This is a genomic window from Bifidobacterium sp. LH_424 (assembly GCF_056356895.1).
On record NZ_JBKEVC010000004.1, the window covers coordinates 57,672 to 115,342 of the forward strand.

The 57,671-nt window shown below is 67.4% G+C and carries 40 protein-coding genes and 5 tRNA genes (2 of these 45 cut by a window edge); 15 read left to right on the top strand and 30 right to left on the bottom strand.

What is annotated here, in order from left to right:
* Together AC1AYP_RS05205 and AC1AYP_RS05210 are read right to left on the bottom strand one after the other, a co-directional pair.
* A protein-coding gene (locus AC1AYP_RS05205; RefSeq protein ID WP_034526141.1) for an NAD(P) transhydrogenase subunit alpha part 2 crosses the window boundary here: on the bottom strand, positions 1–16 show its start. 284 nt of this gene lie to the left of the window's left edge; the window shows 16 of its 300 coding nt (coding positions 1–16); it begins with the start codon at positions 14–16; its stop codon lies beyond the left edge, outside the window.
* An 18-nt stretch (positions 17–34) separates the two neighbouring features.
* Positions 35–1,186, bottom strand: a complete 1,152-nt coding sequence (locus AC1AYP_RS05210) for an NAD(P) transhydrogenase subunit alpha (protein ID WP_476544887.1) — start codon at positions 1,184–1,186, stop codon at positions 35–37.
* A gap of 195 nt (positions 1,187–1,381) precedes the next feature.
* Between AC1AYP_RS05210 and AC1AYP_RS05215 the strand changes: the two genes are divergently transcribed.
* Entirely contained in the window at positions 1,382–3,424 is a 2,043-nt protein-coding gene (locus AC1AYP_RS05215; RefSeq protein ID WP_476532942.1) for an AMP-dependent synthetase/ligase, read from the top strand.
* A 126-nt stretch (positions 3,425–3,550) separates the two neighbouring features.
* Here the strand turns inward: AC1AYP_RS05215 and AC1AYP_RS05220 are convergent, their stop codons facing one another.
* The 7 genes from AC1AYP_RS05220 to AC1AYP_RS05250 all read right to left on the bottom strand — a co-directional run bounded on the left by AC1AYP_RS05220 (position 3,551) and on the right by AC1AYP_RS05250 (position 6,950).
* The gene (locus AC1AYP_RS05220) at positions 3,551–5,365 is read right to left on the bottom strand and encodes an AMP-dependent synthetase/ligase (RefSeq protein WP_476544888.1); all 1,815 of its coding nucleotides are present in this window, start codon (positions 5,363–5,365) and stop codon (positions 3,551–3,553) included.
* Between the two features lie 64 nt (positions 5,366–5,429).
* On the bottom strand, positions 5,430–5,813 hold the full coding sequence (locus AC1AYP_RS05225) for a M23 family metallopeptidase (protein WP_476544889.1): 384 nt from the start codon (positions 5,811–5,813) through the stop codon (positions 5,430–5,432).
* Positions 5,814–6,436: 623 nt separating this feature from the next.
* Positions 6,437–6,512, bottom strand: a tRNA-Gly gene (locus AC1AYP_RS05230).
* Positions 6,513–6,543: 31 nt separating this feature from the next.
* Positions 6,544–6,616: transfer RNA gene (locus AC1AYP_RS05235), tRNA-Val, on the bottom strand.
* Between the two features lie 43 nt (positions 6,617–6,659).
* Positions 6,660–6,734 (bottom strand) — tRNA-Val (locus tag AC1AYP_RS05240).
* A gap of 44 nt (positions 6,735–6,778) precedes the next feature.
* Positions 6,779–6,849: transfer RNA gene (locus AC1AYP_RS05245), tRNA-Cys, on the bottom strand.
* A gap of 28 nt (positions 6,850–6,877) precedes the next feature.
* Positions 6,878–6,950: transfer RNA gene (locus tag AC1AYP_RS05250), tRNA-Gly, on the bottom strand.
* Between the two features lie 215 nt (positions 6,951–7,165).
* Here AC1AYP_RS05250 and AC1AYP_RS05255 point away from each other — a divergent pair.
* Positions 7,166–8,020, top strand: a complete 855-nt coding sequence (locus tag AC1AYP_RS05255; protein ID WP_476502383.1) for a PAC2 family protein — start codon at positions 7,166–7,168, stop codon at positions 8,018–8,020.
* Positions 8,021–8,074: 54 nt separating this feature from the next.
* On the opposite strand, the gene AC1AYP_RS05260 is transcribed toward AC1AYP_RS05255, so the two are convergent.
* A complete protein-coding gene (locus AC1AYP_RS05260; RefSeq protein WP_476544891.1) occupies positions 8,075–8,866 on the bottom strand; it encodes a fructosamine kinase family protein in 792 nt (263 codons plus the stop codon).
* Positions 8,867–9,054: 188 nt separating this feature from the next.
* On the opposite strand from AC1AYP_RS05260, the gene AC1AYP_RS05265 reads away from it, so the two are divergent.
* A complete protein-coding gene (locus AC1AYP_RS05265; RefSeq protein WP_476544892.1) occupies positions 9,055–9,975 on the top strand; it encodes an undecaprenyl-diphosphate phosphatase in 921 nt (306 codons plus the stop codon).
* Positions 9,976–10,132: 157 nt separating this feature from the next.
* On the opposite strand, the gene dnaJ is transcribed toward AC1AYP_RS05265, so the two are convergent.
* A complete protein-coding gene (dnaJ, locus tag AC1AYP_RS05270) occupies positions 10,133–11,293 on the bottom strand; it encodes a molecular chaperone DnaJ (RefSeq protein ID WP_476544893.1) in 1,161 nt (386 codons plus the stop codon).
* Between the two features lie 65 nt (positions 11,294–11,358).
* Positions 11,359–12,576 (bottom strand): heat-inducible transcriptional repressor HrcA, encoded by a 1,218-nt coding sequence (gene hrcA, locus AC1AYP_RS05275; RefSeq protein ID WP_476544894.1) that lies wholly within the window; start codon positions 12,574–12,576, stop codon positions 11,359–11,361.
* A 398-nt stretch (positions 12,577–12,974) separates the two neighbouring features.
* Between hrcA and tkt the strand changes: the two genes are divergently transcribed.
* From tkt to AC1AYP_RS05320, 9 genes are all read left to right on the top strand, one after another.
* Positions 12,975–15,083, top strand: a complete 2,109-nt coding sequence (gene tkt, locus AC1AYP_RS05280; RefSeq protein WP_476502378.1) for a transketolase — start codon at positions 12,975–12,977, stop codon at positions 15,081–15,083.
* A 110-nt stretch (positions 15,084–15,193) separates the two neighbouring features.
* On the top strand, positions 15,194–16,297 hold the full coding sequence (gene tal / locus AC1AYP_RS05285; RefSeq protein WP_476502377.1) for a transaldolase: 1,104 nt from the start codon (positions 15,194–15,196) through the stop codon (positions 16,295–16,297).
* Positions 16,298–16,515: 218 nt separating this feature from the next.
* On the top strand, positions 16,516–17,868 hold the full coding sequence (gene brnQ, locus AC1AYP_RS05290) for a branched-chain amino acid transport system II carrier protein (RefSeq protein ID WP_476544895.1): 1,353 nt from the start codon (positions 16,516–16,518) through the stop codon (positions 17,866–17,868).
* A 69-nt stretch (positions 17,869–17,937) separates the two neighbouring features.
* Entirely contained in the window at positions 17,938–19,545 is a 1,608-nt protein-coding gene (locus AC1AYP_RS05295; protein WP_476532935.1) for an aminopeptidase P family protein, read from the top strand.
* Entirely contained in the window at positions 19,542–20,063 is a 522-nt protein-coding gene (locus tag AC1AYP_RS05300; protein WP_476544896.1) for an NUDIX hydrolase, read from the top strand. The genes AC1AYP_RS05295 and AC1AYP_RS05300 overlap by 4 nt, the downstream gene beginning before the upstream one ends.
* Positions 20,060–21,145: an ROK family protein gene (locus AC1AYP_RS05305; RefSeq protein ID WP_476544897.1), complete on the top strand. Its 1,086-nt coding sequence runs from the start codon at positions 20,060–20,062 to the stop codon at positions 21,143–21,145. Before AC1AYP_RS05300 ends, AC1AYP_RS05305 begins: the two co-directional genes overlap by 4 nt.
* Positions 21,146–21,309: 164 nt before the next feature.
* Positions 21,310–22,530, top strand: coding sequence for an ROK family transcriptional regulator (locus tag AC1AYP_RS05310; RefSeq protein ID WP_476502372.1), 1,221 nt, complete (start codon positions 21,310–21,312; stop codon positions 22,528–22,530).
* A 53-nt stretch (positions 22,531–22,583) separates the two neighbouring features.
* Entirely contained in the window at positions 22,584–23,480 is an 897-nt protein-coding gene (locus tag AC1AYP_RS05315; RefSeq protein ID WP_476502371.1) for a carbohydrate kinase family protein, read from the top strand.
* A gap of 237 nt (positions 23,481–23,717) precedes the next feature.
* Positions 23,718–24,950, top strand: coding sequence for an MFS transporter (locus AC1AYP_RS05320; protein ID WP_476502370.1), 1,233 nt, complete (start codon positions 23,718–23,720; stop codon positions 24,948–24,950).
* 142 nt (positions 24,951–25,092) lie between these two features.
* Here the strand turns inward: AC1AYP_RS05320 and AC1AYP_RS05325 are convergent, their stop codons facing one another.
* From AC1AYP_RS05325 to AC1AYP_RS05400, 16 genes are all read right to left on the bottom strand, one after another.
* Positions 25,093–28,215, bottom strand: a complete 3,123-nt coding sequence (locus AC1AYP_RS05325) for an alpha-mannosidase (RefSeq protein WP_476544899.1) — start codon at positions 28,213–28,215, stop codon at positions 25,093–25,095.
* A gap of 172 nt (positions 28,216–28,387) precedes the next feature.
* Positions 28,388–29,848: a glycoside-pentoside-hexuronide (GPH):cation symporter gene (locus AC1AYP_RS05330; protein ID WP_476544900.1), complete on the bottom strand. Its 1,461-nt coding sequence runs from the start codon at positions 29,846–29,848 to the stop codon at positions 28,388–28,390.
* Between the two features lie 363 nt (positions 29,849–30,211).
* Positions 30,212–31,768, bottom strand: a complete 1,557-nt coding sequence (locus AC1AYP_RS05335) for an aminotransferase class I/II-fold pyridoxal phosphate-dependent enzyme (RefSeq protein ID WP_476544901.1) — start codon at positions 31,766–31,768, stop codon at positions 30,212–30,214.
* A gap of 194 nt (positions 31,769–31,962) precedes the next feature.
* Positions 31,963–32,817, bottom strand: a complete 855-nt coding sequence (locus AC1AYP_RS05340; protein ID WP_476502366.1) for an HAD family hydrolase — start codon at positions 32,815–32,817, stop codon at positions 31,963–31,965.
* Positions 32,814–33,764: an L-lactate dehydrogenase gene (locus AC1AYP_RS05345; protein WP_476547066.1), complete on the bottom strand. Its 951-nt coding sequence runs from the start codon at positions 33,762–33,764 to the stop codon at positions 32,814–32,816. Before AC1AYP_RS05345 ends, AC1AYP_RS05340 begins: the two co-directional genes overlap by 4 nt.
* Before the next feature lie 117 nt (positions 33,765–33,881).
* Entirely contained in the window at positions 33,882–34,130 is a 249-nt protein-coding gene (gene secG / locus AC1AYP_RS05350) for a preprotein translocase subunit SecG (RefSeq protein ID WP_476502364.1), read from the bottom strand.
* An 81-nt stretch (positions 34,131–34,211) separates the two neighbouring features.
* Positions 34,212–35,006 (bottom strand): triose-phosphate isomerase, encoded by a 795-nt coding sequence (gene tpiA / locus AC1AYP_RS05355; protein WP_476502363.1) that lies wholly within the window; start codon positions 35,004–35,006, stop codon positions 34,212–34,214.
* 158 nt (positions 35,007–35,164) lie between these two features.
* A complete protein-coding gene (locus tag AC1AYP_RS05360; RefSeq protein WP_476502362.1) occupies positions 35,165–36,370 on the bottom strand; it encodes a phosphoglycerate kinase in 1,206 nt (401 codons plus the stop codon).
* Positions 36,371–36,504: 134 nt separating this feature from the next.
* Positions 36,505–37,452: a DNA-binding protein WhiA gene (gene whiA / locus AC1AYP_RS05365; protein WP_476502361.1), complete on the bottom strand. Its 948-nt coding sequence runs from the start codon at positions 37,450–37,452 to the stop codon at positions 36,505–36,507.
* Positions 37,453–37,631: 179 nt separating this feature from the next.
* Positions 37,632–38,552 (bottom strand): RNase adapter RapZ, encoded by a 921-nt coding sequence (rapZ, locus tag AC1AYP_RS05370; protein WP_476544925.1) that lies wholly within the window; start codon positions 38,550–38,552, stop codon positions 37,632–37,634.
* Between the two features lie 17 nt (positions 38,553–38,569).
* Entirely contained in the window at positions 38,570–39,541 is a 972-nt protein-coding gene (locus tag AC1AYP_RS05375) for a shikimate dehydrogenase family protein (RefSeq protein WP_476544926.1), read from the bottom strand.
* A gap of 81 nt (positions 39,542–39,622) precedes the next feature.
* Positions 39,623–41,971 carry an excinuclease ABC subunit UvrC gene (uvrC, locus tag AC1AYP_RS05380; protein ID WP_476547067.1) on the bottom strand — a complete coding sequence of 783 codons (2,349 nt, stop codon included), beginning with the start codon at positions 41,969–41,971 and terminating at the stop codon, positions 39,623–39,625.
* A gap of 11 nt (positions 41,972–41,982) precedes the next feature.
* Entirely contained in the window at positions 41,983–44,916 is a 2,934-nt protein-coding gene (uvrA, locus tag AC1AYP_RS05385) for an excinuclease ABC subunit UvrA (RefSeq protein WP_476544927.1), read from the bottom strand.
* 190 nt (positions 44,917–45,106) lie between these two features.
* Complete coding sequence (locus tag AC1AYP_RS05390; protein ID WP_476544904.1) at positions 45,107–48,607, bottom strand: ATP-binding protein; 3,501 nt, start codon at positions 48,605–48,607, stop codon at positions 45,107–45,109.
* A 2-nt stretch (positions 48,608–48,609) separates the two neighbouring features.
* The gene (locus tag AC1AYP_RS05395) at positions 48,610–49,290 is read right to left on the bottom strand and encodes a DUF4194 domain-containing protein (protein ID WP_476547068.1); all 681 of its coding nucleotides are present in this window, start codon (positions 49,288–49,290) and stop codon (positions 48,610–48,612) included.
* A gap of 2 nt (positions 49,291–49,292) precedes the next feature.
* The gene (locus tag AC1AYP_RS05400; RefSeq protein WP_034526044.1) at positions 49,293–50,801 is read right to left on the bottom strand and encodes a DUF3375 family protein; all 1,509 of its coding nucleotides are present in this window, start codon (positions 50,799–50,801) and stop codon (positions 49,293–49,295) included.
* Between the two features lie 393 nt (positions 50,802–51,194).
* Here AC1AYP_RS05400 and AC1AYP_RS05405 point away from each other — a divergent pair, with 393 nt between their 5' ends.
* Positions 51,195–52,148 (top strand): hypothetical protein, encoded by a 954-nt coding sequence (locus AC1AYP_RS05405; protein ID WP_034526043.1) that lies wholly within the window; start codon positions 51,195–51,197, stop codon positions 52,146–52,148.
* Positions 52,149–52,334: 186 nt separating this feature from the next.
* Positions 52,335–53,519, top strand: coding sequence for a pyridoxal phosphate-dependent aminotransferase (locus AC1AYP_RS05410; protein WP_476547069.1), 1,185 nt, complete (start codon positions 52,335–52,337; stop codon positions 53,517–53,519).
* On the opposite strand, the gene AC1AYP_RS05415 is transcribed toward AC1AYP_RS05410, so the two are convergent.
* Positions 53,492–55,093, bottom strand: coding sequence for an ABC-F family ATP-binding cassette domain-containing protein (locus AC1AYP_RS05415; RefSeq protein WP_101622713.1), 1,602 nt, complete (start codon positions 55,091–55,093; stop codon positions 53,492–53,494). The genes AC1AYP_RS05410 and AC1AYP_RS05415 overlap by 28 nt on opposite strands.
* 88 nt (positions 55,094–55,181) lie before the next feature.
* Positions 55,182–55,940: a carboxymuconolactone decarboxylase family protein gene (locus AC1AYP_RS05420; protein ID WP_101622712.1), complete on the bottom strand. Its 759-nt coding sequence runs from the start codon at positions 55,938–55,940 to the stop codon at positions 55,182–55,184.
* 259 nt (positions 55,941–56,199) lie between these two features.
* Here AC1AYP_RS05420 and AC1AYP_RS05425 point away from each other — a divergent pair, with 259 nt between their 5' ends.
* Positions 56,200–57,671: the 5' portion of a bifunctional ADP-dependent NAD(P)H-hydrate dehydratase/NAD(P)H-hydrate epimerase gene (locus tag AC1AYP_RS05425; protein ID WP_101622711.1), read on the top strand. Its footprint extends 322 nt past the window's final position; the window shows 1,472 of its 1,794 coding nt (coding positions 1–1,472); the start codon lies at positions 56,200–56,202; its stop codon lies off the right edge, out of view.

Consider the following 57,671-nt stretch of genomic DNA (forward strand, 5'->3'; position numbering starts at 1 on the left):
CGACGAGCGTGGGCATTTGCGTTCCTTCCCTTCCTTACTTCTCTTCGGCCGCGGTCCCGGCGGCCCCGACGCGGCCGGCGACGACGAGCGCGGCGTCCAGCTCCTCGGACGGATCCTGGGACAGTTTGCCGTCACGCACGAAGTGGGCGAGCACGTCGGCCACGTTGCGCGCGAGCAGGTCGGACGCGGTGGTGGCGACGCCGGAGGCGAGGTACGGCGCGCCGATGATGGTGACGCCGCCTTCGGTGGTCCGCGTGCCGATGGCGGATCCCTCGACGTTGCCGCCGAGCTCGGACGCGGCGCAGTCGACAATCACGGCGCCGCGCTTCAGGCCGTCGACGCCGGCCTTGGTGAGCAGCACCGGGGGCCTGCGGCCCGGGACCTTCGCGGTGGTGATGACGATGTCGAAGCCGGCGGCCTTCGCGTCGACGGCGGCCTGCTGCTCCTTCTGCTCCTCGGGCGTCAGGGCGCGCGCGTAGCCGCCCTCGCCCTGGCCCTTCGAGAAGTCGAGGCCGAGGTCGAGGAACTTCGCGCCGAGCGATTCGACCTCGCCCTTGGAGGCGGGGCGCACGTCGTACGCGGTGACGACGGCGCCGAGACGGCGCAGCGTGCCGATGGCCTGGAGTCCCGCGATGCCGGCGCCGAGCACGAGCGCCTTCGCCGGACGGATCGTGCCCGCGGCGGTGGTCATCATCGGCAGGAACGAGCCGTAGGCGTCGGCGGCGAGGATGGCCGCCTTGTAGCCCATCACCGAGTTCTGCGAGGTCATCTCGTCCATCGACTGCGCGCTGGACAGCTGGCGCGGCAGGCGTTCGATGGCGACGCCCACGATTCCGGCCTCATCGAGCGCGGCGACGTAATCGGCGTCGGTGAACGAGCCGAGCATGCCGATCACCCATTGGCCGGCCCTGAGCTCGGCGACGGTCCCGGCGGACGGACGGTCGACGAAGCCGAGCGCGTCGGCCTTGGCGATCACCTCGTCGCGCGGGGCGACCGTGGCGCCCGCCTTCGCATAGTCCTCGTCCGTGTAGTGAGCCGCGGCGCCGGCGCCGCGTTCGATCAGGCAGGAGATTCCGCTCCGCCCGAGCCTGGTGACGATGTCCGGGGTAAGCGCGACGCGGGATTCCGTATCCGACGTCTCGTCCAGCACACCGAAAGCCACCGTGGCTTCCTTGATTTCAGCCATGAGAGCCCTTTCTGACATTGGCCGTATCGTGTCGTACGTCGCCCAAGTGTAGCCGAAGACCCACGGCGCGCCGGGAGAAACGTCCACGGACGCCTGCGTTTCCTACGCCACCGTAAGGTGACGTGTCGCGTTCCGGGCGCTAAACTGGCTGTTCTGAGACAGGACCAGACAAGGAATTGGGTCAAGGAGCAGCACGTGTCCGTTTTTTCCACGTTGAAGCAGCAAACCACGAACATCACGCGCAAGGCGTTGCGTCTTGGCACCGACTTCGTGCATCCGGTCGGCGACGACGCCGGCAACGAACCCGACTACGCCGGCGAGGACATCGCCCGCGAGGAGTCCATCGAGCTGCCCCACACCGACGTGTGGGGGCCGGACCGTCCGACGGTCACCGAAATCGACCCGGCTTCGGGGCTGCTGACCACCACCACGCAGGGCAATCCTCCGCTGGACATGGGCATGTCGATCTACGACATCTACGCCGACCGCGCCGAGCGCATGGGCGACGAACCGCTGTACACGTACAAGGAGGACGGCGAGTGGGTCACGAAGACCGCGAACGAGTTCCTCGCCGAGGTCCGCGAGATCGCCAAGGGACTGCTGCACTACGGTCTGAAGAAGGGCGACGGCGTGGCGTTCATGTGCCGCACCTCCTATGAATGGGATCTGACCGATGCGGCCGTCATGGCCTGCGGCGGCGTGCTGGCCACCATCTACGACACGGATTCCGCCGAGCAGATCCGCAACATCGTCAACAACTCCGACGCCCGTCTGCTCATCGTGCAGGACACCGCCATGCGCGACAAGGCCGACGGCGCCGTCGAGGAATGCCCGTCGTTGGAGCACATCGTGTGCATCGAGACCGGCGGTCTGGACGAGATCAAGGCGTACGGCAAGTCCGTGTCCGACGAGGAGCTGGACGAGCGCATCGACTCGGTGCAGAAGACCGACCTGTGCTCGATCGTCTACACGTCCGGGTCCACCGCCGCGCCGAAGGGCGTCGAGATGACGCACGAGCACTACTGCCAGACGGCGCTGAACCTGCCCGACTACATGCCGGACCTGCTGCATGACAAGAAGAACACGATTCTGCTGTTCCTGCCGCAGGCGCATTCGTTCGCGCGCGCCATCAACTACATCGTCGTCGCCTCGAACGTCCACATCTACATCGCGACCGGCATCAGGACGCTGATCTCCGACCTGCAGGTCGCCAAGCCGTCCATCATGATCGTCGTGCCCCGCGTGCTGGAGAAGGTGTACAACGCCGCCTCCCAGAAGGCCGGTCACGGCGCTAAGGGCATGGTGTTCGCCTCCGCGGTCGTCGCCGCGCAGGACTACATGAAGGAGGTCTCCGAGAAGGGCCATGCGGGCGCGTTGACGCGCACCAAGCGCGCCGCGTTCGACCCGGTGGTCTACAAGTCGCTGCGCGAGGTGCTGGGCGGCCGCGCCAAGTGGATCGTCGCCGGCGGCGCCCCGCTCGACCCGGAGCTGATGGCGTTCTTCCGCGGCGCCGGCGTGCCCGTGTACGAGGGCTACGGCCTGACCGAGACGACCGCGCCGTGCGCGTTCAACGTGCTGGGCGTCCCGTTCCACGCCGGTTCGGTCGGCATCGCGTTCCCCGGCTTCTCGCTGCGCATCGCCGAGGACGGCGAGATCCAGGTCAAGGGCCGCGCCGTGTTCCCCCGCTACCACAAGAACGAGGAGGCCACCGAGACCTCCTTCACCGAGGACGGCTGGTATGCGACCGGCGATCTGGGCCGCATCGACAACGACGGATTCCTCTACATCACCGGCCGCAAGAAGGACCTCATCATCACGGCCGGCGGCAAGAACGTGGCGCCCGGCCCGATCGAGGAGGTCATCCAGCGTTGCGAGATCGTCTCGCAGGCCCTGGTGCTCGGCGACAAGCGCCCGTTCATCTCCGCGCTCATCACGCTGGACGAGGAGTCGCTGCGCCCGTGGCTGGAGGCGAAGGGTCTGGACGAGAACATGTCCATGGAGGAGGCCGCGAACAACGCCGCCGTGCGCGCCGAGGTGCAGAAGTGGGTCGATCAGGCCAACGAGGGCGTCTCCCGCGCCGAGTCGGTGCGCAAGTTCATCATCCTGCCCGAGGAGTTCACGCAGGAGAACGGCCTGATGACCGCGTCGATGAAGGTCATCCGTCCGAAGGTCATCAAGCGCTACGCGACGCTGCTCGCCACGCAGATGTACACGAAGAGGACCGCGCCGCGCCAGTGAGGCGCGTCTCCCCGTCCGCGTGCAGGGAGCATGCAGGGAGATATATGGAGGGGCCCGTGACGGAACCGAATCGCAGGTTCCGTCACGGGCCCTTCCATATGCGGCGGCGGCCTTACGACGCGGCCGTCACTTCTTGCCCGCGTAGATCACATTGTCGATGAGGTCGCGGTACCGCTTGGTGATGGCCTCGCGGCGCGCCTTCATCGACGCGGTGACGAGCCCGTTCTCCTCGGTGAAGTCGTCGGGGACGATCTCGAACTTGCGGATGGATTCGGCGCGGGAGACGAGCTCGTCGGCCTGGTTGACGGCGCGTTCCACCTCGGCGCGCACGATCGGGTTGCACGCGGCCTCGGCCAGGTCGGCGCACGGCTTCGCGCCCTGCGCCTGGAGCCACGTGTTCGTCTCCGCCAGGTCGAGCGCGACGATGGCGGCGACGAACGGCTTGCGGTCGCCTACGACGACGCACTGGTTGACGACCGGCGAGGTCATCACCGACGCCTCCAGTTCGCCCGGCGAGACGTTCTTGCCGCCCGCCGTGATGATGAGGTCCTTCTTGCGGCCGGTCACGGTCACGAAGCCGTCCTCGTCGAGCGAGCCGAGGTCGCCGGTGTGCAGCCAGCCGTCGCGGATCTGCTCCTTGGTGGTCTCGGGGTGGTTGTGGTAGCCGACGCATACGGCGGGGCTCTTGATGCACAGTTCGCCGTCGTCGGCGATGCCGACCGCCGTGCCCTGCATGGGCAGGCCGATCGTGCCGATCCGGTATCCGGCGGTCGGATTCACGGTGGCGGGCGCGCATGTCTCCGTCATGCCGTAGCCCTCGAGCAGCGGCAGGCCGATGCCGTTGAAGAAGTGGGCGATGGACCTGTCGAGCGGGGCGCCTCCCGAGACCGCGTATTCGACATGCCCGCCGAACACGTCGAGGATCGACCGGTAGACGAGCCTCGCGTAGAACGCATGCCTGAGGTTCAGCGCGAACGGGATCGGTCCGCCGGACTGCTGCGCCTCCGACCAGGCGCGCGCCGTGGCGGCCGCGCCCGCGAAGACGCGTCCCTTGAGACCGGCGCCGGCCTTCTGCGAGGCCGCGTTGTAGATCTTCTCGAAGATGCGGGGCACGGCGAGGATGAACGTCGGCTTGAACGCGGCGAAATCGGCGAGGATCGTCCTCAGGTTCCCGGACAGGCCGAGCGTGACGTTGCCGGCGAAGCAGAAGAACTGCATGTAGCGTGCGAACACGTGCGCGAGCGGCAGGAACAGCCATAGCCGCGCGTATTCGGGCATGGCGATGGCCGGCATCGACCTCACGCCCGAATAGGTGATGAAGATGAAGTTGCCGTGGCTCAGCTCGACGCCCTTCGGCGTACCCGTGGAGCCGGACGTGTAGACGATGGTGGCGAGGTCGTCGCCGCGGACGGCCTGTTCGCGTTCGCGGAACTCCGCGTCGGTGACGCCCTTGCCGTACTCCTCGAGCGTGTCGAGCGCACCGAAGTCGATGACGTACACGTCGCCGAGGTCCGGGCACCGGGAGCGCACGGACTCGACCTTGTCGCGCTGCATGTCGTTCTCGGCGAACGCCATGCGCACGTTGGAATCGTTGAAGATCATGCTCACCTGCGCCGGCGAGTTCGTCTCGTAGACGGGTACGGTGAGCGCGCCGATCGACATGATGGCCATGTCGAGCGCCGTCCACTCCCAACGGGTCTTCGAGATCACGGACACCGCGTCGCCGGGCATGACGCCGCGCGCGATGAGGCCTTTGGCGAGCGCGATGACCTTGTCGCGGAATTCGACGGCGGTGAACGACCTCCACTCCCCCGTGCCGGGTTCCTTGTATTCGATGAGGGACCGGTCCGGGGTACGCGCGGCGCGCTCCTCCAGTATCGAGAACAGGTTCCTGTCGGTGTCGATCGGCTGTTCCAGCGGCCGCAAGTATTCCGTGATCATCGTCTCCGTGACCTCCTTGGCTGTGTCGTCACCGATTGTACCGTGCGTCCGTACGGTGCGACGGTCATTCCACCGGTTTGAGCGCGATGCGCCTGGGCCCGGCCAGCGTCTCGGGATCGAGGTAGTCCTCGCCGCGTCTGACGCCCCAGTGCAGGCAGGCCCCGTCGCAATGGTCCGAGCGCGCGCCCACCTCGCCGAACGGCTCGTCGCGGATGGTCCGCGCCCCGACGGGCAGGTCCGTGACGGCCGGTTCGAAGGTGAGCGTCAGTCCGTCGTGCCGGACGCTCACCACCTGTTTGCCCGCCACCGTTCCGGCGAACGAGACGACGCCGTCGGCGGGCGCAAGCAGTTCGTCGTGTTCCGCGGCCGCGAGATCGATGCCGCGATGGCCGGGCAGCCATGGCCGATCGGGGGCGTCGAACGCCTGCAAACGCTCGGCGCGGCGCAATGGCCATGACAGCGTCCGGCGGCATTTCCCGTCCGCATCGGCTCCGATCCCCTGCGCCAGCGCGACGTTCCGGTTCCGGACGGTTCCGGACGGTTCCGCCATCGTGGATACGGTCTCCATGCCGGTCGCGCACCATGCCGTCATGACGCCGGTCCCGGATATGGTCCGGTCCGTCGGACGCCCGACCGCGACGGCGTCCCGGCGGACCGCGTCGGCGGCGGGCAGGAACGTCACGATGGCGATGGCGGCCACCGCGATGAGCCGCATCCGGATCTCCCGGCGGCGTTCGGCGAGGCGTCGTCGTCTCCTGGCCATCACCGCGCGTCTGCGCCGTACGGCGCGTCGTGCTCCGTCATTCTGTCGCCATCGCCCGTCCATGTCGGCTCCTCATCATCGGCATCGTCATCCGGCCGATGCCGGATATCCGTCATCACCAACGATGACGCGGCGGACGGGTCCGGGTCCAGCCGTACGGGGAATGTGGATAGAGCCCCCGGAAATCTTCACAATCGCCCGCGGACCGTGGGTGCCGGATACGGGCGGCCGGGGAGGAGATGCAGGAGATGTCCGGAATACGCATGCCCGGAATACGAAAGAACCCCGCACGATGGCGGGGTCCGGGATGGAGCGGACAACGGGACTCGAACCCGCGGTCTCAACCTTGGCAAGGTTGCGCTTTACCAACTAAGCTATGTCCGCATAGAATCCCGCCGTGAGAAGCGGGATTCAGTGGGCGATGTAGGAATCGAACCTACGACCCCTTCGGTGTGAACGAAGTGCGCTAGCCGCTGCGCCAATCGCCCGAATCGCTTCGGTATTCAGTTATCAGGCCGAATCACTTCGGCATGGTGGGCGATACAAGATTCGAACTTGTGACCCCTTCCGTGTCAGGGAAGTGCGCTACCTCTGCGCCAACCGCCCGGGCCTGCATCCAGCAGTCGACCGAATCGCTTCGGTTCGCTGAGAGGTGGGTACGAGAGTCGAACTCGTCTATACGGCTTTGCAGGCCGCTGCCTAACCGCTTGGCTAACCCACCGTAAGGTCGTCAACTCATCGGACCTTAGAGCGGACAACGGGACTCGAACCCGCGGTCTCAACCTTGGCAAGGTTGCGCTTTACCAACTAAGCTATGTCCGCATTTGGCCTTGGGGATTTCTCCCCGCCGAAGCACGAGTCACTACTATATCCATCCGCGGGCGAATTGCAAACACGGCGTGTCGCGGTTGCGCCGCACCCGCCTCCGGTTCGGCGTCGAGCACCGGAGAACGGCGGGATTCCGCCCCTGCACGCCCATGGCGAACAGCGGGCGAATACGCGTTCGGGCGGCATCGGCCACCGCTATTGTGGAAGGCATGAGCGAGGAACGGGATCCGCGGCAGAGCGTCATGCTCGCCGCCTTCGAAGGGTGGAACGACGCATGCCAGGCGGCGACCAACGTCATCCGGCATCTGCTGGGCCGCTACGAGGCGCGCGAGATACGCCACATCAGCTGCGACGGCTATTACGACTACCAGGTGTCCAGACCGATGCTGTGCCGGGTCACCGGACGGCCGCGCATCATCTGGCCCCAGACCACGTTCTACGAGATCGCGCTCTCCCCCGACCGCCGCATCTACGCCCAGATCGCGCCGGAACCGAACTACCGTTGGCGCGAGTACTGCCGGCAGAGCCTGCATATCGCCGACGAGTTCGACGTCGACCGCATCGTCACGCTCGGCTCGATGTACGCCGACTGCCCCCACACCCGTCCCCTTCCGATCGACGTCTCCCACGACCTCGACGGATGCGGCAGCAGCTGCGACTGCGGTGCGAACGACGGCGAGGGCGGGTACAGCGGCCCCGTCGGCATCCCCACCGTATTGGACGACATGGCCCGGGAGCAGTCGTTCGACACCACGTCGATGTGGGTGTCCGTCCCCCAGTACACCGGCAACGACGATTGCGCGCCCGCCACGCTCGCCCTGTTGCGCCGCCTCGGCGAGGAGCTCGGCTGCGACCTCGACGAGGGCGATCTGCCGTCGCGGGCGGACGAGTGGAAGGCGAAGGCCTCGATGCTGCTCAGATGCAGCGACCAGCTGGCCGACTACGTGCACCATCTCGAAAGGCAATGGGACCGCGCGGAGGCGGCGCGCGCGGCCGCCTCCGAGAACCCCGGTCAGGCGGAACGGCTCGTGAGGGAGACGGAGGATTTCCTCAGGAACCTGTGACCGGCGGCGTCCGACCGACAGGAACGCCGCCGTCCGACCCGCGTTCAGCCGCGTTCACCCCAGCAGGGAACGGCACATGGAGCGGTATTCGCCCACGTAGCCGCCGCCGAAAAACACGCAGTGGCCGGCGATCGGGTACAGACGCCACAGGGTCATACGCTCCTGCCAGCCGGCCTTGAGCGGATGGACGCCCTGATAGCCGTCGAGGATGTCACGCAGATAGGTCATGCCGAACAGTCCGAGCATGGCGAGGTCCTCCTCGCGGTGGCCGCCGTGCGCCGCCGGGTCGATGAGCACCGCCTCGCTGTAGCCGCGATCGGCGGTCCACATCACGTTGCCGCTCCACAGGTCGCCGTGCACACGCGCCGGCTTGTCCGAGGCGGCGCGGCCGAGCAGGTCGGGCATCGCGTCGATGACCTGTTCGGTGAGCGCCATATCCGATTCGTCGAGTTCGCCGCGGCGGATGCCGAGCTCCACCATCGGGCGGAGACGGCCTTCCGCATAGTAGGAGACCGGATCGTCCCATTTGCCGGTGTCCATCGGCACCGGGTCCTGCAGCGGGCCGAAATAACAGGTGCCGTCGTACCCGGCCGGCGCGGAGCCGAAATGCGGGGCGCCCGCGTCATGCATGCGTGCGAGCGCCGCGCCGAAGTCATGCGCCGCCTTGACGGTGGGCATCGCGGAATGGACCTTCTCGATGTCGAGATGGTCGTCGCCCCAGCCGATCACCTGCACGACGCGGGGGCCTCCCTGCGGCATCGCCTCGCCGAGCCATTCGAGGCCCCTCCCCTCGCATTCGAAGAACCCCTTCGGGGCGTATCCCCTGCTCTTGCGGTACGTATCCATGAATTCGCTCCTTCGTTGACGGGCCCGCGGCCCTGGTCCTCGCCCAATTGTGGCCTCATTGTGTGCATTGTGCAAGACATCATCCGCGATGCGCCATGCATGAGTGCGGTCTTAGACCCCTATGAGTACAGTGGTCTTCGCAATTGACGAACATCGCAATACCCGAGTTCTAGAGGTTAGAGGGGTTTATGAATTTCTTCCAAGCGATTTTCCTCGGTCTCGTCCAGGCGCTGACCGAATACCTGCCGGTGTCCTCCAGCGCGCATATCCGCATCATCGGCGACCTGATGATCGGCTCCGATCCGGGCGCCGCGTTCACAGCCATCATCCAGCTGGGCACGGAGCTCGCCGTGATCCTGTACTACCGCAAGGACATCATCCGCATCCTCGGCGCGTGGTTCGGCTCGCTGTTCGGCCGTGAGGGCAAGGACTGGAAGTCCCGTCTGGGCGCGAAGAACCCGGACACGCAGATGGGCTGGTTCATCATCATCGGCACGATGCCGATCCTCATCGCGGGCCTGCTGTTCAAGAATGTGATCGAGACGACGCTGCGCAACCTGTGGATCACCGTCACCGTGCTTGCCGTGTTCGGCGTACTGCTGTGGATCTTCGACAGCCGCGCCAAGCAGGTCAAGACGATGAACCAGATGACCGCCAAGGACGCGCTGATCTTCGGCGTCGGCCAGATGCTGGCGCTCATCCCGGGCGTCTCCCGCTCCGGTGGCACCATCACGTTCGGCCGCGCCATGGGCTACACCCGCGAGGCCGCCGTGCGCGTGAGCTTCCTCATGGCGATCCCCGCCGTGTTCGGCGCGGGCATCCTGGAGGCCGTCTCCGCGGTGAAGGACGTCAGCGCCTGCGAGGCCACGAAGGCCGCGGACGCCTGCGCCGCGATCGGCGGCGCCGCCTGGCCGGGCTGGGGCCCGACCATCGCGGCCACGATCGTCGCGTTCTTCGTCGGCTACATCGTGATCATCGGCTTCCTGAAGTTCGTGAGCACCTTCTCCTACAAGGCGTTCGCCATCTACCGCATCGGCCTGGCCGTGGTGGTGGCTGTCCTGCTCATCGCCGGCGTCCTGCCGGCCATCGACCCGTCCGTGGCCGGCTGACCTCGCCTCCGCCGATTCACGCGGCGGACGGATGGCATGACGAAGGCCCCGTTGCGTGGTTCATGGGAATGAACCACGCAACGGGGCCTTCGTCGTAGGGCACGGCCGGGACGGACTACCGGCGGCGGAACAGCCGCCGTAGCCGTCGAAGCGCTCTTCAGCCCAACGCGTCCTTCAATTTGCTGAAGAAGCCCTTCCTGCCGGACTGGCCGCCGGTGGAGGGACGGGAGCTCTGCGCCACGTGGGTGGCGTCGCCGTCGTGCGAGGAGGCGAACCGCTCGATGAGGGAGCGCTCCTCGTCGTTGAGCTTGGTGGGGATCTCAACGGCGATATGCGCGATGAGATCGCCGCGCTCCCCCTGCTCGCGCATGCGGGTCACGCCGAGGCCCTTCAGTGTGACGGTGTCCTCGGGCTGGCAGCCGGCCGGGACGGTCACGGTCTGCTCGCCGTCGAACGTGTCGATGGTGAGCTCGTGGCCGAGCACGGCCCAGCTCATCGGCACGCGCACCCAGCAGTGCAGGTCGTCGCCGTCGCGGGTGAACTGCTTGTTCGAACGGATGCGGATGTCCACGTACAGGTCGCCGGCCGGGCCGCCGCCCTCGCCGACCTCGCCCTGTCCGGCGAGGCGGATGCGCGAATCGTCGCCGATACCGGCGGGCACCTTGACGCCCACGTTGCGGGTGACGCGGACACGGCCGTGGCCCATGCACGAGGAGCACGGCTTGGAGATCACGTCGCCGTGGCCCTCGCAGCGCTCGCACGGCGCGGAGGTCATCATCTGGCCGAGCATCGTGCGCACGACCTTCTGGCGGTGGCCGCTGCCGTGGCAATCGGGGCAGGGGACCGGCTTCGAGCCGTCGGCGGACCCGGAGCCCGAACAGTCGGGGCACAGGCCGAACGTGGTGATGCGCACCTGCTCGGTGCCGCCGAACACGGCGGTCTTCAGGTCGATGGTCATGCTGGCGAGCGCGTCGCGGCCGGGCTGGGTGCGCGGGGTGGGCCCCTGCGAGCCGCCGCCGAACGCGCCGCCGAAGAACGTGCTGAACACGTCGCCCATGTCCCCCATGCCGCCGAAGCCGCCGGCGCCGAACCCCGCGGAGGAGTTCGGGTCGTTCGGGTCGATGCCGGAGTCGTACATGCGGCGCTTGTCGGGGTCGCTCAGCACCTCGTAGGCGTTGTTGACCTCCTTGAACTTGTCCTCGAATTCGGGGCCGGCGATGTCGGGATGGTATTTGCGGCTCATCCGGCGGTACGCCTTCTTGATCTCGTCGTCGCTCGCGCCGCGCTCGACGCCCAGCACCTCGTAGTAGTCTGCCACGGTTCGTTCGTTCCTTTATGCCTGTATCTTGTGTTGCTAGCGGGTTATTGTGCCATAAGGAGGGGTCAGCGCGACCGGTCGTCGGCGGCCGGCGAAACCCCCTGTCCGGCGTCCGGAGGCGGATCGGGACGCGAGGGTTCGCCGTTGGCGAGGAACGCGGTCAGGTACCTCGCGACGGCCCGCACGGCGGCGATGGTGTTCGCGTAGTCCATGTGGGTGGGACCGATGGATCCGACGAAGGCGACCGGCTCGCCGCCGGGTCCGTGGACGGCGGCCGTCAGGCGCGGGACGCCGCCGTCCTCCGTCGTCCGCATCCCGCCGTCGCCGTCGGGGCCGGCAGCGTCCGTCGACGCGTCGTCGCCCGTCTCGGTCCTGCCGTAGCCGCTGGTGACGACGGCGGCGTGGAGCAGGCCCGGCGTGTGCGTTTCGGATCCGATGGCCACGCCGACGCCGTCGCCGCGCGCCGTCTCCTCGCTCAACGCGCTCATCAGCCGCATCAGCACGACCTGTTCCTCCAGAGCGTCGAACAGGGGCGCGAGATCGGCCATGGTGCGCTGCTGGTGGGCGAGACTGGACGCGCCGGACATGTACAGTTCGCTGCCGCACTCGTCGTCGTGCATGACCGCGAACGCCTGCGCGAGCTGACCGGCGAGCGCGGCGACGGTGTGGAAGCGCCGGTCGGCGCCGAGCGCGCGGATTCGCTGCGCCGCCTGTGCGAGCGACATCCCGCCGCATTCGGCGTTGACGGTGTCGGTGAACAGCCCGAGCAGTTCGGACGACGGCATGTCGGGCACGGCTATCGTGTGTTGCGCGACACGCCCGGTGTCGGTGATGACGACGGCGAGCAACGTAGCGGTCGCGACGGGCACCAGCTCCACGTGGCGCAGCATGGAGCGCGCGAGCGACGGCGAGGCGACGACGGCCACCTGGCCGGTGATGCGCGCGAGCAGCCGCGCGGCGCGCTGCAGCGTGTCCTGCAGGCTCGCCGAGCCGGACAGGAAGCTGTCGATGCCGCGGCGCTGCGCGCCGGACAGGGGCACGACGGTGGCGAGACGGTCCACGAAATAGCGGTAGCCCTTCTCCGTGGGCACGCGCCCGGCCGACGTATGCGGCTGGATGAGGTAGCCCTCCTCCTCGAGCGCGGCCATATCGTTGCGCACGGTGGCGGAGCTGACCCCCAGATCGTGCTGTCTGGTGAGCGAGGCCGAACCGACCGGCTCCTGGGAGCGGATATAGTCCTCGACGACGGCGCGCAGGACCACCATGCGTCTCGTCTGCGGCATGCACGCCTCCTTCGTTACGTACCCGGCGGGCACATTTCATCCATCATTCATGTCGTGTTCCGCGGCGCTTCATGCAGCAGCCGAGGACACGGCGCGACACGCGCATGCGGGGCCTCGGCGGGCCCTCCGATCGCCTCGGGAGGCGCCGGGAACGGCTCTCCGCACGCGTCATCGCGGTATTCCATTGTATTAGCACTCCCCCGTTTCGACTGCTAATCCGTTCGTCGCCAGCGTAGCGACACATATTGTGAACGCTAACAGAACAGAAGTTACCAAAACACGCCAAAATCACAACGCTACGTCGCGAAATGAAGGTAGCATGGGTAACGCAATGTGAGGGCGACAGCGCCCGGCACAAGCCGGATACGCGGCCCGACCAAGCGGAAGGAAAGACATCCATGACCGAATTCAAGGAGACCGAGCTGGACGAGCGCGCCATCAAGATGGCCAAGGTCCTGTCGGCCGACGCGGTTGAGAACGCCGGTTCCGGCCACCCCGGTTCCCCCGTTTCCCTGGCGCCCGTCGCCTACACCCTGTACCAGCACTTCATCAAGCATGATCCGAACGATCCCAACTGGGAGGGTCGCGACCGCTTCATTCTTTCCGGCGGCCACGCCTCCCTCACCCAGTACGTCCAGCTGTACTTCTCCGGCTACGGCGTGACCCTGGACGACCTCAAGCACTTCCGCGGCGGCGCCGACACCCGCACCCCGGGCCACCCCGAGTACGGCCTGACCCCGGGCATCGAGATGACCACCGGCCCGCTGGGCCAGGGCTTCGCTTCCGCCATCGGCTTCGCGTACGGCGAGCGCTTCCAGCGCGGCCTGCTCGACCCGAACACCCCGAAGGAAGAGTCCCCGTTCTACCACAAGATCTGGGCCATCTGCGGCGAAGGCGACATCGAGGAGGGCATCTCCGGCGAGGCCGCCGCCCTGGCCGCCAACCAGAAGCTCGGCAACCTGACCGTGATCTTCGACGCCAACCGCATCCAGATCGAAGGCGACACCAACCTGGTGCTCGCCGAGGACGTGCTCAAGCGCTTCCAGTCCTACGGCTGGTACACCGACGAGTTCAGCTTCATCCAGCCCGACGGCTCCTACAAGGAGGACGTCGAGGGCCTGGCCGACGTCATCGCCAAGGCCGAGGCCGCCGCCCCGGACCAGCCGAAGCTCATCAAGGTCCACTCCCTGATCGCCTGGCCGACCCCGGGCAAGACCAACGATCCGTCCTCCCACGGCTCCAAGCTGGGCGCCGAGGCCGTCGCCGGCCTCAAGAAGCTGCTCGGCTACGATCCGGAGGAGAGCTTCCACGTCGACGAGGAGGCGCTCGCCCACGCCCGCAAGGTCGCCGAGCGCGGCCTCGAGGCCCACAAGGAGTGGGACGAGAAGTTCGACGCCTGGCGCAAGGCCAACCCGGACAAGGCCGCCCTGTACGACCGTCTGAAGGCCGGCGAGCTGCCGGAGGGCTTCGACAAGGCCATCGACGACCTCGAGGCCACCTTCGAGGTCGGCAAGTCCGTCGCCACCCGTGGCGCCTCGGGCTCCGTCCTCAACGCTATCGCGGCCGTCATGCCGGAACTGTGGGGCGGCTCCGCCGACCTCGGCGGCTCCAACAAGACCGATCTCAAGGGCGCCGCCACCTTCGCGCCCGAGGAGTGCGCCACCAAGCAGTGGCCGGTCTGCAACGAGTTCGGCCGCCAGCTGCACTTCGGCGTGCGCGAGTTCGCCATGGGCTGCATCACCAACGGCATCCTGCTCGGCTCCCACACCCGTCCGTTCGGCGGCACGTTCTTCATGTTCTCCGACTACGAGCGCTCCGCCGTCCGTCTGGCCGCGCTGATGGAGATCCCGAACCTGTACGTCTGGACGCACGATTCCGTCGCCGTCGGCGAGGATGGCCCGACCCACCAGCCGATCGAGCACCTGGCCTCCTTCCGCGCCATGCCGCAGCTCGAGGTCGTCCGCCCGGCCGACGCCTTCGAGACCGCCGAGGCCTACCGCTACTTCTTCGAGAAGAAGAACACGCTGCCGACCGCCATGGTGCTGTCCCGCCAGGGTCTGCCGGTGCTCGCCGAGACCGCCGCCAAGGCCAAGGACGGCGTGCGCAAGGGCGCCTACGTCCTGGTCGATACCGAGGGCACCCCGGACGTCATCCTGCTGGCCACCGGTTCCGAGGTCCAGCTGGCCGTCTCCGCCGCCAAGACCCTGGCCGGCGAGGGCGTCAAGGCCCGCGTGGTCTCCGTCCCGTCGCTCGAGTGGTTCGAGGAGCAGGACGCCGAGTACAAGGAGGCCGTGCTGCCGGCCGCCGTCAAGGCCCGCGTCTCCGTCGAGGCCGGCGTTGCGATGCCGTGGTACAAGTACCTCGGCTCCTACGGCAAGCCCGTCTCCATCGAGCAGTTCGGCCTGCAGGGCTCCGGCTCGCAGAACCTCATCGACCTCGGCATCACCGCCGAGCACGTGGTCGAGGCCGCCAAGGCCTCCATCGCGGAAGTCGAAGCCGCCAAGTGATCCGGCGGGTGCCGCCGCCCACGAACGACGTGGGCGGCGGCACCCCTCCCCCAATCAGATTCAAGATTTGTTCCATGCGAAAGCGGCATGGAATGTTAGGAAGGAACACAATGACTGAAGCAACTCAGCGTACGTCCGACAACGGCGTCTCCATCTGGCTGGACGACCTGTCCCGCTCCCGCATCGAGTCCGGCTCCCTGCAGGACCTCATCGCCAACAAGAACGTCGTCGGCGTCACCACCAACCCGTCCATCTTCCAGAAGGCCCTGAGCCAGGTCGGCCCGTACGACGCGCAGCTCAAGGAGCTCGGCAAGGTCGACGTCGAGACCGCCGTGCGCGAGCTCACCACCACCGACGTGCGCAACGCCACCGACATCTTCCGTGAGATCGCCGAGAAGACCGACTTCGTCGACGGCCGCGTGTCCATCGAGGTCGACCCGCGTCTGGCCCACGAGACCGAGGCCACCGAGAAGCAGGCCGTCGAGCTGTGGGAGAAGGTCAACCGTCCGAACGCGATGATCAAGATTCCGGCGACCCTCGAGGGCCTGCCGGCCATCACCGCCACCCTGGCCAAGGGCATCTCCGTCAACGTCACCCTGATCTTCTCGCTCGAGCGCTACGAGCAGGTCATCGACGCCTACATCGAGGGCATCGCCCAGGCCGCCGCCAACGGCCACGACCTCAAGCACATCGGCTCCGTCGCCTCCTTCTTCGTCTCCCGCGTGGACACCGCGGTCGACAAGCTGCTGGAAGCCAACGGCTCCGATGAGGCCAAGGCTCTCGAGGGCAAGGCCGCCGTCGCCAACGCGCGCCTCGCCTACGAGCTGTTCGAGAAGAAGTTCGCCTCCGATCCGCGCTGGGCCGAGCTGGCCGCCAAGGGCGCCAAGGTCCAGCGTCCGCTCTGGGCCTCCACCGGCACCAAGAACCCGGCCTACTCCGACTGCAAGTACGTCGATGAGCTCGTCGCGAAGCACATCGTCAACACCATGCCGGAGAAGACCCTGAACGCGCTGGCCGACCACGGCAACGGCGCCCCGTCCATCGAGGGCACCTACGAGGAGTCCCACGCCATCATCAACAAGCTGGCCGAGCTGGGCATCAACCTCAAGGACGTCACCGACAAGCTCGAGGCCGACGGCGTCGCCGCCTTCATCAAGTCCTGGGATTCGGTCCTCGCCGACGTGCAGTCCGGCATCGACCGCGTCAACGGCTGAGACAGGCGCATCGTGCGGACGCCCACGCGTCCACATAACGGCTGAATAGCTGGAACCACAAGGCTCCCGACCGCATGGCCGGGAGCCTTTGCGTATATGGTGGGCACTCGGAAGACGCGTCGGGCGCACCCTATGGAAACGGCCCGCCCGACGCCGCACGATACGACACGACACGACGTCCGGAGACGGACCGACCGGAGCGAAGGAGGCCCACCCTCATGCATCTGACCGCAAGGCAACGTCTGGTGATGACGTTCACGTTCTTCTCGATGTTCTTCGGGGCGGGCAACCTCATCTTCCCGCCGTTCGTCGGCGCGCAGGCGGGCTCCGCCATCGTGCCGGCCGGCGTCGGGTTCATCGTCTCCGCGGTCGGCCTGCCGATCCTCGGCGTCATCGCCGTCACCTTCGCCGGCGGCTTCGACGCGCTCGCCTCGCGCGTCTCCCCCGGGTTCTCCCTCTTCCTCGGACTTGCGATCATCCTCACCATCGGCCCGTGCTTCGCGATCCCACGCACCGCGACCACCTCGTTTGAGATGATGGTGGCACCGTTCGCGTCCGGCTCCTCCAAATGGATGGCGCAGCTCGCCTATTCGTTCGTGTTCTTCGCGCTGGCGTTCCTCTTCGCCCAGCACCCCGAACGCCTGTCCAAGGTGCTGGGACGCTTCATGGGCCCGCTGCTGCTCGCGCTCATCGTCATCCTGTTCGTCGCCTGTCTCGTCCACGGCGGCGTCGCACCGCATCCGAGCGGCGACTACGCGATGAACCAGATGGCCCGAGGCTTCCTCGACGGCTATCAGACGATGGATCTGCTCGCCGCCCTGTACTTCGGCATTGTCATCTCGGCGAACATCCGCGCCCAGAGCGTCGACGACGAGAACGAGGTGCGCCGCGAGACCGCGTTCGCCGGTCTCGGCACCGGCGTGCTGCTCGTGCTCATCTACGGCGCGCTGAGCTACGTGGGCGTCGTGTCGGGAGGCATCACGGCGATTGACTCCACGACGGACACGGGCGCGACCGTGCTCACCAACCTCACCTCCTCCGTGTTCGGCGCGGCCGGAACCGCGTTCCTCGGCGTCGTGTTCGTCATCGCCTGTCTCAACGTGTGCACCGGCCTGATCTGCACGTGCGCCACCTACTTCCACACGCGGTTCCGCTCCGTCGCGGGGCATGGCGTGAGCTACCGCGCATGGCAGGTGGTCTTCACCGTGTTCAGCTTCGTCGTGTCGAACGCGGGTCTGAGCGCGATCATCAAGGTCTCCGTGCCGGTGCTGTCCGCCCTCTACCCGCTCGCCATCGTGCTCGTGCTGCTCGCGCTGACGCATCGCGCGCTCGGCGCGCGCTTCCCGCGCGTCTACCAGTGGACGATCCTGCTGGTCGCCATCCCATCCGTCGCCACATGCGTCGCCTCGCTCGCCGTCGTCTTCGGCGGCTCGCTGCCGTGGCTGGACGCCACGCTTCGGCTCCTCCCGTTGCAGGAGCAGCAACTCGGCTGGCTCGTCCCCGCGGCCGTGGGCATGGCGGTGGGCGTCGTGGATTCGCTGGCCCGGAGGAGGGCCGGCGACCGTTCGTGACGCATCCCGCCCATGGCGACTACTATGAGGGTGAGTCAACGAATCCCCGATGATGAACAGGAGCGTTTCATGGGTGAAGTGGTCACCGACAAGGACAGGGAATACGAGGCCGAGGAGCGTGCGAGCGCGCCGGGCGCCGACCAGGCGATGGCCGACCGTGTGAACAACCGTTCGCTGCGTCCGCGTTCCGAGGCGTTCAAGGAGTTCATGCGCTCCGGGTGGGCGGACGACGAGCCCGACATCGAGCCGCTCGAATCCTCGAAGTTCACGCCCGCACGCCTGAAGGCCCTGGGCGCGGCGTTCCCCGGCGAGCGTCTGGTGATTCCGGCCGGACAGCCCAAGGTGCGCAACAACGACTGCGACTACATGTTCCGTCCGGACACGGCGTTCGCCTACTACACGGGTCTCGGCGTGGACTACGAGGCGGGCGCGGTGCTCGTGCTCAACCCCGTCGACCCGGATTCGCCCGAGGCGAAGGCCGGCGAGACGCATGTGCCGGAGCTGTTCGTCGCCCCGCGCGCCGACAACTCCACCACCGACTTCTTCATGAACGCGCATTACGGCGAATACTGGGTGGGTCCGCGCGCCGGCCTCAAGGAGATGACGGCGATGACCGGCATCGAGACCCATGACATCGCCCAGCTGGCCGACGCCCTGTCCAAGGACGTCGGCGGCGAGGCGGGCGCGGTGCGCGTGCGCGTCATGCGCGAGACCGACCCGCGGATCACCGCCCTCGTCGAATCCGTGCGCGAGGCGAACGGCGCGGCCGACCCGGACCGCAACGCCGCGGCGGACGACAAGCTGCACGAGTTCACGTCCGAGGCGCGCATGGTCAAGGACGCGTACGAGATCGGCGAGATGCGCAAGGCGGTGGCGGCCACGAAGGCCGGCTTCGACCGCCTGCTCTCCTCCCTGCCGAAGGCGCTCGACAAGCCGCGTTCGGAACGCATCCTCGAGGGCGCGTTCAACGCGGTGTCGCGCGAATTGGGCAACACGGTCGGCTACGATTCGATCGTCGCCTCCGGCCCGCACGCCCCGATCCTGCATTGGATGCGCAACACGGGCGTCGTGAAGAGCGGCGACATGCTGCTCGTCGACGCCGGTGTCGAGGTCGATTCGCTGTACACGGCGGACATCACCCGCACCTTCCCGACGAACGGCAGGTTCACCGATCTGCAGAAGCGCCTCTACCAGGCCGTGCTGGATTCCCAGCAGGCCGGTTTCGAGGCGGCGAAGCCGGGTGCCACGTATTCGGACATCCACCACGCCTGCATGCGCGTGATCGCCGAGCGTCTGCACGAGTGGGGCCTGCTGCCGGTGGACGTGGAGGAATCCCTCTCCCCCGAGGGCCAGCAGCATCGCCGTTGGCTCGCCTGCGGCGTGGCGCACCATCTGGGCCTCGACGTGCACGACTGCGCGCAGGCGCGTTTCGAGTCCTATCAGGGCGCGCCGATTCGTCCGGGCATGATCTTCACCATCGAGCCGGGCCTGTACTTCCGCGAGGACGATCTGCTCATCCCGCCGGAGTACCGCGGCATCGGCATCCGCATCGAGGACGACGTGCTCATGACCGAGGACGGTCCCGAATGGATCTCCGCCGGCATCCCGAAGCGAATCGACGACGTCGAGGCATGGATGCGCGAACGCGCCGAGGCCGCCGGGAAGGACCTCGCATGACCACGCCGCAGTTCATCCTCGACCTGAGAAAGAAGATCGGCCACGATCCGCTGTGGCTGATCGGCGTGACCGGTTGCGTGCTCGACGACCGGGGCCGCGTGCTGCTCGGCCGCCGTTCGGACACGGGCGAGTGGGCGATGGTGTACGGCATCAACGAGCCGGGCGAGCAACCGGCCGACACGGTGGTGCGCGAGATCAAGGAGGAGACGGGCGTGGACGCGGTCGTCACCGATTTGGTGGCGGTCACCTCGGACACACATGTCATCACCTACGCGAACGGCGACAACGCGCAGTACATGGACCATTCGTTCCTGTGCTCGCTGAAGCCGGGAGGCAACGCCGAACCGTTCGTCGGCGACGACGAAAGCCTCTCCGTCGGCTGGTTCGCCCTCGACGAGCTACCCGAGCCGCTGGCGAGGAGCACGGTGGAACGGCTGAAGCTGTTCCGCACGTATCTGGAGAACAAGGCGAAGGGAGACGCGCACGCCCTGTTCCTGTTCGCCGGCGAACGCCGATGAACCGCGCGGCGCGGGAGCGCGTCTTCAGGCTGTTGTATCCGACGGCGACGCTCTCCCGCTCCGCGCTGGGCCGGCTCGCCGGACTGTCGCGCGCCACCGTGTCCGACGTGGTCAACGACATGATCGACGAAGGCCTCATCCGGCGTACCGGACGGGAAGCGGGCTCCGACGGGAGCGGCAGGCGCGCCGCGCTGCTCGGCATCGACACGACGCGGCTATACGCGATCGGCGTCACCGTACCGTCACGGGGGTCGCGGAAGCCTTCCATCGACGGCGCGCTCACCGATCTGAGAGGCGTTCCCCGGAACCATATGGGCGTCGCCCGTCCCACGGGCCCCGGCGACAGGGGGATCGTCGACGCCGTCGCACGGCTCGTGGACCGTCTCCGCAACGACGCGGACGGCGTCCCGGTCATCGGCGTCGGCGTCGCCGTGCCCGGAACGAATGACGAGGACGAGGGGACGGCCTCCGGACTCGAGGCACGGCTCAGGACCCGGATCGAGGCGGAATCCGGCATCCCCGTGACCGTGGTCGCCGACACGGTCGCTTCCGGCACGGCCGAACGCTTCTTCGACGACGTCGGCCCGAATCTCATGCTCGTGAGATTGGACGACGGCGTCGACGCGGCGACGTTCATCGACGGCGTTCCCGTCGGCGGCGGATACGGGTCGGGCGTCCGCATCGGCCGTATCTCCCTCGATCCCGATCACGGGCTTCCCTGCCCCTGCGGCGGGCGCGGATGCCTGGAGACGATTCTCGGCGCGCCGGCGCTCAGGGAGCGTCTGGACGGAGCGGACGATTCCGGCCGGGACGCGATCCTGCGCGACGCCGGTTCGCGCCTCGGCTCCGCCATCGCCCTGACGGCGGGACTGCTCGCCCTCGACGACGTGCGCGTGCTCGGCCCCGACGATGTCGTCGGCGACGGATTCCTCGATGCGGCGCAGCAACGTCTGGACGCGATGACCTCCTCCCTGCCATGCGTGCGTACGCGTATCCGGCGATGCCGGTACGGGGCCGACGGGGTCCTGCGCGGTGCGGCCATCGCCGCGGTGCTGCGACGTCTCGCACCGTCATCGCGGTGAGTTTCCCGATGTAATAGCACTTTTCGCCGCGCGACACGCAAACGTTTTCGCAACACGCCGAACAAATCTTAATTGCGTTCATGTATTAACCGCGTTAATATGTCCACGAAGTTCAGATTCAACGGCGAGCGGACAGCCACTCAATCGCGCAAGGAGGTGTCGAGATGAATAGCAGTACCCAAGCGAACACCACGGCATCCCAGGCGACGGTGGCGGAATCCAACCGTTCCCGCGTGCTCCAGCACCTGTATCACAACGGCGTCAGCTCCAGGGCGCAGATCGCCAAGGCGTTGGGCCTCACCCCCGCCGCCATCACCAAGATCACCGCGCAGCTCATCGAAGCCGGCGCGATCGAGGAGACCGGCGACATGGAGGGCGCGAAGAACCGTCGTTCCATCGGACTGACGCTTGACACCGAACGGTTCCACATCATCGGCGTCAAGTTCGCACGCTCGCTCGTGCAGGTCGGCGTGTTCGACCTGTGCGGCAACGCACTCGGTCTGGAGGATCTGCCGCCGGTCACCAACGAGACCATCGGCGAGGCCGTCAGGCTCATGCACGTCCGCATCGAGTCCCTGCTCGACGCGGATCCGTCCATCATCGCCATCGCCATGGCCGTCCCCGGCCCGTACATGCGCGACGAAGGCCGCACGGCCGTCGTCTCCTCCATGCTCGGATGGCGCGACGTCAACTTCATCGAGGAATTCGGCCACGCCTTCCGCGTGCCGGTGTTCATCGAGCAGGACGCCCGCGCCGGCGCGCTCGCCCACTACCTGTTCGATCCCGAATCGCACGGGGAGGACGACATCTCCTACTTCCTCGTCGGCGAGGGCGTGGGACTCGGCGTCATCGAGAACGAGCGCATCATCAACGGCGCCCTCGGCGCCGCCACCGAGATCGGCCACGTCTCCATCGACATCGACGGCAGGCCGTGCGACTGCGGCAACCGCGGATGCCTCGAACGCTATTGCTCCACCCCCGCCATCCGCGAGATGCTCATCGAGGAGGGCGGTCCCGTGCCGCACGCCGAGCTGATGAGCAACACGGAGGCGACCCGCGCCCTGTTCTCGCTCGCCAGGGAAGGCGTCGACAAGGCCGTCGAGATGGTACGCCGCATCGGCCGCTACATCGGCTATGGATGCGTCAACATCTTCAACACGTTCAATCCCCGGCTCATCATCATCGGCGACATCGTCTCGGAAGCGGGACGCCTGCTGCTCGACGAGGTGATTGCCACGGTGCGCAGCCGCTCGATCCCGGAGATCTGCGACTCCACCGAAATCAGACTGTCCACCATGCCCACCGACGCGACCGTCTGCGGCGCCGCGGCGGTGGCGGCCACCCAGTTCCTCGACCATCCTTCGATGTTCTTCGACCTGAGCTGACCGCGAAACCCAAGATTTCCATACGGAAAACCAATAGAAGGAAAGGAACCATCATGTCCAAGCCCATCGTTCTCTCCCTCGGCGAGCTCCTGTGGGATATGCTGCCCTCCGGCAAGCGCGCCGGCGGCGCCCCGGTGAACTTCGCCTACCATTCGATGATGAACGGCGCGGACGGCTACTCCGTCTCCGCCGTCGGCGAGGACGAGCTCGGCGACGAGCTGCTCGCGGAGACCGCCAAGGCCGGCATCCACGCCGTCATCCAGCGCAACGCCTGGCCGACCTCCACCGTCGAGGTCGAGCTCAAGAACGGCATCCCGGAGTACACGATCGTCAAGGGCGTCGCCTGGGACCACATCCTGTACACCCGCCAGCTCATCGACGTCGTCAAGCAGGCCGACGCCGTGTGCTACGGCACCCTGGCGCTGCGCTCCCCCGAGTCCCACGCGACCATCACCGAGCTGCTCAAGCACACCAAGCCGGGCGCGATGAAGTTCTTCGACATCAACCTGCGCGGCGACCACTACTCCAAGGAGCTCATCGAGGAGCTGCTCGGCGTCGCCACCGTCTTCAAGATCAACGACGAGGAGCTGCTGCTCCTGCGCGACATGTTCGACATCCGCGGCACCTCCGGCGAGGACGCCTGCCGCTGGTTCCTCGAGCAGTACGATCTCGACTACGTGATCCTGACCGCCGGCTCCGCCTACTCCACGATCATCTCCAAGAACGGTGAGATCTCCACCGTCGACACCCCGCGCGTCGAGGTCGTCGACACGGTCGGTGCGGGCGACTCCTTCTCCGGCACCTTCACCGCGCGCATCCTGCTCGGCGACACGCTCTCCGAGGCGCACCGCAAGGCCGTCAACACCGCCGCCTTCGTGTGCACCCAGAACGGCGCCTGGCCGGAGTACCCGGCCCAGATGACCGACTACCTGGCCGAGGCCGGCAAGTAAGCCGCGCCACGACCCGCGGGAACGGTCCGCGCACGACGGGTTCCACCCGATCGGCGGATCGTTCCGACACCACCTTTCCTGGCATAGAGCCCGATATCCGGCGACGTCCGTGCGACAATGACCGCCGCCCGCCCGTCGTCGGGTATCGGGCCCACCGCTGACGCCAGGCAGCCATAACTGAATATCGAATATCGACAATTTCGTCAGTCTCATTACAGGAAAAAGGGAATTATTACAATGAGCAACGAAACCGCCAAGACCGGCAACGCCGGATTCGCGAAGATCCTTCCGGTGATGTTCGCCTTCTTCGTCATGGGCTTCGTCGACCTCGTCGGCACCGCGACGAACTACGTCAAGGGCGAGTTCAACCTCGCCGACGGCACCGCGAACCTGTTCACCACGATGGTGTTCTTCTGGTTCCTCATCTTCTCCGTGCCGACCGGCATGCTGATGAACAAGATCGGCCGCCGCAAGACCGTGCTGTGGTCCATCCTCGTCACCCTCGTGGCCATGGCCCTGCCGATCATCGCCTACGTCGCCCTGTCCGGCACGCCGCGCCTCGTCCTGATCGTCATCTCCTTCGCCTTCCTCGGCATCGGCAACACCCTCATGCAGGTGTCCCTCAACCCGCTGCTGACCGTGTTCGTCAAGGGTGACAAGCTCGCCTCCACGCTGACCACCGGCCAGTTCGTCAAGGCCTTCGCCTCCCTGTTCGCCCCGTACATCGCCATCTGGGGCGCCACCAAGCTGAACATGTGGTGGATCCTCTTCGTGATCTACTTCGTCGTCGGCATCGTCGGCTACATCCTCCTCGCCTTCGACAAGATCGACGAGCCCGCCCCGGACGCCGGCACCACCACCATCGGCCGCTGCTTCAAGCTCCTGTTCTCCGACGGCATCGTGTTCCTGTGCTTCCTCGGCATCGTCGCCCACGTGGGTGTGGACGTCGGCATCAACGCCCAGGCCCCGCGTATCCTGACCGAGCACACCGGCGACACCTACACCGCCATCGCCGCCACCGCCACCATGGTCTACTTCATCGCCCGTATGATCGGCTGCTTCACCGGCGGCATCGTGCTCCAGAAGATCAGCAACAAGGTCGGCCTGCGCATCTGCGGCGTCATCATGACCGCCTCCGCCGTGTGCTTCGCGGTCTTCGCCCTCGTGCAGGACAACCCGCCGGTGTGGCTGTTCTGGGTCGCCGTCGCCCTCGTCGGCTTCGGCAACTCGAACGTGTTCTCCTTGTTCCTCTCCCACGCGCTCATGTACCGTCCGGACCGTCAGAACGAGATCTCCGGCCTCATGCTCATGGGCCTGATCGGCGGCGCGATCTTCCCGCCGATCATGGGCGTCGCGGCCGACGCGGCCGGCCAGTTCGGTGGCATCCTCGTGATGGCCGTCGGCTGCCTGTACGTGCTGGTCATGGGCTTCGCCTACAAGGTGCTCGAAGGCAAGAAGGCCGAGGCCTGATTCCTTCCCTGACGTGAACGGTCCGAGACCGCGCGTCTGAACCGCAAGGGGGTGGGTCTTTCCCGGAAATGATTTCCAGGAAAGACCCACCCCCTTGTTCGTGTGCTCCTCCACGGCGCGGAAACCGTCGCGGCCGCGGGTCTCATCTCCGCACACGCAGCGTCGCCAGCTGGAACGGCCCGAACGCGAGCGACACACCGCCTCGGCCCGCCGTCACCTCGCCATCGAGCGCACGTGGCAGGTCGGGCGCGGGCGGCTCCCCTTCCGTCAGATCGGTCTCCGAGACCACGCATCCGTCAAGCTCCGGGTCGAGGCGCAACGTCGCCCGCGCCTGGCCTCCCGCCGCCTCGTACAGGCGCAGGACGATGTCGCCGGAACCGTCGTCGGCGGGTTTCACCCAGTCGAGCACGACGACTCCCTGCATGTCGTCGAGCACGACGAGCGGCGGGACGGCCGCCGCGCCATCGATGTCCGGAGTGTTGAGCCGCGCGGCCTCGGTGAGCGTCGCCGGCATGTCGGCGGCGGCGAGCACCGACCAGTCGAACGCGTGCCGTCCCATGTCGGCGTCCGGATCGGGGTAGCGCGGCGCGGACAGCAGCGATGGCCGGATCATCACGCCGCCCGCACTCCCCCGCACCGGGTCACGGCGGATCGACGACACGTCGGCACCGTAGGTGGAGCCGTTCACAACGGCGACCGCATAGCCTCCATCGGATTCGGCGACGCGCACGAACCGGTGCGTGCAGCTCTCGTATGCGGGGTTCTCCCCGATCGGACCGGCCGTGACCGGCCGTTCCACGAATCCGTACGGACATTCGAACCGCGCACGGTCGGCGTGCACGGCCACGGGGACGTCGACCTTGAGCATACGTTCCGGCGCATGCCAGTCCACGTCGGCATGGAAGTCGAGTGCACGCGCACCGGGGCGTAGCGTGACGCGCGTGCGTATCCGCACGCCGTCCGCCGCGGTCTCGGCGACGGCCTCCGCCGCGCCGTCTCCGGTTGCGGCGACACCGATGAGCGCGCCGTCCGCGAGCGGCGTCACGGTGTCGAACGCGTCCCGTTCCAGCTCCCATGCGTCCCATTGCGACGGCTCGTCACGCAGCAGCTCGTAGCGGCCGAGGGCCGTTCCCTCGGGCACGATCTCGCGATCCGCGGCGAGGTCGATCAGGGAGTCCACGGTGCCGTCCACGGCGATGTGCGCGCGGAGGAGTCCGTTGTCGAACGTCGTGCCGTCGGCGTCGCGGATGATGTGGACGGCGCGGACGCTGCGCCCGTCGCCGTCGCGAGCATCCTTCCGGACATCCCCGTCCGTGGCCGATGGGCTGTCGCCACCGTCGCCGTGCGCGGCGAGCAGGTGCGTGGTCTCCGTCGCGATTGCCCGCAGTCGTGCGATGTCGCGCGCATAGGCCTCCCGCGCTTCGCGGTGGACGCGGGCGATGCCGGTGCCGGGCAGGATGTCGTGGAACTGGTCGGAGAGGAGCCGCTTCCAGATGCGGTCGAGCTCGTCGCGCGGCGGCGTGTAGCCGGGGACGCGTACGAGCGCGGTCGCGGAGAGACGGTCGACGACGCGCAGTAGGGATTCCTCCTCGCGGCAGCGTCGTTTCATCTCCTGCTGGGCCGTGGTCGTGCCGCGATGGAGTTCGAGGTACAGTTCGCCGCGGTGCACGGGCGCGTCGTGTGCATCGTGTGCATCGCCGACGATGTCGCGCCGCAATGCGGCGAACAGCCGGTCGGGCGTGCCGAAGCCGACCCGAGGCGCGCCTTCGAGGTCGTGCGCGCGGCGGATCCTCGCGATCATCTCGCGGGTGGGCCCTCCTCCCCCGTCGCCGTGCCCGTAGAGGATGATCGCGTCGCCGACGAGGTCCTTGTCGGCGAGGTCGCGTTGCGAGCGCATGAGCTCGTTCATCTCCATCGTGGAACCGTAGGTGGCGGATGGCGGCATGTGCGCGAGGATGCGCGTGCCGTCGATGCCCTCCCATAGGAAGGCGTGGTGGCGCGGCCGGTCCGTGTCGTTCCAGGAGAGCTTGCTGGTGAGGAACCAGTCGAAGCCTGCGCGGCGGGCGATCTGCGGCAGGCCGGCGGCGAAGCCGAATGAGTCGGGCAGCCAGACGCCGTGCGGACGTACGCCGAGATGTTCGCGGAAGTAGGCGAGTCCGGTGGTGAACTGGCGTACCAGCGATTCGCCGGCGGGCATCATCGCGTCGGATTCGACCCACATGCCGCCCACGGGGACGAAGCGGCCCTCGTCGATGCGCCGGCGCATCCGGGCGGACAGGTCGGGGTGGTCGTGTTCGAGCCATGCGTAATGCCGGGCGGAGCTCATGACGAACGTCATGTCGGGATCCTCGTCCATGAGGGCGAGCACGTTGGCGACGGTGCGCGCCACCTTGCGCCGGGTCTCGCGCATCGGCCACAGCCATGCGGTGTCGATGTGCGCGTGGCCGACGGCGACGTGCCGCACGGCGCTCGGCGCGGCGGGCGACGCGAGCACGCCGGCGAGTTCCCCGCGCGCCTGCGGGACGCTTGCCGCGCGGTCGCGTTCGTCGTAGGCGTCCAGCGCGCGGCGGAGCGCCCCGGCGAGCCGCCATCGGCGCGGATCGTCGGCGGCGAGTTCGCGGATGAGGCCGGACACGGTTTCGAAATCCATCATCAGGGCGTGCAGGTCCCGGTCGAACAGGGTGACGTCCACGCGGTTCAGCGCATACGGCAGGTCGCGCACGCCGGTCGGGTCGCCGCCGAGCGAAGTGGGCGCGTATCCGCCCGCCTCGCTCAGGTCAGGGTTGCACGCGGCTTCCAGGTAGAGCGTGAACCGGCCGTCGGCGTCGAGTCCGGCGATGTCCGTGCCGTCGGCGCGGACGAGCGGCACCCATCGGTTGCGCGGGTTGACGGCTTTGACCGCCGTGCCGTCGGCGCGGTAGACGAGTCCCTCCGCCTGGAATCCCGGCCAGTCGGGACGGTTCCAGCCGAGGTCGGCGACGAGTTCGACGTCATGGCCGCGTGCGGCTTCGCGGTCGACGTGGCCGGATATCTCGAACCATGTGGTCCCCCAGGTCGTCCCCCACGGCCCGGGCACGGTGAACGGGCGGAATCCAGCCGTTCCCGCGCGGGCGCGCGCGAGGAACGCGTCGGCGGGTTCCGGTTCCCCAGGGTTGGCGGCGGCGCGCACGTCGCATGGGGCGAGCGTGGCGTGGACGTATGGCGCGATGCGTTGCGCGACGACGCGGTCGCAACGCGCAAGCTGGTGTTCGATATCGAGCGGCATCGTCCTCCACGATACCAGCGCCGCACGCGCCTTATCGGGGACGTTCCGGCGGCACGGCTCGAAGGCCCGTCGGGGCGTGAGGGGAAAGACGGGAAGGGCCCCGGCTCCACCCATGGGGATGGAACCGGGGCCCTTGCGCCGCGGCGGAAGACCGCGTCCGTTCCCGGCGGAATCAGGCGATGGCGGCGTCGGCCTCGGCGCGACGCTCGGCGAGGGCGGCGCGGATGGCCGGCTCGTTCTTCTCGAAGCGGCGGTAGAGCAGCATGATCGCGATGACGACCGCGTAGACGATGACCGGCAGCCAGATGAAGCAGAACTGGATGGCGCCGAGGGCCTCGGCGGTCTGCTTGGCGTTGGCGACGTAGCCGGCGGCGGCCATGATCTTGGAGGGAATCAGGTTGCCGAGGCCGGAGCCGAACTGGATGCAGAAGGAGGCGCCGACGGCGGACAGCAGGCCGGCCGCGCGGATGCCGTTCTTGTATTCGCCGTAGTCGACGGTGTCGGCGAGCATGGCGAACGGCATGGCGAGCGCCATGGCGGCGCCGAGGATGGAGATGGCCCAGAACACGACGAACAGGGCGAAGCTGTGGGAGGCGGTGAGCAGCAGGAGCTGGCCGACGATGGCCATGACCATGCCGAGGATCATGGTGTCGGTCTTGCCGGCCTTGCCGAGCTTCTTGGAGATGTTCGGGATGAGGAACGTGGTGATGAGGCCGAGGATCTGCATGCCGTTGAGCACGGTGGCGAGGTTCTCGTTGTTCAGGTTGTACTTGGCGTAGTACACGGCGACGGACATGCGGTCCTCCTGGGCGATCCAGAAGATCACGAAGGCGACGATGAGGATGATCCACGGCCAGTTGCCCTTGATGGCGTGCAGGCTCTCCTTGAACGGCAGCGGGTTCTGGGTCTTCGGATCGTAGTTGTGCTCCTTGATGTTGCGGAACGCGAAGAGCAGGAGGGCGACGGCGATGACGCCGTAGACGGCGAAGGTGAACATGAAGCCGACCTTCTGGTTCGTCTGGCCGGTGATGGCCTTGCCGGCCCAGTTGACCAGCGGGATGGTGCACACGGCGGTGATGAACGTGCCGAGCAGGCCGCCGGACAGGCGGAAGGTGTTGGCCTTGACGCGTTCGGCCGGATCCGGCGTGAGGTTGGACAGGATGGCGGTGATCGGCGTCTGGATGCCGGTGTAGACGAGGCCGGCGGCGAGGATGTAGGTGACGGTCGCGTAGATGACCTTGCCCATCGGCGGCAGGTCGGGGGCGGTGAACGCGAGGAACACGGTGATGGCGAACGGCACGCACATCCACAGGAAGAACGGGCGGGACTGGCCCCACTTGGTCTTGGTGTGGTCGACGATGGAACCCCAGACGGGGGCGCTGATGCAGTCGCCGATGCGGGCGATCAGCAGAATCCAGCCGGCGGCCGCGGCGGTGATGCCGAACACGTCGGTGTAGAAGAACATGATGTACGTGCCGAGCGACGAATACAGCAGGTTGCCCGCCATATCGGTGCTCATGTACGAGACCTTCTCCTTGAGGGGCAGGACGCCGTTGAAGCCGGTCTCCGCCTCGTCGCTTCCCACGGTCGCGCCCGCCGCACGGGGCTCGGACACCGTTGCGCTGAATGCCATGGCTCATCCTCTCTGAATGCTGCGCGAATGTTCGCATCGTGTTCGCATCTGTGTTCGCATCTGTGATGCTCGCGTTCGCTTCTATGCCGTGATTGTCGGCTGTTGGTTGTTGGCGTGAAGAATATTCACGCGACGAGCCCACGAAAACCCATGAAAAAACAGCTTCTTCACATTTCCATCATCATTGTTATGGAATATATACCAGAAAACGGCCGATTATAACGCTTTCACAACGGTATGGTAACGATGCCATAACGAAATCACCCTATGGAAAACGCCCTATATTCCATTATATGGGTAAATTCCTCTCACATAATGGAATATAGGGCGTTTGGCGGGGTTCGGACCGTCCGGCGGCACCGGTCAGTTCTGCCAGTAGTATCCGAAGAAATCGGCGATCTTGTCGGTCGCGTCCTTGAGCACCTCGATGCGCGGCAGGTAGACGATGCGGAAGTGGTCGGGCTCAGCCCAGTTGAAGCCGCCGCCGCGCGTGATGAGGATGCGCTTCTCGTGCAGCAGGTCGAGCGCGAACTGCTCGTCGTCGTGGATGTTGAACCGTTTCACGTCGATCTTCGGGAAGATGTAGAACGCGGCCTTCGGTTTGACGGCGGAGAGGCCGGGGATCGCGTTGATTGCGTTGTAGATGTATTCGCGCTGCTCGTAGAGACGGCCTCCGGGCACGACGTAGTCGTTGACGCTCTGGTGGCCGCCGAGCGCGGTCTGCACGATGGACTGGGCGGGCACGTTCGAGCAGATGCGCATGTTCGCGAGCATGTTGATGCCCTCGATGTAGTCCCTGGCGATGCGCTTGTTGCCGGACAGCACCATCCAGCCGACGCGGTAGCCGGCGATCATGTGCGACTTCGACAGGCCGGAGAAGGTGACGCAGAACAGGTCGGGGGCGAGCGAGGCGATCGAGGTGTGCGTCAGGCCGTCCATGACGAGGCGGTCGTAGATCTCGTCGGAGAAGATCATGAGGTGGTGCTCGCGCGCGAGGTCCACGATCTGCTGCAGCACCTCCTTCGGGTAGAGCGCGCCGGTCGGGTTGTTCGGGTTGATGAGCACGATGGCGACGGTGCGGTCGGTGATCTTGGCGCGCATGTCGTCGATGTCCGGATACCATTCGGACTGTTCGTCGCAGACGTAGTGGACGGCGGTGCCGCCGGCGAGGTTCACGCAGGCGGTCCACAACGGGTAGTCGGGGCTTGGGATGAGCACCTCGTCGCCGTCGTCGAGCAGCGCGGACATGCACAGGTTGATGAGCTCGCTCACGCCGTTGCCGGTGTAGATGTCGTCGATGGTGACGTTCGGCAGGTTCTTGAGCTGCGCGTACTGCATGATCGCCTTGCGCGCGGAGAACAGGCCCTTGGACGGCGAATAGCCTTCGGTCTCGGTGAGCTGGTGGGCCATGTCGTAGACGACCTCGTCCGGCGTGCGGAAGCCGAACGGCGCGGGGTTGCCGATGTTGAGCTTGAGGATATGGGTGCCGTCGGCCTCCATACGGGCCGCCTCGTCGACGACGGGGCCGCGCACGTCGTAGAGCACGTTGTCGAGCTTGTGCGACTTGCCGAAGGTGCGTCGGCGCGGAGTCGCCGGCTCGGGGGCCTCGTCCCCATCCGTCGTAGCGGGAGCCGTGGCGGACACTCCCCCGTCCGAGGCCGCGGCGCCGGCGGACGGCGTGGCCTCGCCCGTCGTCGTGCCGCGCACGCCCCTGAGCCAGTCCGCATCCACGTTGAGTTCGGCGGCGAGGAATTCGAGGATGTCCTCGCGCGGCATGGTCTTGCCGGCGACGTACTGGCTGATGTGGCTCTTGCCCATCCTCACGCCGCGGGCCTCGGCGGCGCGCACCAGATCGACCTGCTTCAGCCCCCTGTCGTTCATCGCCTCGTGAAGTCGTTCCGCGAACACCGCTGTGGACATGTCTTCCTCCAAACCATGAAGTTCAATATCCATATTGAACATTGGTTCATAACCTAGAGGGAGTTCAAGACAAGTTCAATTCCGATCGCGTCGCGTACCATATGCCGGACGAGCCCGCTGCCGGCGGATTGAACTTTCCGTCCGACCCGCCGACGGCATGCCATCGTCACGCCATCGTCACGCCGTGTGCGGGGTCATAGCAGATGCGTCTCGATCCACTGGGCGACGCCGTCCTCGTCGTTGGACGGGCAGATCTCGTCCGCGATGGCGAGGACCTTGGGATTGGAGTTCGCGACGGCGACGGAGCGGCCGGCGGACCGCATCATGTCGATGTCCACGAGATCGTCGCCGAAGGCGACGGCATGCTCCGGGGCGACGCCCATGCGCTCGCACAGGATGCCCAGCGCGTCGCGCTTGTTCGCCTTCGGGTTCATGAACATGTACAACGTGCCTTCGGAGACGGACAGCGCGAAATCGTCGGGGATCAGGCGGCGGATCGCCTCGCGCTGCTCCCCTTTCGGGAACGCGATGATCTTGTCGGCGGTCCCCTCGGGCACGTCCGTTTCGGTGAAGTCGGTCAGACGCCAGGTCTGGGTCTTCCAGTAGACGCTGACGTCGAAGTTCGTGTACCTCACGTCGTCCATGACGATGCCGACCTCGAGATCGGGCATCGCGTCGAGGAGGGACCGGCACACCTCGCAGGCGCGGGACGACGGGAATCCGATCTTCATGAGATGCCCGTCGGCGGGCATGCGGCCCGAGGTGAGCATGTCGTAGTCGGATTTCGCGGGCTCGAAGTCGATGAGCGCGCCGTTCAGGTAGATGCAGGCGTCGACCGGCAGCCGCTCCGCGAGGGCGTATCCGGTGCTCACGGGTCTGGCCGTGGCGATGGCGAACCGGTACCCGGCGTCATGCAGGCGTTCGACGGCCTCGATGGACCGTTCGGTGAGGTGTCGCCCCTCGAAGGTGGGGGCGCCGTGCAGCAGCGTGCCGTCGAGGTCGGCGACGACGAGCCGGGATTCCGGCGGGACGTGCGCGGCCGGAATCACAGCAGTCCCTCGCAGTAGGAGCGGACGAGCTCGGCGGAGTGGTGGAGCTTCGCGTGCTCCTCCTCGGTGAGTTCGAGTTCGACGATCTCGTTGGCGCCGTTGGCGCGCAGTTCGGTGGGCACGCCGAGGAACACGTCGTGCTCGCCGTATTCGCCGTCAAGCAGCGTGGAGACGGGCACGATGCGCCGCTCGTCCCACAGGATCGTCTGCACGATGCCGGCGACGGTGGAGGCGATGCCGAAGTTGGTGCCGCCCTTCGCGGCGACGATCTCGTTGCCGCGCATGCGCGTCTTGCGCTCGATCTCGGCGGTGGAGACGGAGGCGAAACGGCTCTGGTTGTCGGCCAGGAACTTGGCGAACGGCTTGCCGCCGAGCGAGACGGTGGACCATGCGGCGAACTGGGAGTCGCCGTGCTCGCCCATGACGAACCCGCCCACGTTGCGCGGGTCGAGTCCGGTCTCCTCGCCGATGATGGTCTTGAGACGGGAGGTGTCGAGCGCGGTGCCGGTGCCGAGCACCTGCGTGCGCGGCAGACCGGAACGCTTCCACGCGTACCAGGCCATCACGTCGACCGGGTTGGAGACCATGACGATCACGCCGTCGAAGCCGGAGACCATGACATGGTCGACGACGTCACCGACGAGGCCGACGGTGAAGCCGAGTTCGGCGAGACGGGTCGAGTTGGCCGGCGGCTTGCGCCCCACGGTGACGACGACGATGTCCGCGTCGCGGCAGTCGGCGTAGTCGCCGGTGCGCACCTTGACGTGACGGTCCTGGAATTCGCTGCCGTCGTCGAGATCGTGGCTCTCCCCCGCCGCCTTGGCGGCGAAATGGTCGATGAGCACGAGCTCGTTGCACAGTCCGTGCGTGACGATGGCGAACGCGGCGGTGGCTCCCACCTGTCCGGTGCCGACGATGACGACCTTGTTGCGGTTCATGGTGACCATGATGATGTCCCTTCGATGGTTCAGCGGCTCCCGGTTCCGGCGCGGAACCCGCCATAACGAACACGACCCATGGCCGACTGGCGGTCATGGGTCATACGATCACGGACGGATTACGTGTCAGATGAGGTTGAACTTGGTCATCAGGCCGAGGGCGATGATGATGGCCACCCAAATCAGGGCGATGATGACGGTCCAGCGGTTCAGGTTCTTCTCGGCGACGCCGGACGTGCCCGCGTTCTGGGTGAGGCCGCCGCCGAACATGTCGGACAGGCCGCCGCCCTTGCCCTTGTGCATGAGGATGAGCAGGGTCAGCAGGCAGCTGAGCACGACGACGACGATTTCGAGGGCGATTTTCAGAGCGGTCACGAGTGGATTACCTCCGGTTCGGTATAAGTCTGCGCTCCAGCATAGCGCAATGTCTTGAAAAAGGTGGAGACCCGGGCGGTTTCACCGGGTGGCTTTGGCGGTGAGCCGGCAGATGCGGGTCAGCTCGTCGACGTCGAGCGCCGCGCCGCCGATGAGGAAGCCGTCCACGTCGGGCTCGCCGATGAGTTCGACCGCGTTCTTCGAGGAGACGGAGCCGCCGTAGAGGATGCGGACGGTGTCCGCCACGGTGTCCCCGAACGTGGCCCTGAGATCGTCGCGGATGGCCTGGGCCGCGTACTGCGCGGACTCCGGCGTGGCGACCATGCCGGTGCCGATGGCCCACACGGGCTCGTAGGCGATGATGAGCTTCGCCGCCTCGGCCTCGTTGAGGTCGCGGGTGACGTCGTGCACCTGGCCGACGGCGAAGTCGAGCTCGATGCCCTGGCGGCGCTCCTCGAAGCTCTCGCCGACGCACAGGATCGGCTGCATGCCGGCGGCGAGGACGGCCCTCACCTGGTCGACGATGTTGGCGTCGTCCTCGGGATGGTATTTGCGGCGCTCCGAATGGCCGATGATCACGTACGAGCATCCGAGGTGCGCGATCATGTCGGCGGAGATGTCGCCGGTGAACGCCCCCTGGTCGGTGACGGACACGGACTGCGCGCCGTAGCGGATCTTGAGCTTGTCGGCCTCGACAAGCACCTCCACGCTGCGCAGCGAGGTGAACGAGGGGAACAGGGCGACCTCCACCCTGCGGAAGTCGAAGTGGGCGTCACGCAGCTGCCATGCGAACTTCTGCACGAAATACGTTGCCTCGAGATGGTCGAAGTTCATTTTCCAGTTGCCCGCGACCAGCGGGACGCGTTCGGACGCCATGGATCCCTTCCTAGAAATACGTGAGAAATACGCGATACGTGAGAGACACGCGAAACGGGTGCGTATGGGGTGCGATGAGAAGCGTGTGCGGGGCGAAACGGCATGGCTCCCCACGCCACGACGGGACGTGGACGCGGGGAGCCGATGCGGAACCGATGTCAGGCGAGCACCTTCAGGCCCGGCAGCTCCTTGCCCTCGAGGAACTCGAGGGAGGCGCCGCCGCCGGTGGAGATGTGCGAGAAGCCGTCCTCCGGGAAGCCGAGGTTGCGCACCGCGGAGGCGGAGTCGCCGCCGCCGACGATGGTGAACGCGCCGGCCGCGGTCGCGTCGACCAGGCCCTGCGCGACGGCCTTGGTGCCGGCCGCGAACTCCGGGATCTCGAAGACGCCCATCGGGCCGTTCCACACGACGGTCTTGGAGTCGACGATCTTGTCGTGGAACAGCTTCTGGGACTCCGGGCCGATGTCGAGGCCCATCTTGTCGGCCGGGATGGCGTCGGCGGCGACGACCTCCGGGGCGACCGGGGTGTCACCGGCCGGGAAGCCGGCGTTCACGACGATGTCGGTCGGCAGCACGAGCTCGACGCCGTTCTTCTCGGCGGTCTCGATGTAGCCCTTGACCTTGTCGAGCTGGTCCTCTTCGAGCAGGGAGGTGCCGACCTCGTAGCCCTTGGCCTTGAGGAAGGTGAACACCATGCCGCCGCCGATGACGAGGCGGTTGGCCTTGTCGAGCAGGTTCTCGATGACGCCGAGCTTGTCGGAGACCTTGGAGCCGCCGAGCACGACGGTGAACGGGCGCTCCGGGTTCTCGGTGGCCTTGGACAGAGCCTTGACCTCCTTCTCGACCAGCAGGCCGGCGGCGGCCGGCAGATCGGCGGCCACGTCGTAGTTGGAGCCCTGGGCGCGGTGGACGACGCCGAAGCCGTCGGAGACGAAGACGTCGCCGAGGGCGGCGATCTTCTTGGCGTACGGGGCGCGCACGGCCGGATCCTTGCTGGTCTCCTCCGGGTTGAAGCGGACGTTCTGCAGCAGGACGACGTCGCCGTCGTTCATCGCGGCGACCTTGGCCTGGGCGTCCTCGCCGTAGGTGTCGGCGGCCAGCGGCACGTCGACGCCGAGCAGCTCGCCGAGACGGGCGGCGACCGGGGCCAGGGACAGCTCCGGGACGACCTTGCCCTTCGGACGGCCGAGGTGGGCCATCAGGATGACCTTCGCGCCTTCCTCGCGCAGGGCCTTAATCGTCGGCAGGGCGGCCTTGATGCGGCCGTCGTCGGTGATCGTGGTGCCGTCCAGCGGGACGTTGAAATCGGCGCGGACCAGGACGCGCTTGCCCTTGAGGTCTCCGAGATCCTTGAGTGTCTTCATGAATATCCTTTCCTAACCGCTTGCGCGGGAAAGTGGCGGTTTCTTGCCACTTCGCATAATACAACAGGCCCGCCGTCCGGGCGGGCCTGACACAGGAATTTTTGGAACGTATCGCCGAATCGTTATGAAAACGTTCAGGAACGCGACTTGGCGGTCTTCTCCGCGAGCTGGAGCAGACGGCGGATGCGTCCGGCGATGGCGTCCTTGGAGATCGGCGGCTCGGCGAGACGGCCGAGCTCCTCCAGGCTGGCGTCGCCGTGCTCGAGGCGCAGCTGGCCGGCGGCGCGCAGGTTGTCCGGCACGTCCACGCCGGCGGCGTCGAACAGTTCGAACGCCTTGCGCACCTTGTCGCACGCCTCGGCCGCGGCCTTGGCGGAGCGGCGCATGTTCGCGTCGTCGAAGTTGGCGAGGCGGTTCGCCTTGGAGCGGGTCTCGCCGTCCGAGCGCTTGCCCGTCCAGTCGCGGGCGGAACGCATGGCGCCCATCGAGTTGAGCATGCGTTCGATGGAGTCCGGATCGGTGAGCGTCACGCGATAGGATTTGCTGAGCTGGCGCGGCTTGGCGGTGATGCCGAGTCGCCGGGCGAGGCCGGCCAAGGCCATCGCGGCCTCGTTGCACGGGCAGATGATCTCCATGTACGGGTTCTTGCCCAGGTCGGACAGGATGCCCTTGGCCATGAAGGCGCCGCGCCATGCGGCGCGCACCTGGGCGATCTTGCCCTGCACGATTTTGACGGGCAGGCCGCGCACGGCCTTGTTGCGGTCGATGAGGCCGGTGGCCACGGCCAGGTTCACCGCGCCGCGCTCCACCTTGACCACATGGTACTGGTGGGAGCCCTTCGGCGTCGTCCTCGTGGAGCTGATGAGCTTGGCCTCGAGGTTGTACAGGTCCTCGATGTTGTCGCGCAGCCACTGGGCCGCGACCAGGGAATCGAAGGTGGCGAGCATGACGATCTGCTTCTGGGCGTTGTTCATGAAGCCGCCGGCGAAGCGGATCATGGCGGTGACCTGCGCCTTCCTGGCGTCCGCCTTCTCGTCCTCAAGCGCCGCGAGCTCGCTTTTCACATCATCCAGAAGAGCCAAGAGCCAACCTCCTAAGTCTCGTCCCTCTCAATGGTTTCAGGGGTTCGGGTCTGCAAGCGGGGACTCTTCCCCGCCGTCCGCCGAATCTGTGATACCGACCATCTTGGACAACAGTCGCGCCGTTTTCACTTTTTCGCGGCCGACGTCTCGACATGTGGTCAGCGCCGCGACGGGCGCGTTCACCGGCGTCTGCGCTGTTCGCGGGCGGAAACGGTGACATCCAGCCCGTGTGAGCGCAAACGTTTCGCCAGGGCCTCGCTCATGGCGACCGACCGGTGCTGGCCGCCCGTGCAACCCACCGCGATCGTCACGAAATGCTTGTCCTCGCGCGCGTATCCGTCGATGGCGACGAGCAGCGCCTTCTCGTAGGCGTCGAGGAATTCGGACGCCCCCTTGCTGTTCAGCACGTAGTCGGCGACGGGCTTGTCCCATCCGGTCAGCTCGCGCAGGCTGGGCACCCAGAACGGGTTGGGCAGGAACCTCACGTCGGCCACGAAGTCCGCGTCGGTGGGGGTGCCGTATTTGAACCCGAAGCTGAAGATGTGCACGGAGACCGTCTTCGGACCGGATCCGACCATCGCCTCGTACAGTTTGGTGGATAGCTGGTGGATGCTCAGCGCGGAGGTGTCGATGACCATGTCCGCACGCTCCTTGAGGTTCGCGAGCAGCGCCCGCTCCTCGTTGATGCCGTCGATGAGACGGTTGCCGTGCTGGAGCGGATGGGGCCTGCGCACCTTCTCGTAGCGGGTGACGAGCACGTCGTCGCTGGCGTCGAGGAACAGGATGCGGGTGTGCACGCCGAGGTCGTCGAGATGGCTGAGCACCTCGTTGAGGTCGTCGAAGTATTCGCGCGACCTCACGTCGATGACGGCGGCGAGCTTGTGCACGCCCTTGCCGTCGCCGGCGTTGGTCATCATGTCGACGAGCGGGACGAGCAGCTTGGGCGGCATGTTGTCGACCACGTACCAGCCCATGTCCTCCACGCAGTCGGCGGCGTGCGAGCGCCCCGCACCGGACATGCCGGTGATGAGCAGCACCTCGAAGCCGTTGGCGGGCGCGGGCTCGTCGTCATGGGACGCGGCGGCTGCCGCGTCGTTCATCGCGTCATGGTCCTCCATCACAGCGCCTCCTCCAACGCCTTTCTCATGGCGATCTCCAGATGGTCGTCGTCGACGGTGACGTCCTGCAGGCGGCGGTCGGCGTCGGACGGCGGATCGTCGTCCCAGATGCCCGTCATGAGCAGCACCTGGATGAGCGCCTGGTACAGGAGCATCTCCTCGCCGCCGATCGCATGGCCGCCGTGGGCGCGCCACGCCTGCATGAGCTTCGTGGGACGCGGGTCGTAGACCACGTCGAGCAGCATGCCGCCGAACGCGTTGCCGGAGCAGTCGAGCGTTTCGGCGAGGCCGTCCGCGGCATGCCCGGGAATCGTGTTGATCACGTAGTCGGATTCGCCGGCGGCGGCGGTCACCCCGTCCGCGTCGGACAGGTCGATCTCGTCGTAGGGGCGGCCTTCGACGCCGCGGAACGCCTTCGCGGCGGAGTCCAGTCCGAGGTCGCGGCCGGGATGGCGCGCGGCGATGGTGATGCGTTCGACGCCCGGCAGCATCAGGCAGGCCGCCGCGGCCGACGTGGCGGTGTTGCCGTTGCCGACGATGAGCGCGCGGCGTCCCGCCCGCCCGTCGCGATGCACGCCGAGTTCCCGGTCGGCGTGGTCGAAGGCCAGCTGGATGCCGACCACGTCGGTGTTGTAGAGCCTGATCGCCGGCTTCCCGTGGGGCCATGCGGGATCGTCGTGGGTGGCCTCGTCCCAGTCGAACACCGCCGTGTTGGCGACGTTGAGCTCCCGCGCCCACACGTTGCGGGGCGTGCCGTACGGCTGGATGGTCTTCTTGAGCGGCATCGTCAGGCTGAGACCACGCCACGTGGGGTCGAGCCCCTTGAGGAACCCGTCGAGGTCCTCCTCCCCCACCTCGTGCCTGTCGTACGTCCAGTCGTCGAGTCCGAGCGAACGGTACGCCGCGTTGTGCAGCACGGGCGACAGCGAATGCGCGATGGGCTTGCCGAGCACCGCGCACCGATTGGCGATCGTCATGCTTCCCTCCTTGCCTTCCCGGTTCTCCCGACCATCCTACTCGGGCCGTCCGGACCGCGGTCGGAAGCCGTCTGCTCATGGCCGGCGCGTGCCGGGGCCGCCGGTGCCGCCGGCGCCGTCCGCACCGTCCGCGTGCAGGGCGTCGTAGATGGCCTGCGCCTTGGCATGGCCTATCCCCTTGACCTGCTCCAGCTCCTCGACGCCGACGCCGCGCATCGCCTTGACCGAACCGAACCGCGCGAGCAGCCGTTTCTGGTAGGCGGGTCCCACGCCGGGGATGCCGTCGAGGGCGCTGCGCAACGCCCCCTTGCGTCTCGTCTGCCGGTGGTAGGTGATGGCGAAGCGGTGCGATTCGTCGCGCACGCGCTGCAGCAGGTACATGCCCTCGGATTGGCGTTTGAGGATGATCGGGTAGTCGTCGTCCGGCACCCACACCTCTTCGAGCCGTTTGGCGAGCCCGCATACGGCCACGTCGTCGACGCCGCAGTCGGCGAGCGCCTTCGCGGCGGCCATGGCCTGCGGCCTGCCGCCGTCGACGACGACGAGGTTCGGCTTGTAGGCGAACCGGCGCCGGTCCGTGTTCTGCTGGACCGTGTCCTTCCTCGTTCCGTCGTCTTCCGCGACCGTGCCGCTTCGGGCATCGGCGCGCGCGTCCGTCGCCGTCTTCGCGCGTCGTTCCGCCTCGATGCTCTCGCCGGAGTCGCCGGCGATGTTGCCGTGACGGAAGCGCCGCGTCAGCGTCTCGTAGAGGGCGCTCAGGTCGTCGAGCGCGCCTTGGCCGTCCTTGCCGCGGATGGCGAAGCGCCGGTATTCGCTTTTCTTGGCGACGGCGTCCTCGAACACGACCATGGAGGCCACCTGGAAGGCCCCGCCGACCGTGTTGGAGATGTCGTAGCATTCGATGCGCAGCGGGGCGTCGGCGAGGCCCAGCGCGTCGGCGACCTCGTTCATGGCGCGGGTGCGTGCGCCGATGTCGGCGATGCGGCTCATCTTGGCGCGGGCCAGCGCCTGCGCGGCGTTGTCGTTCGCCCGGTCCATGAGCTGCCGCTTGTCGCCTCTGCCGGCGACGCGGATCGTGACCGCGCCGCCGCGCAGTCCGGTCAGCCAGGTTTCGAGCTCCTCGCGCCGGGACGGTTCGAGTTCGATGGGCGTGATGACCTCGCGGGGCACCGGGGCGATGGGGGCGAGCAGGTCGGCGCGCCCGGTGACCTCCTGTCGCGCGTTGCGTTCGCGCGTCGCCCGCGCGCGGGACGCCGCGTCGGTCGCGGTCACGCGCTGCGTGGACCCGATGGCGTCGCGCCGTTCCTCGACCTTCGCCGTCGCGTTCCCGGCCGCGGCGTCGTTCCGCGCGTCCGAGTAGACGCCCACGAGCAGGTCGGCCATGAGATCGGCGTCGTCGACGTCGTCGACGCGTTCGACGCTCCAGTTGCGTTCGCCGCGGATCGTGCCGGCGCGCACGTGGAACGCGTGCACGGAGGCTTCGATCTCGTCGGTGGCGAAGCCGAACACGTCGGCGTCGACCTGGTCGTCGAGCACGACCGCGTTCTGCTGGACGACGGTGGAGAGCATGGCGATCTCGTCGCGCAGGCGCGCCGCCTTCTCGAATTCGAGGTCGGCGCTGGCGGCCTTCATGTCGCGGGTGAGCTGCGCGATGTACGACTTGCCGAGTCTGCCGGTCATCACGCCGACGAGCCGTTCGCACATGCGCCGGTGCTCCTTCGCGTCGATGCGGCCGACGCACGGCGCGGAGCATTTGCCGATGGAGGCGAGCAGGCAGGGCCGTCCCGTGAGTTCGGCCTTGCGGTAGACGCCGTCGGCGCAGGTGCGCACGGGGAAGGTGCGCAGGAGCCGGTCGAGTCCGTGGCGCAGGTCCCACACCTTCGCGTAGGGGCCGAAGTAGCGGGTGTCGCGGCGTTTGCGGCTGCGCGTCACCCACACGCGCGGCACCGTCTCGCCGACGGAGACCGCGAGGTACGGGTAGGTCTTGTCGTCGCGGAACTGCACGTTGAACCGGGGGTCGAACTCCTTGATCCACGTGTATTCGAGGGTGAGCGATTCGAGTTCGGTGCCGACGACGGTCCATTCGAGGCTGCGGGCGGTGAGCACCATGGTCTGCGTGCGCGGGTGCAGCAGGTACAGCGGCTGGAAGTAGTTGGCGAGCCTGTTGCGCAGGTTCTTCGCCTTGCCGACGTAGATGACGCGGCCTTCGCCGTCGCGCCATTTGTACACGCCGGGTTCGGCGGGGATGTCCGAGGATTTCGGACGGAACAGGTCGCGCGAGTCGCCGAGCAGCGGCGCCCCGTTGCGGTTCGTCTTCGCCGTCGCGCCGTCGGCGTCGGACGTGCCGTCCGTCGCCTCCCCGCGCAACGCGTCGGCGGTCCGCCGCCATGCCTCGGGCGAGTGCCGTTCGATGTCGTTGGTCACGGCGTCGCCTTTCAGAGCATGCCTTTGAGGAAGCGGCCGGTCCACGACGATTCGCATTGCGCCACCTGTTCGGGCGTGCCCTGCGTGACGACGGTGCCGCCGCCGTCGCCGCCCTCGGGCCCGAGGTCGATGATCCAGTCGGCCGACTTGACCACGTCGAGGTTGTGCTCGATGACGATGACCGTGTTGCCCTTGTCGACGAGCCCCTGCAGCACCTTGAGCAGCTTGTTCACATCCTCGAAGTGCAGGCCGGTGGTCGGCTCGTCGAGGATGTACACGGTCCTGCCGTCGGACCTGCGCTGCAGTTCGGTGGCGAGCTTGACGCGCTGGGATTCGCCGCCGGAGAGCGTCGGGGCGGGCTGGCCGAGGCGGATGTAGCCGAGGCCGACGTCCACGAGGGTCTTGAGGTACCGGGAGATGCCGGTGTACGCCTTGAAGAAGTCGGCGGCCTCCTCGATGGGCATGTCGAGGATGTCGGAGACGGTCTTGCCGTTGTACTTCACCTCGAGGGTCTCGCGGTTGTAGCGTTTGCCATGGCAGGTCTCGCATTCCACGTACACGTCGGGCAGGAAGTTCATCTCGATCTTGAGCGTGCCGTCGCCATGGCATGCTTCGCAACGGCCGCCCTTCACGTTGAAGGAGAAACGGCCGGGCCCGTAGCCGCGCACCTGCGCCTCGGGCGTCTTGGCGAACAGGGCGCGGATCTTGTCCCACACGCCCGTGTAGGTGGCGGGGTTGGAGCGCGGCGTGCGCCCGATCGGGTTCTGGTCGACGTGGATGACCTTCCTGACCTGGTCGAGCCCTTCGACGCGGCGGTGCTTGCCGGGCACGATGCGCGCGCCGTTGAGCTTGTCGGCGAGGACCGGGTAGAGGATCGTGTTGACGAGCGAGGATTTGCCGGATCCGGAGACGCCGGTGACGACGGTGAACACGCCGAGCGGGAAGCTCACGTCGATGTTCTTGAGGTTGTTCTCGCGCGCGCCGACGACCTTGAGCTGGGCGGTCCTCCTCACCTTGCGGCGGTGGGCGGGCACGGCAATCTCGCGGCGGTGGGCGATGTAGTCGCCGGTGATCGAGCGTTTCGCCTCGACGAGATGCTTCGCGGGCCCCGAGTAGACGACCTCGCCGCCGTGCTCGCCGGCGCCGGGGCCGATGTCGACCAGCCAGTCGGCCTCGCGGATCGTGTCCTCGTCGTGCTCGACGACGATGAGCGTATTGCCGAGGTCGCGCAGATGGTGGAGCGTCTCGATGAGACGCGCGTTGTCGCGCTGGTGCAGGCCGATGGACGGCTCGTCGAGCACGTACATGACGCCGACGAGGCCGGAACCGATCTGCGTGGCGAGACGGATGCGCTGCGCCTCGCCGCCGGACAGGGTGGCGGCGGCGCGCGACAGGGTGAGGTAGTCGAGGCCGACGTCGTTGAGGAAGCCGAGGCGGGCGCGAATCTCCTTGAGCACCTCGCCGGCGATCTTCGCGTCCGCGCCTTCGAGCTTGAGCCCGTTGACCCAGGCGAGCCCGCGCACGACGGGCATGTCGCACACGTCGAAGATGGACAGGCCGCCGACGGTGACGGCCAGCACCTCGGGCTTGAGACGCCTGCCGTGGCACACCTGGCAAGGCACTTCGCGCATGTACGACTCGTAGTACTCCCTCATCGACTGCGAGTCGGTCTCCTCGTGCTTGCGCATGAGCGAACGCACCACGCCTTCGAAGCCGGTGGAGTATTCCCTGAGACGGCCCCAACGGTTGCGGTAGGAGACGTCGACCTTGAACTCGTGGCCGTAGAGGATGTCGTGGCGCACGTCGGCGGGCAGGTCCTTCCACGGGGTGCGCATCGAGAAGCCCATCTCGCGGGCGAGGCCTTCGAGCAGATGGCCATAGTACTGGGCGGTCATCTTCGTGTTGCTCCACGGTTCGATGACGCCGTCGGCGAGCGACTTGTCCGGGTCGGCGATGACGAGCTCCGGGTCGATCTCGAGCTTGAAGCCGAGACCGGTGCAGGCGGGGCATGCGCCGTAAGGCGCGTTGAAGGAGAAGGTGCGCGGCTCGATCTCGTCGAGTTCGAGCACGTGCCCGTTCGGACAGCTGCGGTGTTCGGAGAACGGCCGACGGCGGGCGGGGCTTCCCTCCTCCTCGTCGACGAAGTCGATGACGATGGAGCCGTTGGCGAGCTTCAGCGCCGTCTCGACCGAGTCGGTGAGCCGCTGGCGCATGCCGTCCTTGACGACGAGACGGTCGACGACGACCTCAATGGTGTGCTTCTTCTGCTTGGCGAGCGTGATGTCATCGGACAGCTGCCGCATCTGGCCGTCGATGAGCGCGCGGGCGTAGCCGTCGGAGCGTAGCAGTTCGAGCATGTCGACGAATTCGCCCTTGCGGCCTTTGACGACGGGCGCGAGAATCTGGAAGCGGGTGCGTTCCGGATAGTCCATGAGCGCGTCGACGATCTGCTGCGGGGTCTGCGAGGCGACGGGTTCGCCGCATTCGGGGCAGTGCGGCACGCCGGTGCGCGCGAACAGGAGACGCAGGTAATCGTAGATCTCGGTGATGGTGCCGACGGTGGAGCGCGGGTTGCGGTTCGTGGTCTTCTGGTCGATGGACACGGCGGGGCTCAGGCCTTCGATGAAGTCGACGTCCGGCTTGTCCATCTGACCGAGGAACTGGCGCGCGTACGCGGACAGCGATTCGACGTAGCGGCGCTGGCCCTCGGCGAACAGGGTGTCGAACGCGAGCGAGGATTTGCCCGAACCGGACAGGCCGGTGAACACGACCATGCGATTGCGCGGGATCGCGAGGTCCACGTTCTTGAGGTTGTGCTCGCGCGCGCCCTGGATGGTGATCTTGAGGTCGTTGGGGATGTGCGAGATGTCCGCCACGAGCGAACCGTCGTGCTCGACGAGCGGCGCCTTGCGGATCTCGCGCGTGAGGAACGAATCGCTGGTCATCACCTTCTCGACGACGACCTCGCCGTTCCTGCCGCCCGTCGTCTTCCGTTTCGTCGCCACGATCCCCGCCTTCCGTCAGTCGCCGCGGCACGCGTCCGGCCGCGGATTTTCCGCACCCAGAATACCCGAAACCCCGACGCATATCGAACACCTGTTCGACGGCGTGTCTCCCGGCCGGACCGTCATGCCGTCAGGCGACGTCCGCGGATTCATCCTCCCCTTCTCCGGCGAGGTCGGCCTCGCGCAGGGAGGTGAGGCCGGTGTCGGGGTTCTTGTAGGTGACGTAGGCCTTGGTGGAGACCTCGAGAATCTCGCCAGTCTTGCTTTCCGGCGCGGAGACGATCACCTGGAAGCCGAGGCGCGGCAGCACGGTGAGGGCGCGCTGCGTGTAGCGGCCGTCCGCCTTGATGAGCGCCTCGTCGAGGAACAGCGTCGTGTAGTTGGGTTTGAGACGGTTCTCCATGCCTCCGCCGAGCAGGTAGATGAGCGCGGCGCCGTAGACGAACGAGGTGAGCTCCTGCAGGGCTCCGCCGGACCGTCCGCCGGTGGAGGTGATGCGCTCGTCGAGCCCGTCCTCGTGGTGCACGATCGCGTAGAAGGACGAACGGCACCGCGGGTCGAGGTCGCGCGCGCCGTAGCTCTTCACACCGTTCGCGTCCCTCACCTGCGCGAGCTGGGCGCGCAGCAGACCGATGACGCCGCCGCACGAGGTGAACACCTTGCGCATCACCGCCGTATCGTCGCTCCCCGACGCCTTCCAGTCGTTGAGCGCGCCGATGGTCCGGGTCAGCTGCGAGGAGAAGCCCCGGTCCGGCTTGCGCACGTCCGCATGCAGGGACAGGCTGCCGTGCTTGGGGCCGAACCGCTGCCCGTCGAGCATGGCGTTGATGCGGTCGAGCTGGTCGCGGATGCCTGCCTCGTCGGTGTCGACGGCGCGTTTGATGGTCAGCAGGCTCATCAGCAGCTGTTCCAGGCAACGCCGGTATTCGGCGCCGGTCGCCTCGCCGGCGGTCAGTCGCGACAGTCCCTCCAGCTCGTCGAGATAGTACCGGCGGTCCACCACTGTGGCCGACAGCGCGTCGTCGTCCGCGGCGTACATGCCCTTGTACGATTCCATCCGGGCTTCGACGACCGTCTTCGCGGCCGAGACCTGGGAGGCGAGCGCGTCGATGCGGGCGGTCATGTCGTCGCGCATCCTCGCGATAACGCGTTCGGGGAACGACGTGCCCGCGGCCGGCGCGTCTGCGCCCGCCCCGATGATCATGTGGGCCCGCAGCGCAGCGTCCGCGATTCCCGAGAACCCGTCCTCATAGGAGTGTTCGAGCGCCGTTTCCGCGCTCTCGTCCAACGGCGCGGCGCCCACGCGCCCGGCGGCGTCCGCATCGCCGTCGGTCTCCCGCGACGCATGGCTCCGGTTGGCGTCCAGCCACCGTCGGGCGGCTTCGCAGGCGGACGCCGCGGCGTCGGCGTCACGTTTCTCGGCGAACCGGCGCTGCTCGTTGCGGTCGAGCTCCTCTCTCATCGATTCCTCACGTCGGACGAGCTCGGCGAGCTCCGGGTTGTTCCTGATCGCGGCGATCGACGCCTCGAGCCCGTCCACCGTGGCCGAGGCGGATTCCACGTCGACGCTCTCCCATGACGTGTAGGCGAGCTGCTTGGCGAGTTCGAGCCCGCTGCGCAGGGCCTCCGCACGCTGTTTCGCCTCCATGTAGTCGCTTTCCGCCCGTTCCGAGCGGCCGCGCGCTTCGGCGATGCCGTGCTTCAGCGCGTCCAGATAGGCCTCGGTGACATAACCGATGACCTCGCGACGGTCCTTGACGCCGTGCTGCCCGCGTTTGCCGCTTTTGATCTGCCCGTCGGCCTGCACCTGGCGGCGTTCGCGGTCGGCGTCGTCGATGGCGTCGACGCATACGGCGTCGAACCGTTCGGATGCGGTCTGCGCGCGCAGCCAATCGGCGAACGGCGAATCCTCGCGATACCGCAGCTTCGAGGACATCCACGGGCCGTCGCCCGCGGCCTTTCCGTCGTCCGCCCCGAAGCGCTCCGAGGTGTCGACGAACTGCCAGGTGCGTCGCGCCATCGCATGCGGGTCGATGGCGCTGATCTTGGCGGCGAAGCCACGTTCGTGGCGCTTGTCGACGAGGATGGTCTGCGCGATGGCGCCGTAGGTGACGTTCATGGCCAGACGCCACTGTTCCTCGTCCTCGCGCACGTCCATGAGTTCGGCGACGTACGGCAGTTCGCCGGCGGACAGTCCGGTGGCCCTGCAGAGCATGGCGCGGGTCTCGTCCATCTGCTGGGTGATGCGGGTGCGCTGCGTCTTCTGGCGCTCATAGTCGCGTTCGAGGCGGCGCAGCTCGTCGTTCGCCGCGGAGCGGGCGGCGACCGCGCGGTCGCGCGTCTCGTCCAGCTCCTGCGCCCGCCGGTCGTACAGGCGGGTGAAGTCCACGGCGGCGATGCGCCTCTCCGTCCAGGCATGCTCGTCTCCGGGCATCGTCTCGCCGATCGTCTCGAACCCGACCTCGATGCGCCCGCGGTTCGTCTTCACGTCGTCGAGCATGCGCCTGGCCTGTTCGAGTTCCATCTCCATCCGCGCGAGGTTGCCACCGTCCAACCCCCTGATGCGGTCGCGGATGGCGTCGATGCCCGCGCGGATCTTCTCGCCGTCTCGGTATGCGGTTTCGGCGGCGGCCTGGTGCTCGCGGTGCTCGCGTTCGTCGATGGGCAGCCGTGCGGCGACCTCGTCGGCCATCCGCGCGATCGCCCACCGCCGTATCGCCGCCGATCCGGCCTCCTTGGACGGATCGACCGGGTCGAATGTCCGGACGCGCCGGCATGCGTCGTCGTAGGCTTCGCATGCGTCCCGGATGCCGGTGAGCGCCGTCACGCGTTTCGCCTTGCGTTCCATTTCGGTGAAGTTCGCCTCGTAGCGTTCGTAATCGTCGACGGTGTCGCGCGCCAGGGCCAGGGCTTCGGGCACGCCGAGCACACCCTGCTTGAAGATGTCGTCGAGTCTCGACGGCGCGTCCGCCGATTGGATCTTGTGCAGCAGCCGACAGGCCTCCTCGCTCAGTCCCATCATGTCCCAGATGTGTTCGTGGAACGCGTCGGCGCTGGTGAAGGTCTCGCATCCGGGGTACGTGTCCCTCAGCTGCGTGGGGGTGAACGGATGGTCGCGGTAGGCGTCCATGAGCCGCGGGTCGATCGGCTTGCCCCATGCCGCGTACTGCCGGCGTATGTCGCCGCGGCCGTCGCCCGCCATCAGGTAGAGGAATTTGGCGCATGACAGCGTCTGGCCGCTGGTGGCGTTCACGTAGGTGTCGACGATGGCGCCCCATACGGCCTGCGGCGCCCCGTCGTCGTCGCGGCCGCGCAGGTAGACCGGCTCGTCGCCGCCCGCGGTGCTGCCGACGCCGACCATGCCGCGCAGGTACGTGTAGTCGCTGCGTTCGGAGCGCCCCGAGTTCGACGCCTTGTTGAACGGCGTGCCGGTCGGGTACAGCAGCGAGATCTGCGCGTCCACGAGCGTGGATTTGCCGGATTCGCTGGCTCCGGCGAGCAGCGTGACGGGGAGCTTCGGGTCGGTGGACGGCCTGAATTCGTGGTAGCCCTGGTACGAGCCCCAATTGACGAGACGGCGGCTTTCCATCATCCACCGGTCGGCGATCATCTGCAGTTCCCTGGCGGCCATGCTCACTCCTCCTCTTCCGCTTCGGCGCCGTCTTCGTCGGCGCCATCCACGTCGGCGCCATCGTCCGCGCCGTCATCGACGGCCCCGTCGCCGTCACCGCCGGCGATGCCGAGCCATGCGTCCGCCAGCTCCCGGTCGAGCACGACGGGGACGAGCGGCGTGATCCGGTACATGGCGTCGTCGTCGGTGTCGGACAGGTAGCCGTAGGTGACCATCGTGTTGACGAGCGTGCCCACCTGCTTGAGCACGCCCTCCTCGTCGTTGCGTGAGGCGAGGTATCCGGCGCCGGTGGCGAGCGCGGCGCGCATCTCGTCGAAGCCGACGATCCACTGCCCCTCCGGCACCTGCATGTTCTCGTATTCGAGCACGCGGATGCGCAGGAACGCGAGCAGGGCGGCCTCCTCGCGCCTGAGGCTGGTGCGCGTCTTGAGCGAACGCAATGGGACGTCGGGGCCAGTGACGGGCGTCGCGTACATGATGCGGTGGCGTTCGTCGTCGACGAGCTCGAGCATGTCGTTGTTAAGCGAGCGGATGACCGCGTCGCGGTTGTCGTCGACGAGGTCGTACAGCTCGCCTTCGATGTACCGTTCGCGTTTGAGCGCGATGGCGGCCCTGCGGGCGTCCGCGCCCATGTCGCCGCGATCCCCTTCGAACAGGGCGTCGGGGTTGGTCTTCTCGTCCATGATCATCCTTCCTCCATGATGGCGTCCAGTTCGTCCGCGCCGGCGATCAGCGCACGCGTGCGCCAGTCCCGAGGCCTGCCGTCGATTGTCACGCAATGCCAGACGGCGTCACCGTCCTCCCGCCCGCCGATCGCGCCGAGGAAGCCGACGAGTTCGCTTTCACGCCGATCGGATTCCGGTAGCCGGTTGAAACTGGCGGCAATGTCGATTCCGCCGTCGGCCGTCACCGGTTCCCTCCGGATGAGCGCGATCATGCGGCGCAGACGCGGACCACCGTTGTCGATCAGCGTCTTCAGGTCGACGCGCGGCAGGTCGGAGTCCCCGGCGGCATCCAGTCCGGGCGATGCCGCGCGGACCATCGAACGTGCCGGCCGCGTGGGCAGCGGGGCGAGCCTGACCCCGCCGACGTCGGTGGCGTAGGGCCTGCCGTCGGCGCCCGGATGGGCTTTCGCGTCGGCGTTGACGGCGGCGTACAGCCGGTTGAGCCGCGCGAGCATCGACCGGTACCGGGTGTCGGTCTGCTGGCGTACGAGCCTGCCGATCTCCTCGTTGGAGACACGCATCTGGGCGCGTACCGCCTCGATGCCGTCGTAGATGTGGGCGAGCTCGTCGCGCACCTGCCCGAGCAGCGCGGCGGACTCCCCCGCGAGGTAGGGCGTCCTCGCGATGTCGCGCATCGCCTCGTCGATCTGCTGGCGTCCCTCGTCGGTGATGATCACCTGGAAGGCGTCCTCGAAGCGGCGCCCCATGTCGGATTCGCCGAAGTTCGCGCGGTATTCGGCGTTGTAGGCGTTCAGGATCTCGTCGACGTCCATGTCGCCGGCCTGCATGCGCCGGCGGAGCGCGTCGCCGTTGTCCCGTTCGGCGAGCACGAGCTCACGCAGGTCGACGGGCACGCCGCGCAACGTGTTGTGGATGACGGCGATGATGTCCTCCACCTGCGAGTCGTCGAGCGTCTCATGCCGCATCCCCTGCTGGATGCGTCTGATCTCGTGCTTGCGCTCCTTGATCTCGCGGTTGAGCAGGCGCACGCGTTCGCCGGGGTCGGCGGTCAGCCGCATGCGAGCGTGCTCGATCTCCATGATGATGCTGTTGGCCTGCGCGCCGGACAGGGTGCGGGATTCGTCCTCCAGCCGCCCCAGCGCCTCGATGGCGCGGTGGGCGCGCGCGGTCAGCCGGTAGAGGAACCGGTGGGATGCGGCGTCGTGCGAGTTGGCGAGCCAGGCGTAGTCGCCTTCGCCCTCGCGGGTCAGGTCGACGAGCATGCGATGCGCGGCCTGGCCGAACGTGAGGTCGGGGTCCAGCGCGTATTCGCCGATGTCGGCGAGCGCGGCGAGTCCCTGCGCGAACCGTTCCTCCAGCGTCTCGCGCGGCAGTTCGCCGGTCAGCGGGTCGAACGCCGCCTTGAGCAACGCCACGTACAGGCGCGAGTTGCGTCGCAGCAGCAGTCTGAGCACGCCGGTCTCGTAGACCGGCCGCAGCCGTTCCATCTCCCGTCGCGCATCGCCCATGGCGCACCTCCTGCCGCCGTCCTCGATCGTTGCCGTGCGAGACGGGAACGACGGCGTGCCCCGCGTCTCTCCTAGAAGCTAACACACGCCCGTACGGGCCGGCATATCGGGTACGGTTTCCGTCGACGCGGCGTGTCGTGCATGATTTCGGCGGAACATCCGAATACGCCGTCGGCGGAACCCGACACGATCGGATTGCGACATCGCAATCCCATCCGTACGGTTTCACCCCGATATCCAGCGGTTATGCACAGAGTTATGCACCGTTATGCACATTGTTCACATGCGATTTGCATATACCTCACAGACGCGGCATGGTGGTGCGTGTCGGCGGACGACGAAGGTCCGCAAGGCGGCCAGCGTAGGCCGCGCATCGGGAGAAGGAGCGACATCATGTCGGACGAGATCATCATGCAGGACGAGGACGCGACGGCGCGGTCGTGGGTCCAGCTGTTCCGGGAGGACGTCGACAGGCGGTATGTGTCGGACGATCAGGTGGACAGGGCCGCGACGATCATCGGGACAGCGGCCCGCATGGCCGTCGAACGCGGATACGCCGTCGTCGACCCGTCCCGGGAGCTGTTCGCCGAGGCGAAGCGGTCCAAATGGCCGTGGCCGCATCTCGTCGTGCGGGACGAGGACGGGTTCATGTCCTCGTTCCACGTGTCGGAGCTGTCGAAGCCCGGCAGCCCGCCGAAGCCCCGCACGCTGACCGGCGTGCCGAAAAGCGACGCGCCGCAATGGGTGGAGGGACGGTCGCGCGAATTCGAACCGACCGGCATGCTGTCGCTGCGGGTCAACGGCGAACGTCCGTTCGCCCGCCAGCGTTCCCTGCGCGACACCGTGAACTCGCGGATGGACGAACGCCTTTCCACGCTGTTCGACGGGTTGGCGCACGAGATCGATGCTTCGCGGGAACGCGTCGAGGCGGATCGCCGGCACGAGGAGACCGTCGAGCAGGCGCAGCGCGCATGCCGCGGGGAGCGGCTGTACACGGCGTTGTGCGAGGAGGTGCGGCTGCATGAGGATCTGCAGAGCCAACGCGCCTATCTCGATCTGGTCGAACAGCGGCTGAGGCGCACGGATCCGGACCGTCTGGCGGACGCGTCGGAGGACATCGAACTGATGCGCAGCCGCATCGACGCGCGCGACCCGCTGCTGTCGGGAGGCGTCGACTGGTCGAACCAGCCCGATCCGACCGACGTGGACGTGTACGAGTACATGCGCCGCGACCGACACGCCACCGCGTTCGGCCATGAGGACCTGTACGGCGACCGCACGCATCGTCCGCCGTACCGTCCGCCATACCGGAGCATGCCGTCGATCGGAAACGGGTTCTTCGACTGACCCGCCGCCGGAGCGTCCATCGCCGTTTCTCGCGCATCGGACACGCTCTCCTCCGCGTAACGCGACGATGGCATACTTGCCGGCAACCTATGGATTTCGGCGGCGGGGTCGTGGTTCGTGAAGGGGAACCGCGACCCCGCCGCCGCATACGACGAATCCGAATGGATGCACAAGGAGTATGCCGTCATGCCGAAGGTATCGAAGCGCGCCGCCGAAGCCCTGTATCCGAGCGTGCGCGAGATGTTCGAACTCGCCGCGGGCGTGCCGGACGCCGTCTCGTTCGCGATCGGCGAACCCGGATTCGACACCCCGCAGCCGGTCATCGACGCCGCCTACCGGGCCGCGAGCCTCGGCGACACGCACTACACGCCGAACCGTGGCGCGGTCGCGCTGCGTGAGGCGTGGTGCGAGCACCGCAACGCGGCGGATGGCACCGACTACGATCCGGACACGGACGTGATCGTCACGGCGGGCGGCATGGAGGCCGTGTATCTGGCGATGCTCGCGACGCTCGACCCGGGCGACGACATCCTGATCCCCGACCCCGGCTATGCGAACTATTTCGGACAGGTGAGGCTCGTCGGCGCGAACGTCGTGCCGGTGCCGCTCGACGCGGGCCACGGCTTCCGCATGCAGGCGGCGGACGTGGAGGCGGCGGTCACGCCGCGCACGCGCGCGATCCTGCTCAATTCGCCGTCGAACCCGACGGGGGCGGTCATCGACGCGGAGCAGCTGGATCTCATCGCCGAAGTGTGCGAACGGCATGACCTGTGGGTGATCAGCGACGAGGTGTACCGCTCGTTCGTCTACGATCCGTCGGTCGAATGTCTGTCGATCGCCGCGGTGCCGGGCATGCGCCGCCGCACCGTGGTGGTGGACAGTTTCTCGAAGACGTTCGCGATGACCGGTTGGCGCATCGGCGCGGCGTTCGGCCCGAAGCCGATCATCGACCGGATGACGGTGATGCAGGAGGACATCGTCTCCTGTGTGCCGGGCGCGTTGCAGCAGGGCGCGGTGGCCGCGTTGGAGGGGTCGAACGAGATCCTCGACGAGATGACGTCCGTCTACCGCGCGAACCGCGACATGGTCGTCGCCGCCGTGGCGGACATGCCGCTTGTCTCATGCGCGACGCCGGACGGCGCGTTCTACGTGCTGGTGGACGTGCGCGACACCGGCATGGATGACCACGCATTCGCGGTCGATCTGCTGCATCGTGCCAAGGTGGTGGTGACGCCCGCTTCCGGGTTCGGTGGGCGTGGCCGTGGCTACGTGCGTCTGAGCTACGTGGGCACGCCCGAGGCCACCGCCGAGGGTCTGCGTCGTATGCGCGCGTATCTGGAGGACTACTCCTCGGCGACCAGTTCGAGGTAGGAGTCGTTCCACAGATCCTCGTCGCCGTCGGGCATGAGGAGCACGCGTTCCGGGTTCAACGCCTGGACGGCGCCCTCGTCGTGGGTGACGAGCACGATCGCGCCCTCGTATTTGGCGATGGCCTTGAGGATTTCCTCGCGCGAGGCGGGGTCGAGGTTGTTGGTGGGCTCGTCGAGCAGCAGCACGTTGGCGCGCGAGGTGACGAGCGTGGCGAGCGCGAGTCGCGTCTTCTCGCCGCCGGAGAGCACGCGGGCGGGCTTCATCGCGTCGTCGCCGGAGAACAGGAACGAGCCGAGGATGGATCGCGCCTGCGTGTCGTTCAGTTCGGGGGCGACGTGCGTGAGGTTCTCGAGCACGGTGGCGTCGAGGTCGAGCGTGTCGTGCTCCTGCGCGAAGTAGCCGATCTTGCAGCCGTGGCCGTAGTCGACGGAGCCGGTGTCGGGCTGTTCGATGTGGGCGAGCAGCCGCAGCGTGGTGGTCTTGCCGGCGCCGTTGTAGCCGAGGATGACGACGCGCGAGCCCTTGTCGATGGCGAGGTTGACGCCGGCGAACACGATGTTGGAGCCGTACGCCTTGGAGATGTCCTTCGCCATGATCGGGGTCTTGCCGCAGGGCGCGGGTTCGGGGAAGCGGATGTCCGCCACCTTCTCCTTCTTCTGCGCCTCCGACGTGTTCTCGAGGAGTTTTTCGGCGCGGCGCATCATGTTCTGCGCGGCGACGGCCTTCGTGGCCTTGGCGTGCAGGCGGATGCCCTGCTTCATGAGGCGTTCGGCCTTCTTCTCGGCGACCTCGCGTTCGCGGCGGCGACGCTCCTCGTCGACGACGCGCTGGTGCAGGTACGCCTTCCAGCCGAGCGAGTACATGTCGATCTGGCCGAGCTGGGCGTCGAGGTGCCACACCTTGTTGACGACCTCGTCGAGCAGTTCGGTGGAGTGGGAGATGACGAGGAACCCGCCTTCGTATTTCTTCAGGTAGCCGCGCAGCCATTCGATGGAGTCGGCGTCGAGGTGGTTGGTGGGCTCGTCGAGGATGAGCGTGTCTGCGTCGGAATAGAGGATGCGCGCCAGTTCGATGCGTCGACGCTGCCCGCCGGAGAGCGTGCCGAGCGGCCGCTCCATGACCTCCTGGGGCAGGCCGAGCGAGGAGGCCATGGCGATGGCTTCGGATTGGGCCGCATAACCGCCGGCCTTGTCGAAGTCCTGCATGGCCTTGTCGTAGCGGTTCATGGCCTTGGTCATCACATCCGGATCGGGGTCGGTCATCTCCTTTTCGGCCTTGCGGATGCGGCTGATGATCGAGGCGATGTCTCGCGCACTCATCATGCGGTCGAGCGCGGTCTGTTCGGGGTCGGCGGCGTGCGTGTCCTGCGGCAGGTAGCCGAGTTTGCCGGAGACGCGCACCTTGCCGGAGGTGGGCAGCATGTCGCCGGTGATGACGCGCGTGAGCGTGGTCTTGCCGGCGCCGTTGCGGCCGACGAGACCGATCTTGTCGCCTTTGGCCACGTGGAAGTCGCACGGGTGCAGCAAGGTCCTTGCGCCGATCTGAATCTCCAGACCCTGTGCATCGATCGCCATGTCGTCTCACCCGTCGCTTTCCGTGTCATGTTGCCGTGGATTTTGCCAACGAACACTATAACGGACGGGATGCCCGCTGCCGGGCGCGTCACTCGGCCGCCGCCGCGGCCTCCTTCACGCATCTGAGCGCGTTGAGCGTGCGCGGGTAACCGATGTAGGGCATGCACTGCGAGACGACGGCGATGAGGAACGCCTTGTCGTTGCCGACGGCGATGTTGGCTTTCGCGTGGGCGGTCAGCTGCGGCTCGCATCCGCCTTGCGCGGCCAGATAGCACAGGGTGATCATCTCGCGGTGGCGGGTGTCGAGCCCGGTGCGCGTGTAGTAGTCGCCGAAGCAGTTGTCGGCGAGCCATTTGTTGATGTGCCGCGTGTCTTCGGGGCCGGAATGTGCGAACCCACGCATTCCCTCGCCGAAGATCTCGATCTGCTTGGCCTCACCGGCGGCGGCGCGCGTGTCGGCGGTGACGGTCGCCCTGCCTTCAAGCGGCAGGCCGACGCCTTGGTCGGCGAGCACGTCGTTGGTGATGGTGAGGAAGGGCAGCACGCGCCCGAAGCCGCAGTAGGCGACCGCCTGATAGACGATCTCCTTGGCCTGGGCCGGGGTCACGCCGCTTTTCAATGCAACGGGCAGCAGCATCCCGTAGGCGTCCGTGGCCTGACTGCCGATGAGCGTGGCGAGGATCGCCATGGAACGCGTGGCGTCGTCGAGGTCCGGATGGTTCGCACCCGGCTCGTGCACGACCTCGTCGTAGGCGAAGGCCGAGAACAGGTCGATGAATTCGGGGTCGCACTGGGCGAGCGTGGGTTTGCCGTCGGCGAACAGTCCGCCGTTCCTTCTGCCGAACATGGTCCGTTCCTTCCCGCCCGGCCGCGACGGCCGGGCCTGTCTCATGCGCTCGGGGTTCCGTTTGCACGCCGCCGGCGCCGTATCGCCATACAGGATAGGGGCCGGCGGCCTTCGCGGTCAAATGCCCGAAACCGCATGATGGGGCATACGGGGCGGGCATGGCGGCGCGACTACACTGGTGGGTAGCCCGCGAGCCGCCGCCGGCGCGCCCTGTTCCGACGGCGCGCACAGGAGGGCGGACGGAACCTAGGAGGTCGCCATGGATACACCGAACGATGAGGAACGCCGCGAGGTCCTGCTGCACAGCGCCTTCACGGCCGCGGATGTGCGCGCGATGGAGCGTCCGCTGCTCGACGACGGGGTGCCGCTGATGCGCATGGCGGCGAACGCGGCCGCGCATACGGCCGCGAGGATGCTCGACGACGAGGGCGTCGATATCGAGGATGCGGTCGTGACGCTGCTCGCCGGCGGCGGCGACAACGGCGGCGACGGACTGTTCGCCGCGGCGCTGCTCGCCGAGGAGGGCGCCCAGGTGAACGCCGTGGCGGTGGGCCGCTCCCTGCATGACGAGGGGTTCGCCGCGTTCGTACGTGCCGGCGGCAAGGTGCTGGTGCTCGACCCCGACGCCGAGATCCCCGGCTGCGCATCCGGTTTTTCTGCGGGAGAGGCCGGCGAGCGTCTGCAGGCGGCGGTCCGTGTGGCGCGCCGTTCGCATCTGGTCATCGACGCGATGACCGGCATCGGGTTGAACGGTCCGCTGCGCGGAGTGCCCGCCGCGGTCGCCGCGGCGCTCGGCCTGCCCGCGGCGGACGCGCGCGGCGGCGACGGCCCGCTCCCCGACCGTCCGGCGCTGCCGGGTCGCGAATCGGACGGGGAGCTGCCGATGGTGCTCGCCATGGATACGCCGTCCGGTGTGGGCGTGGACGATGGCTCGCTGACGGGCGCCTACATCCCGGCGGATGAGACCGTGACGTTCGGCGCGATGAAGCCGTGCGCGATATTGCCTCCGGCGACGTTCGCCTGCGGTCGCATCACACTGGCGGACTTCGGCTTCGATCTGGACGGCGCGACGCCGCTCGTCGAGGCGACGGATCGGGAGTCGGCGTCCGAGGCGGTACGGCTTCCCCGTGTCGGCGACGCGAAATACTCGCGCGGCGTGGTCGGGCTGGTCACCGGCTCGTCGCGCTACCCCGGCGCTGCGGTGCTGACCGCGAGGGCGGCGGCGCGCACGAACGTGGGCATGGTGCGCTACCTCGGCCCGGAACGTGCGCAGGACATGGTGCTCGCGGCATTGCCTGAGGCGGTGCTCGGCAAGGGGCACGTGCAGTCGTGGGTGGTCGGTTCCGGCGTGCCGGCGGGCGATGATGCCGGCGATGACGTGCAGCGTGCGACGATCGCCGCGTTGCTCGGCCATTACGCCGCCGACGCGCAGGACGCGTCGTCGATGCCGCCGATCGTCGTGGACGCGGGCGCGCTCGACCTGCTGCCGGAGCGCGTCGTGCCACAGGTGGTGATCACGCCCCATGCGGGCGAATTGGCGCGCCTGTTGGGCGTCGCCGCGGCGCAGGTCGAGGTCGAACCGCTGCGTTGCGCCCGTCAGGCGCAGGACCGCACCGGCGCGACCGTATTGCTCAAGGGGGCGGCGACGATCGTGGTGGGCGAAGGCGCGCGCGTGCTGGTCGCGGGCGCCGCGCCGGCATGGCTGGGCACGGCCGGGGCCGGCGACGTGCT

What these genes read in the sequence shown, in the direction of transcription:
- AC1AYP_RS05390 (WP_476544904.1), bottom strand. Translation starts at nt 48,607, where the DNA reads ATGGCCGCCAGGGAACTGCAGATGATCGCCGACCGGTGGATGATGGAA.
- AC1AYP_RS05310 (WP_476502372.1), top strand. Translation starts at nt 21,310, where the DNA reads ATGAATAGCAGTACCCAAGCGAACACCACGGCATCCCAGGCGACGGTG.
- AC1AYP_RS05320 (WP_476502370.1), top strand. Translation starts at nt 23,718, where the DNA reads ATGAGCAACGAAACCGCCAAGACCGGCAACGCCGGATTCGCGAAGATC.
- AC1AYP_RS05295 (WP_476532935.1), top strand. Translation starts at nt 17,938, where the DNA reads ATGGGTGAAGTGGTCACCGACAAGGACAGGGAATACGAGGCCGAGGAG.
- AC1AYP_RS05325 (WP_476544899.1), bottom strand. Translation starts at nt 28,215, where the DNA reads ATGCCGCTCGATATCGAACACCAGCTTGCGCGTTGCGACCGCGTCGTC.
- AC1AYP_RS05315 (WP_476502371.1), top strand. Translation starts at nt 22,584, where the DNA reads ATGTCCAAGCCCATCGTTCTCTCCCTCGGCGAGCTCCTGTGGGATATG.
- AC1AYP_RS05415 (WP_101622713.1), bottom strand. Translation starts at nt 55,093, where the DNA reads ATGGCGATCGATGCACAGGGTCTGGAGATTCAGATCGGCGCAAGGACC.
- AC1AYP_RS05410 (WP_476547069.1), top strand. Translation starts at nt 52,335, where the DNA reads ATGCCGAAGGTATCGAAGCGCGCCGCCGAAGCCCTGTATCCGAGCGTG.
- AC1AYP_RS05265 (WP_476544892.1), top strand. Translation starts at nt 9,055, where the DNA reads ATGAATTTCTTCCAAGCGATTTTCCTCGGTCTCGTCCAGGCGCTGACC.
- AC1AYP_RS05420 (WP_101622712.1), bottom strand. Translation starts at nt 55,940, where the DNA reads ATGTTCGGCAGAAGGAACGGCGGACTGTTCGCCGACGGCAAACCCACG.
- rapZ (WP_476544925.1), bottom strand. Translation starts at nt 38,552, where the DNA reads ATGAACGACGCGGCAGCCGCCGCGTCCCATGACGACGAGCCCGCGCCC.
- AC1AYP_RS05305 (WP_476544897.1), top strand. Translation starts at nt 20,060, where the DNA reads ATGAACCGCGCGGCGCGGGAGCGCGTCTTCAGGCTGTTGTATCCGACG.
- tal (WP_476502377.1), top strand. Translation starts at nt 15,194, where the DNA reads ATGACTGAAGCAACTCAGCGTACGTCCGACAACGGCGTCTCCATCTGG.
- AC1AYP_RS05210 (WP_476544887.1), bottom strand. Translation starts at nt 1,186, where the DNA reads ATGGCTGAAATCAAGGAAGCCACGGTGGCTTTCGGTGTGCTGGACGAG.
- AC1AYP_RS05220 (WP_476544888.1), bottom strand. Translation starts at nt 5,365, where the DNA reads ATGATCACGGAATACTTGCGGCCGCTGGAACAGCCGATCGACACCGAC.
- AC1AYP_RS05255 (WP_476502383.1), top strand. Translation starts at nt 7,166, where the DNA reads ATGAGCGAGGAACGGGATCCGCGGCAGAGCGTCATGCTCGCCGCCTTC.
- AC1AYP_RS05335 (WP_476544901.1), bottom strand. Translation starts at nt 31,768, where the DNA reads ATGTCCACAGCGGTGTTCGCGGAACGACTTCACGAGGCGATGAACGAC.
- uvrA (WP_476544927.1), bottom strand. Translation starts at nt 44,916, where the DNA reads ATGACCAGCGATTCGTTCCTCACGCGCGAGATCCGCAAGGCGCCGCTC.
- AC1AYP_RS05345 (WP_476547066.1), bottom strand. Translation starts at nt 33,764, where the DNA reads ATGGTCACCATGAACCGCAACAAGGTCGTCATCGTCGGCACCGGACAG.
- hrcA (WP_476544894.1), bottom strand. Translation starts at nt 12,576, where the DNA reads ATGCCGCAGACGAGACGCATGGTGGTCCTGCGCGCCGTCGTCGAGGAC.
- AC1AYP_RS05330 (WP_476544900.1), bottom strand. Translation starts at nt 29,848, where the DNA reads ATGGCATTCAGCGCAACGGTGTCCGAGCCCCGTGCGGCGGGCGCGACC.
- brnQ (WP_476544895.1), top strand. Translation starts at nt 16,516, where the DNA reads ATGCATCTGACCGCAAGGCAACGTCTGGTGATGACGTTCACGTTCTTC.
- AC1AYP_RS05360 (WP_476502362.1), bottom strand. Translation starts at nt 36,370, where the DNA reads ATGAAGACACTCAAGGATCTCGGAGACCTCAAGGGCAAGCGCGTCCTG.
- AC1AYP_RS05260 (WP_476544891.1), bottom strand. Translation starts at nt 8,866, where the DNA reads ATGGATACGTACCGCAAGAGCAGGGGATACGCCCCGAAGGGGTTCTTC.
- AC1AYP_RS05395 (WP_476547068.1), bottom strand. Translation starts at nt 49,290, where the DNA reads ATGGACGAGAAGACCAACCCCGACGCCCTGTTCGAAGGGGATCGCGGC.
- AC1AYP_RS05400 (WP_034526044.1), bottom strand. Translation starts at nt 50,801, where the DNA reads ATGGGCGATGCGCGACGGGAGATGGAACGGCTGCGGCCGGTCTACGAG.
- AC1AYP_RS05405 (WP_034526043.1), top strand. Translation starts at nt 51,195, where the DNA reads ATGTCGGACGAGATCATCATGCAGGACGAGGACGCGACGGCGCGGTCG.
- AC1AYP_RS05300 (WP_476544896.1), top strand. Translation starts at nt 19,542, where the DNA reads ATGACCACGCCGCAGTTCATCCTCGACCTGAGAAAGAAGATCGGCCAC.
- tpiA (WP_476502363.1), bottom strand. Translation starts at nt 35,006, where the DNA reads ATGGCGTCCGAACGCGTCCCGCTGGTCGCGGGCAACTGGAAAATGAAC.
- tkt (WP_476502378.1), top strand. Translation starts at nt 12,975, where the DNA reads ATGACCGAATTCAAGGAGACCGAGCTGGACGAGCGCGCCATCAAGATG.